Genomic DNA, 54,147 nt, shown 5'->3' with positions numbered 1-54,147 from the left:
CGCGCTCAGCCAGACCGGCGGTCACGGCGACGCGCGCGGCGCCGACTCCGACCTGTGCGGGTACCACGCCCACATGAACGAGGTGGTCGACGGGGTGGACGCGTTGCGCCGGGCGGTACGCGACCGGTTCCGCCGTGGCGCGCACGCCGTCAAGATCATGGCGTCCGGTGGTGTCGTCTCGCCGAACGACCCGATCCGCATCCCCCAGTACTCAGCGGACGAGGTTCGCGCCGTCACCGAGGAGGCGGCGCGGCAGGGCAGCTACGTCGCCGCGCACGCGTACTCGGCGGAGGCGATCCGGCACGCGGTGGAGAACGGGGTGCGCACCGTGGAGCACGGCAACCTGCTCGACGGGCCGACTGCCGAGCTGATGGCCGAGCGCGGCGCGTTCCTGGTGCCGACGCTCATCACCTACGACGCGATGGACCTGCGCGGGGCCGAGTTGGGGCTCTCCGCTGCGGGACAGGCGAAGAACCGTGAGGTTCTCGACGCGGGCCGCACGGCGGTGGAGCTAGGAGCGCCCTGAACGACTCGGCCCTACTGCGCGACGCCCAGGCGGGCACCTCGCGGCGTTGGACGGTCGGGCCGATACAACAGCGGTATCGGCCCGATCGTCCGCCTTGCGATGCACCCACCTGGACGCCGCTCGCTACGGGCGGAGTCGTTCAGGACCCTCCCAGCGCGCGCGGCCGGTGTGCGCATCGGGTTCGGCACGGACCTCATGGGCGAGCTGGCCGACGAGCAGCTCGGCGGGCTCCGCGTCCAGACCGAGGTGGAGGGCGTGCTGCGCACGCTGCAGGCGGCGACCTCGGTCAACGCGGACCTGATCGGGCGCCCCGACCTGGGCCGCGTCGCGGTCGGGTGCGTTGCCGACCTGCTGATCGTCGACGGCGATCCGTTCGCCGACCCGACGCTGCTGTGGACCCGTACCCCGGACCGCCGAGTCGTTCAGGGCGGGCGGGTCGTCGGGTAGGTCATCCTGCCGCCGTCAGCACCTCCCGCACCGACGGCCAGGACGCCAGCGCGTCGCGGACGTCGGGGTGGGTCTCCGTACGCAGGGCCTCCGCGTGCGCGGCGGCGAGCACGTCATCGAGCCGTACGCGTTCGCCGGTGTCCGCAGAGCGCACCGCGGCCTCCACCATCGCCAGGCTGAGCACGTTCTCGTGCACCTCGCCCATCGGTGGGTCGCCGGTGCGCAGCGCGTCGGTGAACACCAGCAGCGCCCCCTCGATCCCCTCGTACGGGGAACCGGGGCGCGCTACGCCAGGGCCGTCCGCGTCGAGCACCGGATCGTGGTCGCCGTCCCAGCGGGCGGAGCCCTTCTCGCCGCTGACCCGCCACACCCCGTTCCAGGACGTCTCGGCGCCGGGGCTGCACCAGCTGCCGGTGTAGGCGTACCGGATGCCGCCCTCCATCTCGAACGTGGCGACCGCCGCCGCCGCGCCCGCGTACCAGCTCCACGGCGGGTTGTACGCCTCGCAGTACGCGGAGACCGGCTCGGCGCCGAGGAGGAACCTGGCCGAGTCGAATGCGTGGATCGCCATGTCGACCAGGAGCGGGTGGGCCATCTCGTCCCGGAACCCACCGAACCGGGGCGCCCGGAAGAACTCCGTGGTGAGCGTGCCGATCGAACCGAGGTCCTCCGCCATCGCGCGGAGCGCGAAGAGCTGCGGGTTCCACCGCCGCGACTGGCTGACCATGAACAGCCGGCCCGTCGCCTCCGACGCCGCGGCGAGCGACAGCGCCTGCGCCACCGTCTCGGCCACCGGCTTCTCGCCGAGCACGTCGAGTCCGGCGAAGAGGGCGGCGGTAGTGACGGGGTGGTGCGCCTCGGGCACGGTCGCGTCAACGACCGCCCGGGCACCCGTCGCGCTCGCGAGAGCCACGGCGTCGGTGCCCACCGGCACGGGCCTGCCCAGCGCGTCGGCGGCGGCCTGCGCGGTGGGCTCGTGGATGTCGGCGATCCCCACCAGCTCGACGCCGGGTGCGGCCTCTATCGTGTCGCGCCACGCCCGGCCCATGCTCCCCGCGCCGACGAGGACGAGCCGAAGGGGATTCTCGAGGCTCACACCAGGCTCCGGTGGAAATCTCGGACGTCGGCGGGGCCGCCCCGCTGACGTGCGGTCGACGGCTCGCTCATCCCAGCGGTCCCGTGTACGTCGCGCCCTTTGTGAACTCGCCCGTCTCGTAGCGCAGCAGCTCCGGGTACCCCCGCTCCGGGCGGTCGGTGCGGGCCCACTCCACGCCGTTGGCGATCACCCGCCGGACGTCCTTGTGGTGGTAGGTCGGGTAGTCCTGGTCGCCCGGGCGGAAGTAGAAGATCTTGCCGTACCCGCGGCGGAACGTGCAGCCGCTGCGGAACACCTCCCCTCCCGAGAACGAGCTGATGAAGACCACCTCGTCGGGGGCAGGGATGTCGAAGAACTCCCCGTACATCTCGTCCTCGTCGATGACCAGCGGGTGCGGCACGCCCTTCGCGATGGGGTGCGTCGGGTCGACGGTCCAGATCAGCTCGCGGTCATGCTCGCTGCGCCAGCGCAGCGTGCAGCTCGTGCCCATGAGCTTCATGAAGATCTTCGACCAGTGCCCGGAGTGCAGCACCACGAGGCCCATGCCAGAGAGCACGTGGCGGTGCACGCGCTCCACCACCTCGTCGGCCACCTCGCCGTGCGCGGCGTGACCCCACCAGACGAGCACATCGGTGGCCGCGAGGGCCTCCTCGGTGAGGCCGTGCTCCGGCTCGTCGAGGGTGGCCGTGCGCACGACGGCCCCGTCGCCCAGGTTCTCGGTGATGCCTGCGGCGATCGTGGTGTGCATGCCGTCCGGGTAGATCTTCGCGACGTGCTCCTCGATCTGTTCGTGGCGGTTCTCGCCCCAGACGGTCACGCGGATGGAAGTCACTTCTGTCTTCTGCCTTTCTCGGGTCACTTGACGGCTCCGCTGGAGACGCCTGCTGCCACGTAGCGCTGCGCCACCAGCAGCAGGACGACGGCCGGGATCGAGGCGAGCACGGCGGTGGCCATCACCGAGCTCCAGTCGTTCACGTACGTGCCGATGTACTGGTAGAGCCCCAGCGTCACCGGGCGGACGTCCTCGGTGGTGGTGAGTGTGAGCGCGAAGAGGAAGTCGCTCCACGTGAACAGGAACGTGAAGAGCGCCGCGGTGATCAGGGCGTTGCGGCTCATCGGCAGCACGATCGAGACGAACGTCCGGATCTGCCCGGCGCCGTCCACGCGCGCGGCCTCGATCACCTCGGACGGGAGGTTCCCCAGGAACGCCCGAATGATGAGGATCGCGAACGGGATGCCGTGGCTGGAGTCGGCGAGTATCAGCCCCGGCACCGAGTTCAGCAGGCCGATGTCGTTGTAGAGGCTGTAGAGCGCGTTGGCGACGACGATGCCCGGGATCATCTGGCTGATCAGGATGCCGAAGAGCACGATCCCGGCGCCGCGCACGCGGAAGTGCGCGAGTGCGTACGCCGCGGGTGTGGCGATCAACAGGCTGAACACGACGCTCCCCGCCGACACGACGAGGCTCGTGAGGAGGTGCCCGCCCTGCTCCCGGATGGCGGTGGCGTACCCGTCGAAGGAGAGCTGCACGGGGAACCACGGTGTGCCGACGGCCGAGCCGCTGGGCTGCAGCGAGACGTTGAGCATCCAGTACAGCGGGAAGAGCATCACCGCGAGAACAAGCAGCCCGGCGACGGTGTTGCCCCACGCCCGGCGCGCGGGTGGGCGTGCGGTCACGGTGCTCATCGGCTCACCTGCCGGTTGGCCCGCAGGTAGAGGAGCGCGAACACCAGCGAGGTCAAGATCAGGACGTTGCCCAGCGCCGCACCCTCGCCGAACCGGAACTCCTGGAACGACAGGTGGTAGGACTGCGTCGCGATCGTCTGCGTCGCGTTGGCCGGGCCGCCGCCGGTGAGCCCAAGGATGATGTCGAGCACCTTGATCGTGTAGACGACGCCGAGCACCAGCACAACGTTCACCACCGGCCGCAGCAGCGGCCAGGTCACGTGCCGGAAGGCGCGCCAGCCGGTGGCCCCGTCGAGCGCGGCCGCCTCGTACAGCTCTCCCGGGATGTCCTGGAGGCCGCCGTAGAGGATCGTGGTGTTGAACGGGATCCCGATCCAGATGTTCACGGCGATCACCGCGATCAGCGCGAGCGACGTGCTGGTGAGCCACCCTGGGTTCTCCCCGACGAGCCCGAGCCCGCCGAGGAACCGGTTGAGCGCGCCGTTGTCCTGGTCGAGGATCCAGCGCCACACCGCACCGGAGACGATCAGCGGGATCAGCCACGGCAGGAGCAGCAGCGAGCGCAGCAGCCCGCTGAGCGGGAAGCGCCGCTGGAAGAACACGGCGATCGCCAGCCCGATCCCGAACTGCCCCACGATCGACCCGACCGTGAACAGCACCGTGTTGAGCAGGGCCTGGTCGAACACCGGCGAGGTCAGCACGGCTGTGTAGTTGTCGAGCCCGACCCACGGCGCCTCACCCGTGTAGAACGTGCGGGTCGTGTACTCCTGGAACCCCATCACGGCGTTCTGCACGACCGGGTAGCCGAAGAAGAGCAGCAGGTAGGCGACGGCGGGCACGAGGAACCCGAGCTGGAGCAGTCGCTCGCGCCGCCGCGGCGACCACAGCGGCTCGCCGCTAGGACTCGGAGGGGGCGGGACGGCCGCGTCCGGTGGCCTGGCAGGCGCGACCGTCGCGAACTCAGCCATTCTGCGCCTGCTGCAGTGCCTGCTGGGGGCTCGCACCGCCCGTCAGCGCGGTCTGAATCGCCGTGTAGATCCGCGTCGCCGCCTCGGGCCATTTCTCGCCGAGCATCTGCGTGCGCGACCGTGCGGTCTGCACCTGCTCGGTGAACGCCGCCATCTTCGGCACCTGCGCCACGAACTGCTCGCGCAGCGCCGTCTTCGTCGGCACCGTGCTGCGCTCGGTGGCCAGCGCGAGCTGGTTCTCGTCTGAGTTCAGGCACGCCACGATCTCCGCGGCCTTCGCCTGCCGGGCGGCGTCGCCGGTCTGCGGGATCGTCCAGGTCTCCCCGCCGAGCGGGGCCACCTGCGTGTCGCCCGACTGCGGCACGGGGATCCGCACGACGTTGTAGCGGAGCCCCTCGACCTTGTCCAGCGGCGGGAACTGCCACGGGCCGTTGACCATCATGGCCGCATTCCCGGCCGCGAACTGGTCCTTCACGTCGGCCTGCGTCCAGTTGACGACCGACCGGGACGCGGAGCCGGACTGCACGAGGTCGGTCCACAGCTGCAGGGCCTCGGCGACCTGCGGGCTCGCGATGTCGGTCTCCTCGCCGCCGTTGGTCCACATGAACGGCAGGAACTGCCAGGTGCCCTCGTAGGTGGCGTTCGCGGCGAACGCGATGCCGTAGCGCTGGCCCTGGGTGAGCGGGGCGGCCGCTGTGCGCAGCTCGTCCCACGTCGTGGGCGGCGTGATGCCGGCCTGGGCGAGGACGTCCTCGTTGTAGAACAAGCCGATCGTGTTGGTCACCGGCTGCATGCCGTAGACCTGACCCTCGTACGTCGACGCGGTCGCGACGCCGTCGGCGTAGCCGTCGACGGAGAGCCCGAAGTCGCTGATCGGGGCCAGTGCCCCGCTCGCGGCGATCTGCTGGAGGTCGGGGTTGTCGATCATCATGACGTCCGGCAGCGTCCGGGACGACGCCTGCTGCAGCACCCGGGCGATCAGCGACGCACCCGGCACCACCTCGCGCTCGATCGTCACGCCCGCCTGCTGCCCGCAGGCGTCCAGGGTGCGCGCGTAGACCGAGCGGTCCGGCTCGTTGTTGTAGTAGTCGAGCACGCGGATCGAGGTGACGTCGCCCCCACCACCAGCCGCGCCCCCGCCGCCCCCGCACGCCGCGAGCGCGAGCGCTGCTACCGCGACCAGCGCGGTTCTTCCCAGTACCGCTCCACGTTGAGCCATTCCTGGTTCCTCTCGTTGGCGCTGTCCTTCGGTGACAGTCGATGCGTATCGATCGATGCTGTGCGCCGCCCCGCGCTGTGTGCGGCGGGGTTACGGGGCGGGGAGTGTGGTCTCGCGCCGCGTGAGGCGGGGCGTGACCAGCTCGACAAGCTCGGACGGCGGTTCGGCCGTGCGGTCCAGCAGCTGGAACAGGGTCTGCATCGCCCGGCGGGAGACGTCGCGCGGCTCCAGGGAGACGTTCGTGACGGCGGGCGTGCAGGCCAGCGCCGCGGCGTCGGTGCACAGCCCGACGAGCGAGACATCCCGGCCGAGGACGAGTCCGCGGTCGAGCAGGGCCTGCGCCACGTGCGGCACAACGTGCGAGTTGGGGACGACCAGCCCTGGCCGGTCGCCGCCGAGCTCCAACGCCCGCCGCACGGCGTCCTCCGCGCCGGCGCGGCCCGATGCGACCGGAGCCACGACCTCGTGGCCGAGCCCGAGCTCGGCGGCGGCGTCGGCGGCGCCGCCCTGGAACCGCCGGACGAAGTTGATGTCTCGCTCGACGACCTCGGCCGTGTAGCCGATGAGGACTACCCGGTCATGGCCTGCGGCGGCCAGTTCGGCCACCGCCAGCCGCCCGGCCAACGCGAAGTCGACGTCCACGCACTGCAGCCCTGAGCTGTCGTCCGGTACGCCGATGAGGATCACCGGTACGTCGAGGGTGGCGGCAACCGGGATGCGGGCGTCCTCGGCGCCGATGTCCATCATCACGATGGCGTCGCACAGCCGCCGGCCCGCAAGACGCGTGAGCCCGGACGAGCCCTCGTCGGCCGTCACGAGGAGGACGTCGTGGTCCTCGGCCCGCGCGCAGCTCGCGATGGTCTCGATGAACGGGAGCAGCCCGGCCGGGTCGGCGCCCGGTGCGAACGGGACGACCAGCCCGATCACCTGCGTGCGCTGGCTCGCCAGTGCGCGGGCCCCGGCGTTGGGCTGGTAGGTGAGCTGCTCGATGGCCGCCTCGACCCGCCGGCGCGTCTCGGCGGAGATGGAGCGGCGGCCGCTCATGACGTAGGAGACGGTGCTCTGGGAGACCCCGGCGACGCGGGCGACATCCCGGCTGGTGACCATCCGGCTCCTCCGTTCCGCCTGGTGTCGATGCGTATCGACTGCGGGTGACGTTAGCCACAGGTGGTCGCGGAGTGCAAGGCCTCGGACCCGCGGCGTGCGTCGGGGGAGCAGCGCCGGTTCAGTCCCCACGTGAGATTCGGACACGGCCGAATTGGTCGGGGGAAATGCCCCACGCCGATGTAAATGCGACTAACATCGGGCTCATGATGCGGAGCGCACTGCACAACCTGGTCCGGACGGTTCACCTTGTGCTCGCAGTCGCGCTGGGGGCGTACGTCTACGTCCCGCCGACGGTGCCGACGGGTGTGCTGCGGGAGGCCCTCATGTACGTCGGGGTCCCGCTCGCCGCGATCAGCGGGCTGTACCTGTGGAAGCAGGCGCGGGTGCACCGCCTGGTCGCGCGCGGATGAACCGGCCGCCTACCTCCGTGCTGGTCGCGCTCCTCGCGGCGGCCGTCGCCACGGCGGCCACGGGGCAGGTGTGGCTGCAGGCGACGTTCGCGACCGTCCGGCACCCGGTGGCGCTCGGCGTCGCCAACACGACGGCGGACGCGGAGACCGTCCGCGGCTGGTACCGGGTGCTGCTCGGGCAGGGGACGCTCGACCGGATGGTGGCGACGGAGCTCGTCGACCTCGTCTGGGTTTCGGGGGTGGCGGCGACGGCGGTGCTGCTCACGGTGCTCGCCGCGCGGTCGCTGGAGCGGCGCAACCGGCCCGCTGCCGGGGTGCTGCGCCGGATCGCCCCGTGGACGGCGCTCGCCCCCGGGCTGGACCTCGCGGAGAACGGCCTGTCGCTCCTGATGCTGGGCGATCCGCTCGGGTTCCCGGCGCCGCTCGGCGCGGCGCACGCCGCCGTCTCGTGGGTCAAGCTCGCGGCGATGGTGGGCGTAGGGGTGGGTGTGCCGGCGTTCTGGTTATGGTCGCTCCGCGGGTACCGAGGAGGTGGGCGTGGCGGGCGGGTCGACCTACCACCACGGGTCGCTCCATCAGGTCCTGATCGACGTCTCGCTGGACCTGATCGCTGAGCACGGCCTGGAGGGCTTCAGCCTGGCCACGGCGGCGAAGGCGGCCGGGGTGAGCGTCGCCGCGCCCTACCGGCACTTCACGAACAAGGCGGCACTGCTCGGTGCGATCGCCCGCACCGGGTACGCCCAGCTCGGCGAGGCCCTGCGGGAGGCGGCCGACCGGCACCCGGACGACCCCGTCGAGGCGCTCCTCGAGCTGGGCTCCGCCTACGTCGGGTTCGTGATCGACCAGCCCGCGCTGGCGAGCGTGATGTTCTCCGTGCGCGGCCGCGCGCCGGAGAGTGACGCCGGGCTGGCGGCGCTCGGCGTGCTCGGCGACGTGCTCGCCCGCCTGGAGGCCGCGGGGCGGCTGGCCGTGCCGCTCGACACCGCGCTGCGGGCCACGTGGTCGCTCGTGCACGGGCTCGCCGTGCTGCACACCGGCGGGATGCGCACGATCAGCGAGGAGGACGCGCCCCTGCTGCGGAAGCAGGTGCTGCGCCCGCTGCTGGACGGCATGCTCCGGCGGTGAGGCGCGCCCGCCGGCCGGGCTCACACGAGCGTGAGGCCGAGGTCGGCGGCGGTCCGCCGGATCGCTCCCCAGGTATTCACGGGCAGCGGTACGCCGCCGGCCAGCCGGGCGGTGCGGGTGGCGGCCTCCGGGTCGCCGGGCAGGAGCACCGGCTGGGCGGAGTCGACAGGTCGGGCCGAGAGCACCCAGTCGAGGTAGCCGCTGGCGCTTCGCTCGAACTCGGCCTGCGTGCCGAAGTGTGCGGGGGAGAGGTAGATCGAGAGCATCCCGTTGGCGATCCTGTCCTTGGACTTGGCCGGACCGGCGCAGCCCGAGCCGGTGAAGGCGCCTGCGAGCAGCTCGCACATCAGCGCGAGCCCGGAGCCCTTGTGCTCGCCGAACGCCCGGATGGCGCCTGCGCCGTTCGACGCGGAGCGGATGTCGGTGGGCCCGTACTCGCCGAAGAGCACGTGCGGGTCCCCCGAGGTCTGCGCGTCCGGGCCGATCAACGCATCAGCCGGGAGCGGCCTGCCGCCGTATGAGGCCACCTGGACCTTGCCCTCGGCCACCAGCGACGTGGCGAAGTCCAGCACCACGGGCCGCTCCGGGAGCGGGAGTCCGATGGCGAACGGCGCCGTCGAGAACCGCCGCTCGACCGCCCCGAACGGTGCCACCAGCGGCGACCCGGCCACGTTCACGAAGTGGATCGAGATCAGCCCGGCCGCGTTCGCCGTCTCCGCGTAGGCGCCGACGCGCCCCACGTGCCCACTGTTGCGCAGCGCGATGATCGAGGTGCCGTGTTCCTGCGCGCGCTCGACGCCCAGCGCCACGGCCTGGGCCGCGATGGTCTGGCCGAACCCGCGGTTGCCCTCCAGGACGGCGAACGCGCCCCCGTCGGTGACGACGTCGGCGCGCTGCCCGGCCCGCACGAAACCCTGCCGCATCCAGTCCACGTACTTCGGCACGCGGACGACGCCGTGGCTGTCGTGGCCGGCCAGGTTCGCCCCGACGAGCTCGCGGGCGATCAGCGCGGCCTCGTCGGGGGAGCATCCGGCGGCGGCGAAGATCGCACGGATATTCGCCTCCAGGTCGTCCGCGGCGATCAGATGGGTTCCTGCGAGGTCGGTGCTTGTCACCGTCCCAGGATGACCCACTAACCGATCACTGGTTAGTGAGTGCGCCGGGCTCGCGTCCGGCCGGGGCCGCCGTGCTAGCCGAAAGGACATGCGCGCTGGTCAGGCCCTGTCCACCGGCGGTGAACTCGGTTGTTAGTGAGTGGGCACTCATTTACTCTCGGCGGCATGAGCCCCGACCGCAGGCGCGCCCCGCGCATGGCGCCCGACGAGCGCCGCGCGGCGATCGTCGCCGCGGCGGGCCCGCTGTTCAGGCGGCACGGCGCGGCGGTCACCACCCGGCAGATCGCCGAGGCCGCGGACATCGCGGAGGGCACGATCTTCCGGGTCTTCCCCGACAAGGAGTCGGTGATCCAGGCCGTCGTCGCCGAGGCGTTCGACCAGTCCCCGACACTGCGCGAGTTGGCCGCCATCAATCGGGCGCTGCCGTTCCGCGACCGCCTCACGGCGGCCGTCACAGTGCTCCAGAAGCGGGTGTCCGACGTCTTCGGCCTGCTCGGCGCCCTCGGCTGGATGCGCGGCGCGCCGCCCGAGCGCAAACCCCCCAATGGGTACCGCCACCGGCAACCTGATTACGACGACGAGGCCGAGCGCGACTTCCGGGACGCGGTCGTCGGCGTCGTCGGCCCGGACGAGTGCCGGCTCCGGGTGCCGGCAGCCGAGCTCGCCCACGTCATGAAGATGCTCGTCTTCTCCGCCACCCACCCGCTGATCTGCGCCGGCCGGCCGATGTCGGCCGAGCAGATCGTCACGCTCCTGCTCGACGGGCTGCTCGACGAGAGCGCCCCCGCCGCTCCCACCACGACCGAGGATCCGTGATGCTGCTCCGTCTCCTGCGCGAACACTTACGCCCCTACTCCAGACCTCTGATGCTTGTCGTCCTGCTGCAGTTCCTCGGGACGATGGCCTCGCTCTACCTGCCGAGCCTCAACGCCGAGATCATCGACCGGGGGATCGCCCTCGGCGACACGGGCTACATCATGAGCACGGGCGGATGGATGCTGCTCGTCACGCTCGTGCAGATCATCTGCTCGATCGCCGCCGTGTACGTCGGGGCACATACGGCGATGGGCTTCGGCCGGGACGTGCGGGGCGCGCTCTTCCACCGCGTCGGGGAGTTCTCCGCGCGCGAGGTGAACCAGTTCGGCGCGCCCTCGCTGATCACCCGCGGCACCAACGACGTGCAGCAGGTCCAGATGCTCGTGCTGCTGTCCTGCACGATGCTCGTGACCGCGCCGATCATGTGCTTCGGCGGCGTGGTCATGGCGCTGCAGGAGGACGTGCAGCTGTCGTGGCTGATGGTCGTCTGCGTGCCGGTGCTGGTCATCGGGATCGGTGCGGTGATCGTGCGGATGGTGCCCGGCTTCCGGTCGATGCAGACCCGTATCGACGAGGTGAACCGCATCCTGCGGGAGCAGATCACCGGAATCCGCGTGGTGCGCGCATTCGTCAGGGAGCCGGAGGAGACCGCCCGCTTCGACACGGCCAACGCCGAGCTCACCGACGTCGCCACCCGAGTCGGCCGGCTGATGGCGCTGATCTTCCCGATCGTCATGCTGGTGCTGAACGTCTCCAGCGTCGCGGTGCTCTGGTTCGGCGCCGCCCGGATCGACGCCGGGCAGATGCAGATCGGCGCGCTGACGGCGTTCCTGAGCTACCTGATCCAGATCCTCATGGCCGTCATGATGGCCACGTTCATGGTGATCATGATCCCGCGCGCGGCCGTCTGCGCGGAGCGCATCGCCGAGGTGCTCGACACCGAGTCCTCGGTCGCCCCGCCCGCCCGGCCGGTCGTGCCCCGGGAGGCGACCGGTGCGCTGGAACTGCGCCGCGCGGGCTTCGCCTACCCGGGCGCGGCCGAGCCGGTGCTCCACGACGTCACGGTCACCGCGGCGCCCGGCACCACCACAGCCATCGTCGGCAGCACCGGCGCGGGCAAGACGACGCTGCTGGGGCTCGTGCCCCGGCTCTTCGACGCGACGAGCGGCGCCGTGCTGGTGGACGGCGTCGACGTGCGCGAGCTCGACCCGGAGTACCTGTGGAGCCGGGTCGGGATCGTCCCGCAGAAGCCCTACCTGTTCTCGGGCACCGTCGCGAGCAACCTCCGCTACGGCAACCCCGACGCCACCGACGCGCAGCTGTGGGCGGCGCTCGAGGTGGCCCAGGCGGCCGACTTCGTGCGCGCGATGCCCGAAGGGCTCGACGCACCTGTCGCCCAGGGCGGCACCAACGTCTCCGGTGGCCAGCGCCAGCGGCTCGCAATCGCCCGCGTACTCGTGCGGGCGCCGCAGATCTACCTGTTCGACGACTCGTTCTCCGCGCTCGACCTGGCCACCGACGCCCGGCTCCGCGCGGCCCTGCGACCCGTCACGGCGACGGCGACGGTGCTGGTGGTGGCGCAGCGCGTGGCCAGCATCCGCGATGCCGACCAGATCGTGGTGCTCGACGACGGCGCGGTAGTAGGCATCGGCACGCACGACGAGCTGCTCGGCACCTGCCCGACGTACGGCGAGATCGTCGCCTCCCAGTTCAGCGCAGAGGAAGTGGCATGACCACCCCCAGCACGGCTCCACAGGAGCAGCGGTCCGACGACACGGGCCGCGCGGCCCGCGAGATGCGGGTCGCCCGCCGCGGCGGACCGCCGTGGGCGGGTGGCGCCGGGATGCCGGTGGAGAAGTCCATGGACTTCGGCCCGTCGGCGCGGCGACTGGTCGGCAGGCTCGCCCCCGAGCGGCTCGGCGTGGTCACCGTCATCACCCTCGGCATCATCAGCGTCGCGCTGTCGGTGATCGGCCCGTGGATCCTCGGCCGCGCCACCGACGTGATCTTCGCGGGCGTGATCGGTCGCCAGCTCCCGGCCGGCACCAGCACCGAGGAGGCGGCGGCCGCGGCACGGCAGGCGGGCAACGAGACCTTCGCCAACGTGATCGAGGGGTCCGACGTCGTCCCGGGGGTGGGCATCGACTTCGACCTGCTAGGCGGAGTACTGCTCGCGGTCGTGGCGATCTACGTGGCGGCGTCGCTCTTCGGCTGGCTGCAGGGCTACCTGCTCAACGGGATCGTCCAGCGCACGATCTTCAGGCTCCGCCGCGACGTCGAGGACAAGCTGAACCGGCTGCCGCTGCGCTACTTCGACAGGCAGCAGCGTGGTGAGGTGCTCAGCCGGGTCACCAACGATATCGACAACATCTCCCAGACCCTGCAGCAGACGATGAGCCAGCTCCTCATCTCGCTGCTCACGGTGGTGGGCGTGCTGTTGATGATGGTGCTGATCTCGCCGCTGCTGGCGCTGGTCGCGCTCGTCACGATCCCGGTCTCGGTGCTCGTGACGCAGCAGATCGCGAAGCGGTCGCAGAAACAGTTCGTGGCGCAGTGGCGCCACACCGGCTCGCTCAACGGCCACATCGAGGAGGCCTTCACCGGTCACGAGCTGGTGCGCGTGTTCGGGCGGCGCCGCGAGGTGGAGGCGGGCTTCCGGGAGCGAAACGAGCGGCTGTTCGACGCGAGCTTCCGCGCCCAGTTCATCTCGGGGATCATCATGCCGTCGATGATGTTCATCGGGAACCTGAACTACGTGCTGGTCGCGGTGGTCGGCGGGCTCCGGGTGGCCTCGGGGTCGATGAGCCTCGGCGACGTGCAGGCGTTCATCCAGTACTCGCGCCAGTTCACCCAGCCGCTCACGCAGGCGGCGTCGATGGCCAACCTGCTGCAGTCGGGGGTGGCCTCCGCCGAGCGGGTGTTCGAGCTGCTCGACGCCGATGAACAGGTGCCCGACCCGGCGACGCCCGCGGTGCCGGCCACGCGGCGGGGGCGCGTCACGTTCGAGCACGTCTCGTTCCGGTACGCGCCGGACGAGCCGCTGATCGACGACCTGTCGCTCACGGCCGAGCCGGGGCAGACGGTTGCGATCGTCGGGCCGACGGGGGCGGGAAAGACCACGCTGGTCAACCTGATCATGCGGTTCTACGAGCTCGACTCGGGCCGGATCACCCTCGACGACGTGGACACCGCCACGATGGACCGCGCCACCCTGCGCTCCGGGATCGGCATGGTGCTGCAGGACACCTGGCTCTTCGGCGGCACCATCCGGGAGAACATCCGCTACGGCAACCCGGCGGCTACCGACGAGCAGATCCTCGCCGCCGCCCGCGCCACCTACGTCGACCGCTTCGTCCGGAGCCTCCCAGAGGGCTACGACACGGTGATCGACGACGAGGGCACGGGCGTCAGCGCGGGGGAGAAGCAGCTGATCACGATCGCGCGGGCGTTCCTCGCCGACCCGACGCTGCTCATCCTCGACGAGGCCACCAGCTCGGTCGACACCCGCACGGAGGTGCTGGTGCAGCGGGCCATGGCGGCGCTGCGCAGCGACCGGACGAGCTTCGTGATCGCCCACCGGCTCTCCACGATCCGCGACGCCGACCTGATCCTCGTGATGGAGTCGGGCCGGATCGTCGAGCAGGGCACGCACGACGAGCTGCTCGCGGCGCGCGGGGCCTACTACAACCTCTACTCCGCGCAGTTCTCGGCTGCGGCGGCCGAGGTGGAGTGAGCGCCGACCGGTCTCAGCTCGGGTAGGCGGCCGTCCGGACGAACGCCACGCCGTCGAGCGGCACCTCACGCCCGGTGTCGTCGACGAACGCGACGTGCACCGGGCGGCCGCCGTCCACTGTGCGGCGAAGGACCGTGGGGCCCAGCTCGTAGGGGCGGTGCTCGTCTCCCCACTGCTGCAGCGCGCCGAGCACGAGCTTGAGTTCCCGCCCGGAAGGCGTGAGGTGGTAGCTGTCGCGTAGCCGCGCTCCCGGCTCGCGGTAGGGCTGCTTCTCCAGCACACCCGCCGCCACCAGGGTGGCGAGCCGGTCGCTCAGGATGTCCGGTGCGACGCCGAGCGTGGCGCGGAAGTCGGCGAACCGCGTGGTGCCGGAGATGGCCTCGCGCAGGATCAGGAACGTCCAGCGCTCACCGAGCACCTCCAGCGACCGGGCGATCGAGCACGTCTGCTGCGTCACAGCCATGGCGCCAGTCTACCCACACTGGGTTGCTAGTTCCTACTCAGCCGCCTAAGTTGGAAGAACCTACGCAGCAGTCGGTTGCGTCGAGATCGGGAGACGACATGGAGATCCGGAACGCGGTCGCACTGGTGACCGGGGCGAACCGAGGCCTCGGACGGCACCTCGCCGCAGCCCTCCTCGAGCGCGGGGCGGCGAAGGTCTACGCCGGGGCGCGCAACCCCGACGCCGTCGATCTGCCGGGGGTCACCCCGCTGAAGTTGGACATCACCGACCCGGCGTCGGTGGCCGCGGCGGCCGCCGCGGCAAGCGACCTGACCCTGCTGATCAACAATGCCGGGTCGTCGACTCGGGCGGCGCTGCTCGAGGGCGACATGGCCGACATCCGGCTGGAGATGGAGACGCACTACTACGGCACGCTCGCGATGACGAGGGCGTTCGCGCCGCTGATCGCCGCGAACGGCGGCGGGGCCGTGCTCAACGTGCTGTCGGCGCTGTCCTGGGTCGCCCTGCCCTCGTCGGGCGGATACAGCGCAGGCAAGTCCGCGGAGTGGGCGCTGACGAACGCACTGCGGCTGGAGTTGGGTCCGCGCGGGATCACCACCACGGCGCTGCACGTGGGCTACATGGACACCGACATGGCCGCACACGTCGATGAGCCGAAGAGCGACCCCGCCGTCATCGCCGCCCTGGCGCTGGACGGCGTCGCGGCCGGCGCGCCGGAGGTCGTCGCCGACGAGACCAGCCGGAACGTGCGGCGCGGGCTCTCGGGCGACCTGACCGCGCTCTACCCGCAGCTCGCGACCCCCGTGGCCTGACCGGCGGCGGGAATCCTGTGGAGGACGCGGCGGGGGCGGCGGCAGACTGCCGCGATGGTCGACCGCCAGTTCGCCGACGCCGCCCTAGCCGAGCTGTACGACATCGTCCAGCCGCCGGATGAGCGCGACGACTTCCGCTTCTATCTGCAGCTCGCGATGTCCGCGAACGCCGTGCTCGACGTCGCCTGCGGCACGGGCGCCCTCCTCCACGCCGCCCGCGCGGCGGGCCACACGGGGCGGCTCGTCGGGCTCGACCCGGCGGCCGGGATGCTCGCCCAGGCCCGCAAGCGCGGGGACGTCGAGTGGGTGCTCGGAGACCTCGGCGCCGTCCGCTGGGACGGCGAGTTCGACCTCGTCATCATGACCGGGCACGCCTTCCAGGTGTTCACCGAGGACAGCGAACTGCGCGAGGCGCTCGCCGCGATCCACGCCGCCCTCACCGACGGCGGGCGGTTCGTTTTCGAGACGCGGAACCCGGCCGTGCGGACGTGGGAGCAGTGGGTGCCGGAGAACGCCGTGGAGGTCGTGACCTCCGGCGGAGAGGTACTGCGGATGGAGCACCGGGTCGACCTGCCGGTGGAGGGCGATCTGGTGAGCTTCACGACCACCTACACGGTGCCGGGGTGGGAGCGCCCGGAGGAGAGCCGCAGCACCCTGCGGTTCCTCGACGCCGCTGCCGTGGCGGGGTTCCTCGCCGAGGCCGGCTTTGCGGTCGAGGAGTGCCTGGGGGACTGGGACGGCAGCCCGTTCACCCCGGCCGGCCCGGAGATCATCGTGTCGGCCCGCCGGTCGAAATGATCAGCCGAGGATCTCGTCGAGTTCCTCGAGTTCCTCGAGGCCCTCAGGCTCTGCACACACATACGCGTCCAGCCGCTCGCCCGTGGGCCGTGAGGTGCACATGAGGGCTGTTGGATCATGATTGGGCCGCTCTGATGTTCATCTCACGGCGGCGGCCGGTGCGTGGATGTGTGCAGAGCCTGGGGGTGCGGGGGTCGGCTGGACGTGGTCGCAGGCTCTGCACACACATACGCGTCCAGCTACTTGTCCCGGGGCCGTGACATGCACGCCAGGGCTGTTTGATCATGATTGGACCGCTCTGATGTTCACCTCACGGCGGGGGCGGGTGCGTGGATGTGTGCAGAGCCTGGAGTCGCGCGGTGGTCGGGCTGGACGACGCAGCAGGCTCTGCACACACATGCGCGTCCAGCCGCTCAGTGGTTCGCCGCGAGATCGACACCACCGCGAGGTGGTGTCCGGACTGCTCCAGATCGAGCCGGACGTGCGGGAGGTGCTCGCTCTCGTTCATCGAGCGGAGGTCCGAAGTGCTCGAGGGATAGCCGGATAGCACCGGCGGTGGGGATCACACGAGCCCATAGGGTGGCTGGGCCGTCGGCATCTCGGCGGCTCTGAGATCGAGAGCTGGAGCACCTGGATGAGTTCTCCCGACGAGCTGGCCGGTGCAGTCTGGCGCCGCAGTTCCACCAGCGCCGACGACGACCACGGCGTCGAGGTGGCCGTGCTGCCCGGCCCGCGCTGGGCGGTGCGCGACTCGCGCAGCCCCGAGGGTCCGGTGCTGATCTTCACCGAGGCCGAGTGGGTGGCGTTCTCCCTCGGCGCGAGGGCGGGCGAGTTCGACTTCGCGGGTGACGCCGAGGGCGGTTCGCCGGAGCGCTGAACCGGCTTGTCCGGCGTCACACGGCCCGCGCCCGGCTTCCGGTCACACGGCCGGCCGTCGCCGGGTCCAACTCCGGTGGATGCTCGATTCCCGAGATCCGGGTTCTCGACTCCCACATGACCTACACCGAGGCGGGCACGGGCAGCCTCACCTCGTCGCACCTGTGGCGCAACGTCGTCCTGCACGTCAGCGGTGCGGCCCGCTGCTCGCCCACGACGCCAGGAGACAGCAGGAATGACCGCTCGCGCCGCGCGCCTGACCGTGGTGGCCGGGCTGCTGGTGATGATCGTCGCCGGGATCGTCGCGAGCCGGTACACGCCCTTCTGGTTCGACCCGGACGAGGGGTGCGCCCTGCTGGGCCGCTGCGCCACGGCCGCCGCCGACGTCGTCCTCCGGCTCATGTGGTGGGCCGTCGCGGCCGGCCTCGCGATCGTCGGCCTGGGTCTCGTCGCAGCGTGGCGGACCCTTCCGGCGCCGCCAGCGCCCGTGCGCCCGCTGCCCGCACCGGTCCGCGCGATCGCCGCGGGCGTCATCGGGTTGGTGCTCTGCACGGTGCTCGGGTGGGGCGTCCTGCTGGCGGCCCTGTTCGCCGCGCATCTCGTCCCGGCCGCGCTGTGTGTCCTGTGGCTCGTGCAGGCCCGCACGGTGCTCGCGGTCGACCGCGTCGCCGCACCCGCTCACCGGTCAGCGGGCCGCCGGTGGGTGGGCGCCCTCGCCGCGAGCGCCCTCGCGGTGGCCGCCATGGCCTGCCTCGCGGACGGGCCGGTCGACGGGCGCCTGCTGCCCGTCGTCGACGCCGTGGTGCTCGCGTCGACATTGCTGCTCGACGGCGTGCTGCCCGTCCGTCGCGAGCGGGTGGGCGTGCCCCGCCTGGGCGCCGCGGTCCTCGCGGTCCTCGTGGTCGGCGCTGCCACCGGGTACCTGGTGCTCGACCGGCCGTACCAGGCCCCCGTCACAGCGCCGGTCGCGCAGCCGCCACCGGCCCCCTCGCCCGTCCCGAGCCCAGCACCCGCGCACGCGCCGGTCCCGCCGCCCCCGGTGGACGCCTCGATCGCCTGCACCCCCGACGACCTCGTCTGGGCCACCACGGGATGGGACGCGGCCATGGGCACCCGGGCCGTCACCGTCGTCGCCACTCACGACGGGCCCGGACCCTGCTACGTCGACGGGTTCGCCAGCATCACCCTCTCCCAGGGCGGCCGGGCCCTGCAGTTGACCGTCGAACCCGGCTCCGTCGCCGAGCCCGGCAGCCCTGTCACCGCGGCGCGGGTCGGGATCGCACCGGGCGGCAGCGCGTACTTCGGCCTGCTCTGGAAGGGGTACGGCGCCGCGGCCGACGAGGAGAGCCCGCAGTCGCTCAGCGTCGTGCTGCCCGGGGCGGCGAGCCCCAGCGACGTCCCGCTCAGCGGGGGACCGGCCCCGTTCGACCTGGTCGACGGGGGCACGGTCGTCGTCGGGCCGTGGCAGCCGGGGCCCGCCTGAGTCAGGCCCGCGCCGCCGTCGCCTGCGGCGCGTGCGCGCCACGCAGCGCCCGGCGGCGCACCCCGACGGCCACGGCGAGCACCACGAGCGACAGGAACGGGGTGGGGAACCCGAGTGCGGTGCCGATGGCGATGTCGGCGGCCGGGGCCAGCACCGCGGTCGCGAACACCCAGGGCGCGGCGGTGGGGAGCCGCACCGGGCGCCCCGTGCGGCGGTCGCGGGACCAGCGGGTCTTCCCGCCCGGCTTCGCCACCGACAGCCACGCCTGGAACGCGATGGCCGAGGCCATGACCCCGGTGCCCAGCAGCATCGCAGGGGACGGGACGTGTCCCGGGGCGGTGACGGTCGCGTTGAGCGCGGGCGAGAGCAGGAAGATCCCGGCGTACAGCTGGACGAGCGTGATCACGAACTTGGCGAGCACCCAGCGGTGGTGGGTCAGGCCCCAGGACGTGCCCAGCGACAGCATGAGCCCCGTCGCTGCTGATGCGTTGCCGAGCGGGGCGAGCATCACGACGTCGAGGTGGTGCGCCATCGCCATCGCCGCCGCCGCGGTGCCCGGGTGCCGGGCCGTCGCAGCGAGGACGAACAGCGTGAGGAGCACCAGTGTCAGCGTCATCCAGCCGGCCGAGGTCAGCACATGCAGCCAGACGGCCAGCTGGCGCCAGCCGCGGGAATTTCTCGCCATGCCGGGAATCCTCCGGCGCGCGCATACCGGGCGGATCGGGCAGAAGCCCCGGATCTCCTCAGGGTCGGCCCGGTGGCCGACCGCATCACTGTGAGCTGAGGGCGATCAGCGAGAGTGTGCACCGTGTGTGCGCCCCGAGACGGGGGGTGCACACTCTCGCCGATCGCCCGCCGACCCAGGGAGCAGTTCCATGCAACGCACTCGGACCGCGATCGCTGCGCTCGCATTGCTGTTCGGTGCAGTGCTGTTCGCCGCGGGCTGCAGCAGCGTCGTACCAGGGCAGGCGGCGCCCGCCGCCGCTCCCGCCGACACCGCCGCGCCCCGGGCGGCTCCCGAGTCCGGTTCCGATTCCGCGGCCGCGCCCGTGTCGCCGGAGGGCGTGGCATGGGCCGACCAGGTGTGCGGCGCGTTCCTGGACGCGAACACCGTCCTGACCGAGCAACCCAAGCCGGACATCAACAACGTGCCGGGCACCATCAGCGTCTACAGCCAGTACTTCGACCGCACCGTCCCCGCGCTGGACGCCGCGATGGGCCGGCTCCAGGGCATCGGTCCCGGCCCGCTCGACGGCGGTGCCACCGTCATCGACAGCATGGTCGGGATCATGACCCTCATGCGCGACGCGCACCGCAACGCGAAGGCGGCCGTCGACGTGATCGACCCCGCGAGCCCGACCGTCCTGACCCAGGAGCTCCCGGCCGCGCTCGCGCTCACCCAGATCGCGGACACCGCGCCCCAGGTGGACATCTCCGCAACGCCCCAGCTCGACGCCGCCGCCGCCGTCGCGCCGAACTGCCAGGCTTTCGGCCCCTGAGCGGAGCATCTGGTCGATGTGCGCAGCACCGCGGCGGTGGCCGGTGGTGTCCGCGGACGGCTACTTGGCTCCGCTCACACCCGCCGGTTCCGCCGGTGGACCAGCTGTCGCATCAGATCGCGGACGACGCGCCCGACGATGAGACCGATGACCGCCGTCTCCAGGACCGGGTGCGGGTCGGGGGCGGGCCGGATGACCCCGGCTGCGGCGTTCCCGGAATATGTGCCCTTCGCGGTGGCGACCGCAGGCGGCGGTGGCACCGGCGGTGGCACGGGCGCGGGTTCCGACTCGAGCAACCGCTCGTGCTGATGCAACCAGTACAGCCACACGAACGCGGGCAGCACTAGCAGCACGGCCAGGCCGAGGGCCACGAACAGCGCCACCTGCGCCGGCTCCGGAGCGCTGGACTCCGCGAGGGTCACCGCCCCCGGCAGCACCCAGGGGTACTGGGCCACCCCCCACCCCGCGACCACGCCGACCACAGCGAGCGCCGCAGCCCCCCGCAGCAGGTGCGGCCGGTTGCCGTGCAGGAGCACCAGGGCGGCGATCCCGCCCATCACCGAGACCACGACCGCAGGCAACGCGGGACCGAGCAACCGGGGCCACAGGTACGGCGCGGTCTCCCGCAGCAGCACCAGGTCGATCGCTGCCAGGATGCCGGCAACAACGCCCGCGGCCACCGATCTGCGGCGGAAGTAGCGCGCCATGTCGGGCCGGCCGCGCCGGTCGGCGTCGGCCACGAGGTAGACGCCGCTGATGTAGGCGCACGTCGCCACGAACAGCAGGCCGGTGACGATGGCCGTCGGGCTGGTCCAGGCGCTGAGGATGTTGCCCGTCGGGTTCGCGGGCACCGCTCCGGTCACCACCGCGCCGACCACGGTGCCGAGGAAGAACGGCGTCACCAGGGAGGACGCGGCGAATATCGCGCCGTACAGCCGCTTCGTCGACAGCCGCTCGGCCTCGTGCCGGAACGCGAATCCGACCCCGCGCAGCACGATGCCGAGCAGCGACACGGCGAGCGGCACGAAGAGTGCGATCATCACCGCGCTGAACGCGCTCGGGAAGCCGGTCCAGAAGACCACGAGGCCGAAGATGATCCAGACGTGGTTGCCCTCCCACACAGGGGTGACCGACAAGTCGATCTCTTCCCGCGGCGCGGCCCCGCGCTTGTCGCCGCCTGCCAGGAGGTCCCAGATTCCGCCGCCGAGGTCGGCGCCGGCGAACAGGGCGTATCCGGCGATCGTCACGAGCAACAGGACCGCGACGGCGATCGTCGTACCGGACGGGTTCATACCGGCCGCTCCTCCATCCGACTCGGGGGAGGGCCGTAGGGCGTCTGCACCGTGTCCTCGCCCCTTGCGGCCGTGCCCTGGGCGCGCCAGCGCCGGCTCATGAGCCACGGGACCCCGATGCAGGTGATGGTGAGGATGCCGTAGATCACGATCATGACCGCCAGGGTGATCGGCACGCCGCTGGCGGGGGTCACGGCGTCGGCGGTGAGCAGCAGCCCGTAGACGACCCATGGCTGGCGGCCCACCTCGGTGACGATCCAGCCCATCTCCATGGCCGCGATCGCCGCGAAACCGGAGAGGGCGGCCGGAATCAGAAACCACTTGGTGCTCAGGACCTCACGGCGGAACTTCCACACCCACGCCTGCCACGCGCTGAGCACCATGAGCCCGGTGCCGATGGCGACCATGCCGGTGAACGACAGGTGGACCAGGTTCGGCAGCGGCACCCGGAGTTCCGGCGGCACGCTGTTCCACCCGATCACCTCGGTGTTCGGTGAGAACCCGACCAGGATGGAGTCGAGATACGGAACGCCGATCCCGAAGTAGACCTCGCCGTTCCAGTAGATCCCGCCGAGCCACTCGGTGACGCCCCTGCCTGTGTTGTCGACGAGCTCCATCGCCGCGAACTTGATCGGCTGCTGGTTCGCGACCGCACGCGCGAGGATGTCGCCCATGATCACTTGAAGGGGCGATGCGACGGCACCGACCGAGAACGGGATGAGGAAACCCAGCCGGTGGTAGCGGTCGCGCTGCCCGCGCAGCAGCCCGACCGCGTAGACGCCGGCGACGACGAACCCGACGACCATGTATGCGGCAAGGATCATGTGCGGCACCTCGTAGGGTGTGGCTCGGTTGAAGACCACCGCCCACGGATCCACCGTTGCAATCCGCCCGTTCTGCAGCGTGAACCCGCTTGGCTGGTTCATCCACGAGTTCGCCGCGACGACCGCGAATGCACCGAGAAGCCCGGCCACGACCATCGGCGTCCCGGACCACCAGTGCACCCACGGCGACAGCCGGCGCCAGCCGTACAGGTAGATGGCCATGAAGATCGCCTCGACGAAGAACCAGATTCCCTCGATGGCGAACGGGATGCCGAACGCCGACCCGTAATTGCCCATCAGCCCCGGCCACAGCAGCCCGAGCTCGTAGGACAGCACCGTGCCCGAGACCGCGCCGACGGCGAAGATCACCGCTCCTACCCTCGACCACCGCTGCGCGAGCACCAGCGCCACCTCGTCGCCGCGCCGGATGCCGATCCAGTGCGCGATGAGCATGACTGTCGGAAAGGCCATGCCGAAGCAGGCGAAGATGATGTGGAAGCCCAGCGACGCTCCCATCTGGACCCGCGCCGGGATGTCGCCCTCGGCCAGTACGTGTAGCGAAGCGCTCACGTGACACCTGCCCCGACGCCGACACCCGCGCCCCGCACGACATGCACCATGGGGAGCGGAGGTGGTGCAATCATGTTGTCCGCAATGCTGGTCGTGCTTATCGGGCTGGGGATCGGCGCGTTGGGGCTGCTGGTCCCGGACATGTATCTGGTCGGTCTCGTCGTGCTCTTCATCGGTGGCATCGGCGTCCTCGTGCGGCTGGGCGACTGGTACCGCTGTAGTGGAAGGTCACTGCTCTAGGAGCGCCCTGAACAACTCGGCCCTACTGCGCTACTGGCGGAGTTGCTCATTAGGCGCGCGGACGTGGCTCACCGGTGCGAGCTGCTCGTGCCGGATGTGGCCCTCCATCGGCACGTCGTCAGCAGGACCCGGCAGAGCGAGGATGCCTGTTTCGCCCGTCCTGTGTCGGCACAGTCAGCGCAACCTCTGGGCTACCGCTGGCGGGAATCCATTCATGGGTGCTGGCTGGAAATCCGCTGGTGGGACCGCGTGGACAATCGGGATTTCTACGACAGGCCGCGACGGCGGACGGCGCAGGCGGGTACCGCTACCACGAGCGGTGGCGCGAGGTCCGCGACGCCACGAAGTGCCACCGGATCTGAGGCGCCGGTGTTGCGCCGGTCGGGAACGCCGAGATCAGCTGCAGCGCCGGGCCACCAGGATGTCGCGGACGATGGCCTGGTCGACGCGGTGGGAGAAGCCCTGGTACGGGCCCGAGTCCAGCGGTTCGAGCCCGGCGTCGGCGAGCACCGCGGCCGCGTCGGCGCGGCGCGCGACGTTCGTGTTCCACGAGATCCCGAGCGCCCCGCCGGGCCGCAGCAGCCGGGACCATCCCGGCACCGCCGCCGCGAGCAGATCCAGCGGACTGCGGTGCAGGCCGCGCTCGCCGGTCCGGCTGCCGTGCTGCACCCCGTACGGCGCGTCGGCGACGACCAGGTCGAACGTGCTCGGCCGATAGAACTCGGGCGCCTTGGTGGTGTCGGCGTTGACATAGACGAGCTCCAGGCTGTCGCCCGCCTTGTAGCTCTCCTTCGTCACGCCGACGTCGACGTGCAGCCGCCGGGCGACGACCTGCTTCTCCCGGCGTACCCGCGTGACCTCCGCGGAGTGCTTGAGGTGCTTGCGCTTGAGCCAGGTCTGGATGAACGAGGAGTAGGCCTCGAAGTCCTTCTGGTCCAGGTCCATCCCCGCGGCGTCGAAGCCGTACATCAGGGCCTGGTTCAGTGTGGTGCCGCGGCCGCAGAGCGGATCGAGCACCCGGAACTTCCGATCGAGCATTTCATCGGCGAACGCGGATGTCAGTAGCGTGACGTTGAGCAGCAGTTTCGTGAACTGCTCGTTGGTCTTCCCCTGGTATTTCTGAATGGTGATCAGATCGTCGTCGAACCGGTCCAGTGAACGCAGCTCGACCGGTTCCATCAGCCGATCGTCGACGCGCCGGAACAAGGCGTAGATCGAGGACAGGTTGGCCAGCAGGGAAGCGTCCCGGTCGCTGATCTCGGCGGCGCTGAACGTCACGTACGGCACGCCGCCGATCGTCGTCTCGCCGATGTCGGAGAGCCGTCGGCCCAGGACAGAGGCGTTGAAGACCTCGATCTCGGCGACCGTGAGCCGTACCGCCGCGTCGGCGTAGACCCGATTCGTGGACGGCAGGAGGAGAAGCGCGTAGCGGGCCATCGTCTCTTTCGTCGGTCCGGAGCCGGTTTTGCGAGGTGAGCCTACCAGTGGTGCTGGTCGCGCGATCTCGATCGGCACGGATGGAGCGCCTTCGGAATACCCGCCGGCAATACGCTATTTCCCGTTCGGGGATGTGTGTCGAGGAGGTCGAGAGCGCCGAGCGCGTCCGACGACCGCGGAGCGCCGGCGCGGTGTAGCGTCAGTGGCGTCGGGCGCATTCCGTGCGCGGGCACTCAAGCCCACGTCGTTCCCGGAGAGAGTCCACGTGGACGAGTGATCGTCCTGGGACGGAGCACCGGCATGGCGTCGGTCCGCATCACTCCTGCCAGTCGCACCGACGCGCCCGCCGGCGTCGACGACCAGCCGCTCCGATTGACGCTGAAGCCGGCCGCACCCCCGACGGGTGCGGTGGACGGTGGATGGTGGCCCCGGTCCCGCGACCTGGCTGCGGAGGTGCCGGCGCTGCTCGCTGCACTCACCGCACGCCTCGGGAACGTCGAAGGTGTGAACTACAACCTCGACGACTGGGGCCGGCCACCACGCAAGATCAACCTCGGTGGCGCGCAGGTCCGGCTCTCCGGCTACCACTCGCAGCACCGCGACACCATCGACGTCCTCAGCCAGGGAAACCGTGTCACCCTCCTCGTCGTAGCGCCCGACGCGACCGAACCGGTAGCGAGCGCGGCACTGCGGGCTGCGGGAGACCGAGCCAACGGCGACGGCGTGGAGGCACTGCTCCTCCACCGCACGGACTCCGCCGACGCCGGCGCAGCGAGCGCCACCTGAGTGTTCTCGTCCGAGTGCAGGACGAGAGCCAACAACGGTCGACGTCGACAGTCGGCGACCGCTCACCACCGCGAAGGGCCGATCATGTCCGCTGACACCACCACCTACGTCACGCTCTACGACCAGCGCGTCCGACTCGTCGCCGACGCCTTGACGCAGAACTCCAAGCTCGGCGAGAAAGCTGCACGCGAACTCGCCGTTCACGTTCTGTACGCCATCGACCACATCTCGGAGAAGGTGCGGTAGCGCAGCGCCCGGTACCGCGTCGAGGCCGGCCGGTGGGTGTGGGATGCGGCTCCGGGCGAATCGCCCGCGGAACGATGCGTGTCGGCTAGAATCGGCGGTGGTCGCGGTTATCGCGACATGGCTCCGCCCGAGACCCCGGTGCGCCATGAGGCGTAACGAGGGGATCCCGAATGGCACCGGCCACTCCACCGGCAGCACTCGACGAGCACCAGCGACCGGTCAGTGAGTTCGCCGAGCTGTCCCGGACGGTCCGACAGGCGGGGCTGCTGGAACGGCGGGTCGGCTACTACGCGGTCAAGGTCGGCGCCACGCTCGCCGTTCTCGCCGCCACCTGGGCGGTGTTCGCCTACCTGGGCGACACCTGGTGGCAGCTCGTCACCGCGGCACTCCTGGCCGTGGCCTGGACACACGTGTCGTTCATCGGGCACGACGCCGGGCACAAGCAGATCCTCCGCGGGCGGCGGGCCAACGACGCGGTCGGGCTGGTGCACGCCGGTCTGGTCGGGCTCAGCTACGGGTGGTGGGTCGGCAAGCACAGCCGCCATCACGCCAATCCCAACCACGAGCACGACGACCCTGATCTCGACATTCCCATTCTCGCTTTCACGGCGGGGCAGGGCCGTAACAAGCAGGGCTTTTCGCGCTGGACGGCAAAGCACCAGGCCTTCCTGTTCTTCCCGCTCCTGCTGCTCGAGGGCATGAGCCTGCACTGGTCGAGCGTCCACGCCGTGTGGCGCGGGCAGATGAAGCTGCGTGGGCTGGAGAAGACGCTGCTGGTCGGGCACGCCGTCGCGTACCTCGCCGCGGTGTTCGCGGTGCTCTCACCGGGGAAGGCGCTCGTGTTCATCGCGGTGCACCAGGGCCTGTGGGGCCTTTACATGGGCTGCGCTTTCGCCCCCAACCACAAGGGCATGCCCTCGCCGAGCGACGACGAGGCGTGGGACTTCCTGCGCAAGCAGGTGCTCACCTCGCGCAACGTGCGCGGGGGTCCGTGGGTGGACTTCCTGCTGGGCGGGCTCAACTACCAGATCGAGCACCATCTCTTCCCCAGCATGCCCAGGCCCAACCTGCGACGTGCGCAGCCCGTGGTGCAAGCGTTCTGCGCCGCGCGCGGCGTCGCCTACCACCAGAGCGGGTTGCTGCGTTCCTACGCGGACGTGCTCCGTCACCTGCACGCGGTCGGTGCCCCGTCGCGCGTCTCGTCGAGATGACGCCGTGAGCGTGATCCACGGGCGGGCGACCGCCCAGAGAGGCCGGCGATCGCGATGGCCAGCGCTGCCAGGGGCCGGTTCGCGCAGGTCCGACTGTGGGTCGCCGAGCGATCGGCCGATCTCGGAGCGCCGGTCTCGGTGGAGCTGATCTGCGCAACGGCCGTCGCCCGGCTCCGCATGAGCGGCGCCGCCCTGACGATGCACAGGGACGGATGGCCCGAGGCGAGACTCGTCACGGACACCCTCGGCGCACGGCTGGCCGAGCTGGAGGTCACGGTGGGCGAGGGGCCGTGTCTGGATGCCCGTCGGGAGAGCAGACCGGTTGTCGTGTCCGATCTCGCGGCAGTGGCCGGCCAGCGTCGCTGGCCGTTGTTCGCTCCGCTGGCGGTCGAGGCCGGGGCGGGGTCCCTGTTCGCCCTGCCGATGTGCGTCGGTGCAATCCGGGTGGGGGTGCTCGTCCTGCACCGGGTGTCGGCAGGGCGCCTCGGGCCCGTTGCGCTGTCGGAGGCGTTGGCGTTCGCCGAGCTGGCCATGGGCCTGCTGCTCGACGAACAGGCCGGATTGCCCGTCGCGAACGTCGGCATCGCCGATCCGGACGGCGTGCCGCTGCTCACTCCGCAGGTGCACCAGGCGACCGGGATGATCGCGGCGCAGATCGACGGGGAGATGGCGGACGCGTTCGCGCGCTTGCGCGCACAGGCGTTCGCCGATCAGCGTCCGCTGCACGAGGTCGCCGCCGACGTGGTGGCCCGCAAGCTGCGATTTCGGCAGGACGGTGAGGGCGTATGACCGCCAGACGCGGACCTCGGCGCGATACTGGGGGAGTCTCAGGGGAGGTGGCTTCCATGGCCGACGAGCGCCTCGTCGAAACGTTCGTCGAGCTGGCCGACACTTTGATCGACGAGTTCGACGTGATCGACTTCCTGCACCTGCTGGTCGACAGGAGCATCGAGCTCCTCGACGTCGACGCGGCCGGACTCCTGCTGGCCGACCAGCACGGGCGGCTGCAGTTGATCGCCAGCTCGAACGAGCAGGTCCGGCTGCTGGAGCTGTTCCAGCTGCAGAACGACGAGGGGCCGTGCCTGGACGCCTTCCGGTCCGGCACCAGGGTGAGCGCCGCAGACCTCAGCGCCGCCGACGAGCGGTGGCCGCGCTTCGCCGAGGCAGCCACCGGCGCGGGGTTCGGTGCGGTGGACGCCCTTCCGATGCGGCTGCGCAAGGAGCTGATCGGGGCGCTCAACCTGTTCCGGGTCGAGCGGGGTGACCTGGACGGCCCGGCGCTGCGCACCGCGCAGGCGCTGGTCGACGTCGCCACGATCGGACTGCTGCAGGAGCGGTTGCTGCGCCACCAGGAGTTCCTGACCGAACAGCTGCAGACCGCGCTGCACAGCAGGGTGGTCATCGAACAGGCCAAAGGCCTCGTCGCCGAACGCCTCGGGGTGGACATGGAGGAAGCCTTCGCCGCCCTCCGGGCCCACGCCCGCAGGCACGGACTCAAGCTGAGCGACGTCGCGAGCAGCGTCATCGACGGGCGGACCGGCACCCCGCTCCTCGGAGTCCCGGGCCGTCCCCGACGGCCGGAGCAGTAGCCGCACCGACGCTCGTCCTGCCCTGCACGACCCCGGGAGCCCAGGGTCCCCGGGTCCGCCACCCCACGACTCAGGAGCCGAACATGTCCACGATCGACGCCCCACCGGCAGCCGCCGAATCCTCCGCCCCGGTACGGGCGGACCTCGCCTGTGCTGCATGCCCTCACGACCGGGACGCCCACGACCCGATCGGAACCAGGTTCTGCTCCGTGACGATCGCCCGCGGGCTGGACCGCGGCTGCGTCTGCGTCGGTGACGCACTCGCATCCGTGAAGCGGGATCGCTGAATTCCGTCCCTCCTACCCGATCCTGACCGACCGGCGTTCGCTCCGCCCGTGCCCACCGGCGTCCGGTGGCGCACGCCGCGGCTCTCAGCACCATTCCGCCCATGTCAGGAGTCACCCATGCCCGCACCCGTTCGCGTCCTCGCAGCGGCGGACGTCGCCGTACCGGCGCCCCGCCAAACCAGGGTGGTGCCGCGACGGGCGAGCATCGGCGTCCTCAGCACCTACCCGCCCACGCAGTGCGGGCTGGCGACGTTCAGCGCCGCCCTCACGAAGCAGCTGAACCTGTCGCCAGGCACCGCCGGTGTCGTGCGGATAGTCGACCAGCCAGAGTCCCGTGCAGGTGCCGAGATCGCGGCGCACCTCGTCAACGGCTCGGCGAGCAGCGTGGCCGCGGCCGTGCGGCGCCTGAACGGCTTCGGGGCCGTGGTGGTCCAGCACGAGTACGGCATCTACGGCGGCCACGACGGCTGCGACGTGATCGACATCGTTGCGGGGCTGACGGTGCCCACGATCATCGTCCTGCACACCGTGCTGCAGGAGCCGACCGCGAGGCAGCGGCGCATCCTCCGCTGGCTCGTCGAATCGGCGGACGTCGTCGTCACGATGACCGAGACCGCGCGCCAACGACTGGTCGAGAGCTACCGGGCCGACCCCGACGCTGTCGTCGTGATCCCCCACGGAGCCACCGACCACCCTCCGACCGACCGTGCGGCGGCGCGCGCGGAGCGGCTCTCGAGCGGGCGGCCGCTCGTCCTCACGTGGGGTCTGCTCGGGCCCGGGAAAGGTATCGAGTGGGCGATCGACGCCATGCCGGGCCTGCAGGACCTCCAGCCGCGTTACCTGGTCCTCGGCAAGACGCACCCCAAGGTGCTGGAGCGCGACGGTGAGGAGTACCGCACCAGCCTGGTGCGACGGGCGGACTCGCGTGGCGTGGCGGACATCGTCGAGCTCGACGATCGGTACCTCGGGGTCGGCGAGCTCGCGGACCTCGTGCAGCGAGCAGATGTCGTGCTCCTGCCGTACGACTCGCGCGAGCAGGTGACGTCCGGCGTGCTCATCGAGGCGGTGGCGGCCGGCCGCCCGGTCGTCTCCACCGCGTTCCCGCACGCCGTCGAGCTGCTGGGGGACGGGACGGGTCTCGTGGTGCCGCAGCGGGACCCCGTCGCGCTGGAGGCGGCGCTGCGCCGGGTGCTCGCCGAACCGGGACTCACCGAGTCGCTCGCGGAGAACGCTGCACGGAAGGCTCCGGACCTGCTGTGGGGCGCTGTCGCCGCCCGGTACCAGGAGATCGCCGAGTCGCTCGTCGCCGCATCGTTGCCGGCTGTCTCATGAGCGCGTCCGTCGAGCACGGCCCGTTCCGGGCCGCACCCTTCACCCACCTACGCCGGCTTACCGACGCAGGCGGACTCTACGAGCACGCCAGCGGCACCACGCCGCGCCGCGAGCACGGCTACTGCGTCGACGACGTCGCGCGTGCGCTCGTCGTCGTCTGCCGCGACGACGGGCACGCGCAGGACGACCTCCGCGAGCACTATCTCTCGTTCGTCCTGGCCGCGCAGGCCGATGACGGCCGGTTCCGCAACCGCCGGGACAGCGATCTGCGTTGGCGAGGCGCGCCCTCGGTCGAGGACTGCTGGGGGCGGGCTCTCTGGGGGCTCGGTGCGGCCGCCCACGACCCGCGTGCGCTGGCGGCCTTCGACCGCGGTGCGTCGTGGCGGTCGCCGTGGCCGCGCGCCATGGCCTTCGCCGCGCTCGGTGCCGCGGACGTGCTCCGCGTGCAACCGGCGAACCGCGGCGCGCTGGATCTGCTCCGCGCTGCCACCGAGGTGATCGGGAGACCCGCGCCCGGGGCGGACTGGCCGTGGCCGGAACCGCGTCTGACCTACGCCAACGCGGTCCTCCCCGAGGCGCTGCTCGCGGCGGGCGCCGCCCTGGACGCGCCCGCACTCGTCGCGGACGGGCTGCGGCTGCTCGGCTGGCTGCTCGACGCGCAGACGCGCGACGGTCACCTCTCGGTCGTGCCGGTGGGGGGCCGGGGGCCGCTCGACAGCAGGCCCGGTTTCGACCAGCAGCCGATCGAGGCAGCGGCGCTCGCCGACGCGTGCGCACGGGCGCACACCATCACCGGGCAGGACCGGTGGCTCGACGGCATCAACCGGGCCGCGGCGTGGTTCCTGGGCGCAAACGACGTAGGCGTGTCCTTGTACGACCCCGGGAGCGGCGGCGGCTGCGACGGGTTGGAGCGCGACGGCCGCAACGAGAACCAGGGTGCGGAGTCCACTCTGGCCTTGGTGTCGACGCTGCAGCAGGTCCGCGCGCACCACCCCGCGAGCAGGCACGGGACACCCGAGTCGGAACTTCACGGCGTCGGGTGACGCCCACGGCACAGACGTCCGCAGAAACGCAGCCGCGGATGGTCACGCGCCTCGATGCCGCTCTGACCGCCGATCCGGCCCGCGTGCTGGCCCGCTTGTTCGTCCCCGGCCATGAGCTTGTGGTGAAAACCGAATCCCGTGCTACCGGTGTGCTGGCACGGATCCTCGCGCTCTCCGAGCCCGACGTTCGCCGCACGCTCGACGTCGTGCTCGCCCGCTACACCGGGCGCCATCGGGACCTGGACGGCGTGCTCGCCGAGCACTACGCCCAGGTCGCCCATCGTGTTCCCGACGGCGGTGCGTTGACGCCGGCGCGGCGCACCCTCATCGGTGCGTGGTTCACGCATGAGTACGCGATCGAGGGGGCTGCACTGTTCAACCCCTCGGTCGTGCCGCACCCCGACCAGTCCGGCCTCCCTTCCGGCCACCTCCGGTTCGTCCTGAGCCTGCGTGCCGTCGGCGAAGGCCATGTGTCTTCCGTGGAGTTCCGCACCGGGGTGCTCGGCAGCGGGCACGAGCTGTCCCTGGCCGACCCGGGCAGGCACGTCGAGTCGGGACGCCCCGGCCCGGCCGTCCACGACCGGGCGCTGTTCGCCGCGCTGCTCGCCGAGGGCGGCTCCGACGCGGAGAGCGCGTCGTTCCTCATGGGAAGACTGCCCGCCCGGTTCGACGAGGCTGAGCTGGAACAGGCCATAGCGGCGCTGGTCGGCCAGCGCGTGACCCGGCAGGGCGGCGCACACACCGAGGAGCTGGCCCGGCGCATAGCCCGGTGCAGCTACGAGGTCGAGTTCTCGCCGCGGTCCGCGCTTGCCGAGCGCGTGCTCTGGCCCCACGGTCCGTCCGACGCGCAGGGCATGGAGGACGCCCGCTTCGTCCGCGTCGCCTCCGACGACGGCAGCGCGACCTACCGGGCCACCTACACCGCGTTCGACGGCAACCGCATCGCGATCCAGATGATCGAGACCACCGACTTCGGCCGGTTCCGGATGTCCCAGCTCGCCGGACCGGCCGCGAAGAACAAGGGGATGGCCTTCTTCCCCCGCAAGATCGGTGGGCGCTACGTCGCCCTCTCCCGATGGGACCGGGAGAACAACGCGATCGCTACATCCACCGACGGACGCTGGTGGGGGGACCCGCGGACAGTGCACGTCCCAACCCGGCCCTGGGAGCTCACGCAGACCGGCAACTGCGGCTCACCCGTTGAGACCGACAAGGGATGGCTCGTTCTGACCCACGGTGTCGGGCCCATGCGGGAGTACTCCATCGGCGCCCTCCTGCTCGACCTGGAGGACCCGAGCCGGGTGATCGGCGCGCTGCGGGAGCCACTCATGAGCCCGGAGGACGACGAACGCGACGGGTACGTCCCCAACGTCGTGTACTCCTGCGGGGCCCTCCTGCACGGCGACCGGCTCCTGCTGCCCTACGGGGCCAGCGACGCCTCCGTGCGGTTCGCCGTCGTCGACGTGCCGCTCCTCCTCGAGCGGTTGGCCGCGGACGGGCCGCCGGCGACGATGCGCGAGAAGAGCTCGGCGTAGTCCGCCACCATGCGCTCCGCGGTGAAGCGCGCATCCACGTCGTCACGGCAGTCCTGACGCGACAACGAGCCGATCCTTCCGACCGCGTCGACAGCGCCGGCGATGTCGTCGACCAGGAATCCGGTGCGGCCGTGACGGACGATCTCGGGCATCGACCCGAGCGGACGGGCGATCACCGGGGTGCCGGTCGCCAGCGCCTCGACGACCGACAGCCCGAATGGTTCCGCGAAACCGATCAGGTGCAGCAGCGCGACCGCTCGGCCCAGCAGCGCGTCGCGCTCCGCAGGCCCGACCGGTCCGGCGTAGGTGACGCCGGATCGCCCGAGATGCGGCTGGACGAGGTCCCGGAAGTAGGCCTTGTCCTGCACGATCCCCGCGATGACGAGCGGCAGCCCTGCCCGCCGAGCGACCTCGATGGCCAGGTGCGTCCCCTTGTCCGGGTGGATGCGGCCGAGAAAGAGCAGGTGCTCGCCGGGGTCCGGACGGTAGGTGAACCCGCTCAGCTCGATGCCGTGGTGGATCGTCGCCTCGTAGCCGAGGTCGGGATGGCGGTCGGCGTCGCTGATCGCAACGTAGTGGCCGACGTCGTCGTACTCGCGGTAGACGGGGAGGATCGCCGCTGACGAGAACCCGTGGATCGTGGTCACGACCGGCGTCGACACCAGGCGGCTGTAGGTCAGCGGCAGGAAGTCGAACTGGTTGGAGATGACGTCGAACTCGCCGGCCCGCTCGAAGGCGGCGGCGATGTGCAGGCCCTCGTAGACCTTCGCGTCGACGCCGGGATCCTCCTCGTAGCCGTGCAGTGCTTCGGCGTGCAGCCGCGCCGAGGTGATCGAGTCGGCGGTGGCGAACAGGGTGACGTCGTGGCCGAGGGCCACGAGCCCTTCGGCCAGCGTGGATGCCACCTGCTCCCACGGCCCGTAGCCGCGGGGCGGCGTGCGGTGGGCGATCGAGGCGATGATCCCGATCCGGAGGCAGGTGCGCTCCGGGATCGGAGGCGTCGACGTGCGGGTGAGGTCGATCGGATCTCCTCCGAGCTCGGTGCTCGAGCGGACGACCCCGGCGGGGCCTCGTACTCCCATGATGCGCGATTCGCCCGTCGGCTTCCCGGCCGGCGCTCGGGGGGTGGCGGGGAGTAGGCGGTGCCGGATCGCGTAGGCCGCCGGGAGCCCAGACCGAGTGCAGCCCGAGCTGGGATCCCGCCACGTGCACGATTGCCCGGGCGAAACTGGAGCATACGGACGATGGGTCCAGTTCCCCTCTCACGGGGTCTGGATCAAGGGGCTGGCCGCGGGGAGTTTGGTCCCCGGAGGTCCGCTCCGCCTCCTCACGGGGGGGCCGACGGGATCAGCCGGCGCCGGGCCCGTTGTGGTGGCCTGGGCCCATCGGGTCCGCACTTGTGCTGTCCTGCGTCGACGGCGCGGACGCCGATGCGTCGGTGGCCTGCGTGGCGGGTTGTTGCCCCTTGGTGGCGGCGGCGAGCATCTGCTTGGCGAAGATGCGCTGCTGGGCGATCAGGTGCTCGGCGAAGTCGAACACCGCGTCGAGGACTTCCTGAGCGTTGGCTCCGGCGGGCGGCGCCGCGTGGGTTCGGCTCGTCATTCCTTTCATCAGCTCGTTGCTCTTCTCAGCCCATTGCTGCCACAGATGCTTGAAGTTCTCTTGGGTACGGCGGGTCAATTCGCTGAGCTGCTCCTGCGAACTGGTCATCGCAATTCTCCTCCTGAGTAGGAACCGATCGGCGTGATCGTGGAAGCTCCCGCTCTATCGGGACGCATAGGAGCCACGTCCTGGCGCCCGGTCCGCCGTCCCTTGCCCCCGGTGCGCGGATCCCGGGTGGCCCGCCGGACGGCGGTACTGCTCATCGCCGCCGAGCCTGGGTGGGAGGTGGCGAGGGTCGGCGGCGCTGCACCGCGGGTCCGGCGGGGCCTGAACGCCCGGGCTTCGGGTCCGGTGCATCGCTGCGCGGTGCGGGCCGGGGACCGTGGCGCTCTGCGCGGCTTTCCCGGCGCTCGCTGGGTTCGTTGTCCTCGCCTGCGGCGTCCTGCGCGGGCCCCTCCTCCTCGTCGGCGCCGGCTGCTTCCGGCTCGGGGAGTGCCGTGCGGGGTCGGCGGAGGCGCCGAAGCGCCTCGAGCAGTTGCAGGGCCAGGCGCTACAGGAACTGCAACAGCTTGACGGCGCTGGCGACGACGAGGCTGAACGCGGCACCCATCCGTGCGCGTATCGCCGTCCCGGTCTTCTTGGCGTCCTTCCGGTCCGACCGCCGCGGGGCGGGCCTGCCGGTCAGCGCTTCCCGCAGGCCGGCACCGCTCTCCGCAACGCCGTCGAGCCGGTCGGCGACACGGTCGACCCGCGAGACGGCCATGTCGACCACGGCCCCGAGCACCACACTGCCGGCCTCGCTCATCATCTTGCGCGCGGCCCCACCCGCAACGCGATGACCTAACTCCCGGCCGGCCTGCTGGGCACCGCCGGTGGTGCGTTCCGCTGCGCGTGTCACGGTGTTGGCCATCGGGTCACGTCCCTTCTCGGTCCGCCCGGGAATGGCGGCCGCTCCCGCGGGCGTCGGGCGCGTGCATCAAGGGAGGCGAGGCGGCTGTCGTGCAGATGTAGAACATGACGGCCGCCCGGCTGCGTTTGACGTCGCCCTCCACGAAAGCGCACCGGTGGTCGTGGGTTGCTGATCGAGCCCAACCGACAGGCACCGTTCGCGGCGCGGGTTTCGTGGTCATCGGTGCACCCACCCTGTTCGCGCGGCGGTCACCGGTTTCGCTCGCCCGCAGGGGCGGTGGCGGAGAAGGGTAAGCGGGTGCGCGGTAGCGGCATCATCGAAGTGCCTCCCCCGGTCTGGAGGCCCTCCGAGGTGGGCCCATGGTCCTCGCCACGCCCCCCAATGGCAAGACTCGGGACTTGAGGCGGAACACCGATGAGGAAGGCGACAAGCCCGCCGAACGCGCCGGCGAAACCGAGCGCCAGCCCAGCGAGCATTGCGCGGCGATGGTTCACTCGGGAACGGCGAGGTCCTCGATGACCACGTCGATCCGCAGTCCGGGCGCGAGCGGCGCGACTGCGCGCCGGATCTGGCTGGCGACCTGGTCCATGACCGCGGGGTAGCGGGCGACGACGTGGATGGCCACCTCATCGACCGTGATGCGGATGCCAGTGATCCGCCGCCCGGGCAGATAGGTGACAGCCTCGCCGTCCCGGCCGCCGTGCAAGCCGGCGACCAGGGGACAGGCCAGCACCGCGGCCACGATCGGGTCCACCCACCGGTCGATCTCGCGCCCGATCGGTGCGGCGGCCGGGGTGACCAGGTAGGCAGGATCGACGGTCACGGGGGCGCGAGCTATTCGACGCGGCCCGGTTGCCGGGGTTGCACCTCGCCGGTGTCCTCGCCGGGCAGCTGCAGGTCGACCACGCTGACGTTGACCTCGACGACCTCGAGGCCGGTCATCTGCTCGATGGAGGCGATCACGTTGCGCCGGATCGCGCGGGCCAGCTCGACGATCGCCACCCCGTACTCCACGACGATGGTCAGGTCGACCGCGGCCTGGCGTTCGCCGACCTCGACCGCCACTCCCTGGCTGCTGCTGGCCCGCGCGCCGGGGATGCGCTCGCGGACCGCGCCCATCGCGCGCGCCGCGCCGCCGCCGAAGCCGGCGACCCCGTCGATCTCCCGGGTGGCCATCCCGGCGATCTTCGACACCACGGTCTCGGCGATCGTGGTCCTGCCCTGGCTGGTTTCAAGATCGCTGCCGCGACCGGCAGCCGTGGCCGGCGACCGGGTCGGCGCGGTCGCCTCGTTGCGCACGGTCTGCGGTCTGTTCGAGTCGGCAGCGCCGCTCGCGGCTGGGATTCCGCTCGGAGTGGTCATCAGCTCTCGACCTCCTTGAGACACCGGACGCGGGTCCCGGCGGTGCTGGGGCGGACCTTCCCGGAGCGGCGTCGATGTCGTCGTGCGGCAACTACATGTGGAATACCCGGCGCCAGCGGACCGCACGTGATTGAATGAACTCAAGCTGTGATTTCCATCACAGTATAGTACGAGTCGGCCCCGGAAGGCTGGGAGTCGCGAGGTCAGTAGAAGACGGGTCGATCACGACGGAAACCGCGACCGGGTCGAGCCGGGTGCTGGAGGACAACGTCGGCAGCAGCGACCTCGACGAGCACTCCATCCCGGCGCTGTTGCATGCCGCTGCGGCCGACCCGGATGCGTTCCGGCTGCTGTTCCAATACGCCGCCCGCGAACCCCGAGTTCCGCGACCTCACCGACGCACCAGCGCTGCTGACGCTCGACGAACACAACCCGGGTGTCCCACCGCTGGGACCTCGGAGTGGACATCAGACGCTCTCGGCATCGGCGACCGGGTACATCTTGCCCGGCCGTGCCATGCGGGCCGGTTGCTCCGCACCCTCGGCGAACCATGCCATCGGGTGCCGCGTACCAAGCTGCCCGATCATGAACCGAGTCACCGAGGTTCCAACACCCGCCAGTCCCGGGACCGGTCCTGTGCGTACTGCCGTGCCTCGCGTTCGTCGATGAAGACGACCTCGACGGCGCCGACGTCATCCGGTCGGGTCGCATGAACCGCGTACACGTAGCTCACAGGGACTACCTTACGGGAACCGTAAGCCTGTGTCTCCCGAGACTGCGTGAGTGGAAGCGGACGATGTCGCAGAGCTGGCGCGTCTGCTGTCCCGTGAGATCGACACCCTGTCTGACGATGAGCTACTGAGCTTGATCACGACGTGGGGAGCACTCCGGAGGACAGCGCCAGAGGGCATCGGGCGTGCGGTTGCTGCGCTGTACCAGCGGAAGCGGCTGAGCTGGCCGGAGATCGGCCGTCTGACAGGCATCCCGCCGATGACGGCCCACGACTGGGCGCGTCCCTACCTGTCTCGCGAGGATGATCCCGCGTAGCTCGGCTGGACTGAACAAGGCCGGAGCGACTGGTGTCCAATGCCCGCGCCCACAGCCGACGCAGCCCGGTGCGCCCGTCCGCGCGATGGACCAGGATCGAGGCCGCGCGAGCGGGGTGAAACGCGAGAACGGGTTCGGTCACCTGCATGTTCTTCGGCAGTCCCTCGACATCGAGAAAGGCAGCTGTTCGGCACGCTGCCGGGTGATCACGGCGCCGCCCCGGCGGCAGAAGGCCCCCTCCGATCTCAGGAGCAGCCTTCTGCTACCGCATCTCCCCGAACTGGCCGCCGAGCCCCTCCTGCAGGGCGTTCGCGGCGGCCGGATCCGGCTCGTCGGGGACGATCTCGTTGATCAGACGCTGAACGTTCATGAACATGTGCGATGTCCTTGTCGTAGGCGGGGAGGCAGCGTTGTTTCATCGGGGGCCGTTTGACAGCTCAACCCGGTGCCTCGACGTTGGAGAGCCCGCTCAGCGACGTCTCACTCGTGCCGGGTTGCAACATGCCGGTCGGCGCCGTTGTCGGCGGGCTGGACGTTCGGCGGCGCCGTTGTCGTCACCCGCAGGTGGCGGTGGCAGGGTGGGCGCGGTGACGGAGGATGCCGTAGCTGTTCGGCCCGGCGTCGGCGCGCTGTTGCAGGATCTGGATCGAGCGCCGCCGATCGAGTTGGTCGATGTCTGCGCAGGTTGGCTGGCCCGGCATGTGTCGGCGCAGGGCTGCGTGGTGCTGCTGTCGGACTACGCGGAGGCGAGTCTGGAGCCGGTGGCGGTGGGCCCTGCAACTGCAACCGCGCGGCTCCGGCCGCAGGACTTGGTCGACAGCGCCGCGGGTGTGGCTTACCGAGAACAGCGCCGGGTGACCGCGGTTGTGGATCGTTCCGGTGATGCTCCTGCCGTCGGGGCCGCGGACGCCGGCGTACCCGGGCCCGCGGTGGTGGTCTACCTCCCGGTGTCGGTCCGCGCCGAGCGCCTCGGGGTCCTCGCCGTCACCCTGCCCGGCGGGCATGTCGGCGGGGGAACGATGGACGTGCTCGACGATGTCGCCCGCGTGCTGGGGCACGTGCTGACCGGCGCTCGCCGCTACACCGACCGGTTCGAGATGCTGCGCCGCCGGCGGGAACTGGGGCTGGCTGCAGAAATTCAGTGGGAACTGCTACCCAGCCTGGCCTTCGAGCTGCCCGCGTTCTCCATCGCGGGCACCCTGGAGCCGGCGTATGACATCGGAGGGGACAACTTCGACTACGCCGTCAGCGCGCACCGCCTGACCGTGGCGGTCAGCGACGCGGCCGGCCACGGGCTGCGCGCGGCACTGCTGGCCAGCCTCTCGTGCACGGCGATGCGCAACGCCCGCCGCGCGCACTGCTCGATCGTCCAGCAGGCCGAGACCGCGAACCGGCACCTGGTGGAGCAGTTCCCGGGCCCGGACTTCGTCACCGGCCTCATCCTCGACCTTGATGTCGACAGTGGCGCCGGGACGATCCTCAACGCCGGGCACCCGCCGCCGCTGCTGGTGCGGGACGGCGCCGTGAGCGAGCTCCTCATCCCGCCCGAGCTGCCGCTGGGCCTGCTGACCTCCACGCAGTACCCGGTTCACCCGATCGCGCTCCAACCGGGGGACCGGTTGCTGCTGCTCACCGACGGGATCACGGAGGCCCACCGGCGAGGTGAGCGGGAGTTCGGCTATCGCCGGCTGGCTGCGCTGCTCGCGGACCATCGGGAGCTCGCGCCTCCCGAGCTCGTGCGGCACATTACCCGGGCGGTGATCGAGTCGTGCGATGGTGAGCTGAACGACGACGCCACGGTCGTGTGCCTCGATTGGCACCCGCAGCAATCGCCAGCTTTGTGATCAGGCCTCGTGGTCGGTCAGGTCGGGTTGGCTGGGCTGCGTGCCTATCGTCGTGCTCCCGACGCGCGACGATGGTCGCGGCGGGCAGGGCGGCGAGCATGCCCCCCGGACGATCCTGCGTCAGGCGAGAGGGACGTCCGCGGAGGACTGCAGGCTTGCGGAGGACTGCAGGCGACGGCGCAGTGATTGCAGGTCCGACCGCGCCGCTGTGGTGTTGGTGAGGAAGCGTGTCAGCAGCTGGGCGAACCGGGTCGGCTGCTCGGCGTGCGGGAAGTGCCCGGCCCCCTCGAAGATCTGCAGGCTGCTGCCGGGCAGCAGGTCGTGAGCAGCCATTGTGTGCTCGATCGGGATGATCGAGTCCCGGCTGCCGCCCACCAGCAGCGCCGGGACCTCGGCGAGCAGATAGAACCGCTCGGTCATCTCCGGGAACTGGTAGGCGAACTGCATCGCCACCCCGCCGCCGAAGGAGTGTCCGGCGATGGTGGCCCGGTCCAGGCCCAGCGTGACCAGGAGGTCACGCAGTCCGGCCGCGTAGGCGCCCAGCGAGTAGTCGCCGCTGGGGGGTTTCGCGGACTGGCCGTGACCGAGCAGGTCCGGGGCGATGACGTGGGCGTGGCGGCCCAGCAGCGGCAGCACCGACGACCAGGTCTGCGAGCTGCTGGCCAGGCCGTGCAGCAACACGACGACCGGCCCGTCAGTGTCGGCGCCGGCCTCCAGGAACGTCACCCGCTGACCGTGCAGCAGCAGCTCCCGCCGTGTCACGGGCGCGGCGGAGGCCCGCAGCCGTGGGACGCCCGGTCGTCGGCTAAGGCGGAGCGAGTCGGGCGTCGAGATCGTCGACATGGATGGCTCCCGTACGGGAATCGGGCAGCGGCAAGGTCACCCACGGGGACTCTCGAATCTGCTGCGGAAGGGGTTCGTCCCGACGCGATCTGGGCAGTCAGCCCACGGTCGGCAGGGCGCGGGCGGCGATGTCGATGCGCACCGGCGTGGCGGCGTCGAGCGTCAGCAGTTCGCCGTCGAGCTGCAGGGGGATCGGCTTGAGGGTGGTGAAGGCGTAGTGCTCGGCGGTCGGCTGCGGGCCGAGGCCGCGAGTCGCCGCTCGGACGGCGACGCCGAGGATCCGCCACTTCGCGGTGTGCGGCAGCGTGATCACCTCGAACCGGCCGTCGTCGGGGCGCCCGGTCTCGCTGAGGGTGGCGTACTTGGCCATCTCGGCGATGTTCGCGAACAGGAGGCTGTCGAAGCTGCGTCGGCCGCCGCCCTCGAGCTGGATGGTGAAGGGCCGGAACCTGGCGAAGGTCCGGACCACGGACACGATCTCCTTGAACGAGCCCTTGCCGCCCTTCTCCAGGTCGATCGCCACCACCGGCGTCAGGCCCATGCCGATGTAGGAGTGGGCGTACCGCGTACGCGCCTCGGCGCCGTCGCCGATGGTGAGGCGGAGTAGGTCGATCCGGCGGACCTCGCCGGCTGCGACGGCGTCGACCAGAGGCCGCTCGGTGGTGGTTCTGCGGTGGTCGTTCGCGTTACCCGCTGCCTTCACCGCACAGACCGCGTGGTCGTTGCCAGCCTGCATGACGCCGTCGACGACTTCGTTGTAGCCGCCGTCTCCGCTCACCGACACGATCAGCGGACGGCCGGTCTGCGCAGCATCCCTGGCTAGATCCCGGGCATGACCTGCATGTTCCGTCGGGCGCATGACCACCGGGACCTCCGGCAACCGCCTCGCCAGGTCCGCGTGCAGCTCCTCGGCCAGGCGCGGCGCGTCGCCGGTGCTGTGCGGGTTGAAGATGAGAACGATCCGATCGAACGAAGTCACCGTCTCACCGCGCCCGTCGACACCTGCACGCGCAGCGCCGCCGATCCCGTCTGTACCGCGATCGACGGTTCCCTCGTCGGCAGCCGAAACCGACCCCCTGGAGGTCATCGGCTCATCGTGGTGGAGGGGGTGGCCGCGTGGACATCGAGTTTGGCCAGCCGGGAGGGCGTGGGCCACCGCACGTTGTCTGCCCAACCCAGCTTCTCGAAGAGCCAGATGACCCGAGCGGACATGTCGACCTGCCCAGGCTGCACGCCGTGGCGGGCGCAGGTCGGGTCGGCGTGGTGGAGGTTGTGCCAGGACTCGCCCATCGACAGGACTGCCAGCGGCCACACGTTGGTGGCCTTGCCCTGCGCGACGAACGGACGCTCGCCGATCATGTGGCAGATCGAGTTGATCGACCAGGTGACGTGGTGCAGCACGGCCACACGCACGAGCCCGGCCCAGAAGAACGCCGTGAGCGCACCCCACCAGGACATGGTGATCAGACCGCCGAGCAGGGCAGGGCTGAGCAGGCTGAGCACGGTCCACAGTGGAAACAGCCGGCTGATCCGGGCGATGTCACCGTCGGCGAGCAGATCGGGTGTGAAGCGGGCGGCGTTGGTGCGGTCCCGGCCGAACAGCCAGCCGAGGTGGGAGTGGAAGAAGCCCTTGGCCAGAGCGCCCGGGGTGGTGCCGAACAGCCATGGCGAGTGCGGGTCGCCCTCCTTGTCGGCGAAGGCGTGGTGGCGACGGTGGTCGGCGACCCACGTGATCACATCGCCCTGCAGCGCCGTGCTGCCGGCGATGGCGAGCCCGTTGCGCAGGCCGCGGTTCGCCTTGAACGCACGGTGGGTGAAGTAGCGGTGGAACCCGACGGTCACCCCGAGGCCGGACAGCAGGTAGAAGCCGACAGCGAGGCCGACGTCGAGCCAGCTCAGACCCCAGCCCCAGGCCAGCGGCACGGCCGCGACCAGGGCCAGCATCGGGACCAGGGTGAAGAAGTAGACCAGTGCGCTCTCGCCGGGGGGTCGCCGCCCGTCGAGTACGGGCTTGGCGCCGCCCCGCCGATCGGGCGCGGGTCTCGTGACGCCGCGGGTCGCCCCGGGGGCCGTCAAAGTTGTCATGTTCAGAGTTCTCCTCGTTCGTGTCAGGCGTGGATGCCGGTCCGGGCGCAAGTCGGGCCCAGCCGGTGCAGTGGTGGTGGTGCGCGGCCCGGATCGTGGGTCGATCCCGTGTCCGGGTGCTGCGCGAACGACGACCGGTCAGCGGGGCTGGCCTCACTGCAGGTCCCTGACGGAGTACCCCGGGCGCGAGCTGCGGACTCGCCCTCTGGGGGTGATGTCACCGACAGTCCTCATGACGTCTCTGCCCAGACGTCCCGGTGGTCTGGGCCGGGGCTCGCGGTCAGCCCTCAACCCGGACGACAGCCAGGTAGGACGTGCGGCGCAGGCGCGGCGGGCTGCCCGCCGCCGTGTGTGAAGGGCGAACCCAAGTGGCCGATGCCCGGTCCAGCGTGTGTCGACACCCGGCCACGCCAGCGGGCGCCCTCCCGTGTCGAGGGAGAGCGCCCGCCTGAGGAACGTGAGTCGCTCAGTTCCTGTTCGTGTCCCGGGCGCCGCTGCTCGCGGCGCCGGTCAAGTTGGTCCAAATCTTCTGCTGCAGCTTGATCATGTTCTCGAACATCGAGGCGAAGATCAGGACCGGGGTGAGTGCCAAGGCCAGGCCGGATTCGAGGCCGGACGCGGCCTTCGACGTCGCCGGCCGCGCGCGATCCGTCACCTGCTGGGGCTGACGGCCGGGCTCGGGAGCCCAGCTCTGCTGTCCCTGGGGGCCCGGCGGCCCCTGCGGCCCGGGCGGGCCGGCCGGCCCGGCCGGTCCCTGCTCGCCGCGGGGGCCCTGCTCGCCGGGCTCGCCTTTCTCGCCTTGCTCGCCGCGCGGTCCCTGCTCGCCGCGGGGCCCGGCCTCACCGGGCTTGCCCGGCTGACCTGGCGGGCGCTCTTCGGCCTGCGGTCCCTGCTGGCCGCGCGGGCCGTTGTTGTCGAGCGCCGGGCGGTCGGAGGTGGCGGTGGTGGTCGTGGTGGTGCTTCGAGGTCCCGAGGACGGCTGGTTGGCTGCCTGTGTCATTGCGCTCCATCAACGTGAGATCAGATTCTTCGTCGTGAGATGAGTGCTCGAGAGTGCGCGCCGAGGCCATCTCGCGTGGGATGTCGCTTGCTGTGCAGTGGTGGTGCTCGTCGCCGGGCTACGGCACCGGGGAGAACGTGGGACGGCCGAACCGCCGATCACCGTGGCGAGTTGGGCAGGGACACCGCTCGAGCGTCGTAGTGGTCGTCGCGGATGCCGGCCTTGGCCAACCGCGGCCGATCATGTCGACCAACACCCCGGCGACGGCGACGAGGAAGACGAGGAACTCGGTCGTCCTGCAGCGGCCTTCGTCTCGGTCGAGCGCCGCGGCATCTCGGTGGGGCGTCGCGGAGACACAGCGGCTGTGGACCCGGCGTGTGGGGTGGCATGGTCAGGCGTATTAGCAGACAAAAGGCTCCGCATCAGAGTCGTGATCAGCGATGGGACTGGACCGATCACCTCGGTCCCCCGGTCCGACCTCAGCGGTGACCTGCCCGCGGCATTGGCCGAACGGGACGGCGGTTTGTGGCGGCTATGTCCACCTGTCCTACGCTGTTCGTGCCGGACCCTGCCCGACTACCTCGCCGCAGGGAGCGGTAATCCCAGACCCGCAGAATGGGGCCGACCGCGCGCATCACTGTGGGCTGTCCATAGCAAACCGGCCGCCTATGCGGCCCAATGCCGCGCCGCGCCCATGGTCAGCTACTCGCGGCAGCCCTTGTCGGCGGGCCGCACCGCGTTGGCCCTGACGTGTGTCTGGGACCACAGCGCCAACGGTGGCACCTCGCGGAGCGCGAGGGTAGGTGCAGGCCCCCTCGCGCCTTCATGGCGCATCGTCTGGAGGGCGAGATCACCGACCACCTCGGCTACGACCGCCACAACGCGGCCGGGCGGGAATGAGGCTCTCCCCTGGTTGTCCTCGCGGTTGGCGTCGTTGTGCCCGTCCCTCGACGACGAGGGCGCCGAGGGACGGCCCGGTGCAGCGCTCTGTACCTGCACGTGGCGGGTCAGCCACCGACCGTCGTCCAGTGATGTGCTCTCCCCGTGATCGCTGCACCGAGGTCGTCTGGCACGCAAGTTCCGTTATGGAATGCGTTGGACGACACGGCGCCGTCGGTCCCCAGTTGCAGCTGACCGTTCGACGGCCGCCCGCCGCAGATAGAGGGCGCAATGGCGCCGCGCGTTCGAGCGCCCACCACTGCGCCCACGAGCATGCACGCCATGTTGTTTGACCGTCTGGGCTGGAGGAAATCTGGAGCAGTGCATTTGCGCCCGGTGGCTCTCGGGATACCTGAGGTGCGTTGGGCTGAACCAGACCAAGCAGCGGGATCTCGGTTTCCGTAGGTGCGAGCGGGTCCGCGCCGGCGTATACGCGCACCCGGAACGAACCGCTCGGGAGTGCCTCGATCTCGCCCCGGACCTTCTTGCCGCGCTTCGCCGCGGAGGAGCCACGGTAACCGTGAAATGGCTCCATGTGTTGCGGACCGAGCAATGCTCTGACCTGGTGCCCCCGGCAGGATTCGAACCTGCGACCCAGAGATTAGAAGGCTCTTGCTCTGTCCAGCTGAGCTACGGAGGCCGACGCGGTTCAGGTGAGCCGCACCCGGGCCGCAGCCTAGCGGGAGGTCCCGACCTTGTGTGCGCCGCCCGTGCCCGTTGCCGATCATCGCGTTTGGCCCGATGGGCTCCGACCCATCCGGGCGCCTGGTCACGGCGATGCACTAGCTCCCTGACTGATCGGTCAGCTAGTCTACCGATCGGTCAGGGGGGAGCCATGTCCGAGCAAATGTCGGCGCGCCCACTCACATTCGTCGAGGAGGCCCGCAGGCGCCAGATCATCGACTGCACCATCGAGCTGGTGTCCGAACGCGGTCCCGGGCGCACGTCGCTCGCGGGCATCGCGGAGCGGGCGGGGATCTCCAAGGCCGCGGTGCTCTATCACTTCGCGTCGAAGGATGCCGTGATGGTCGCGACGATGCAGCACGTGCTCGCGTCGCACGCCGCGGCCGTGGGCGCCCAGGTCGACGCGGCGGACGGGCCCGAAGCGATGCTCGTGGCCTACCTGCGCGGGACGGTCGGCTACCTGCGCGAACACCCCGCACAGCTGCGAGTGCTGGTCGAGGGGCTGGTGCGCGACCGCGACGGCGACCGCGAGCTCGCACCCGGCTCACCCGCGCACGCGAGCCGTTGGCAAGGGGTCGCGAGAATCCTCGAGCTGGGCCAGGAGGTGGGGGTGTTCCGGCCGTTCGACGCGCGGGCGCTCGCGCTCGTCATCGGCGGCGCGCTGGACGGCGTGGTGGCCGAGTGGGTCGGTGACCGGAGCCTCGACCTCGACGCGGCGGCGGCCGAGTTGGAGATGGCGGTGCTGCTCGCGGTCCGGGCCGGGGGAGCGCAGCCATGATCGGCCACTTCCCGGACACCGCCGCCGCGGCGCGGTTCCGGGCCGCGTACGCGGAGGGGATGGCCCGGCTGCCCGAGCCGGCGGGCACCACCGTTGTGCCCACCGACTTCGGCCGCGTTCACGTCCACCACTTCGGCAGCGACCCCCGCACGCCCCTCGTGCTCCTGCCCGGCCGTTCCGGCAGCACCGCGATGTGGGCGCCGAACCTCCCGGCCTGGGCGGCGCAGCGCACGGTCCACGCGATCGAGGTGCTCGGCGAGGCGGGGCTGAGCGTGCAGGAGCGCGAGATCCGCGACGCCGACGACCAGGCGGCGTGGCTCGCCGCCACGCTGGCGGGCCTCGGGCTCGAGCGGGCGCACCTCGTCGGGGTGTCGTTCGGCGGCTGGCTCGCGGTGAACCTCGCGTTGCACGCGTCGCCCGCTGTGGCGTCGCTGAGCCTCATCGACCCGGCATACGTGTTCGGGCGCTTCCCGATGAAGATCATCATCGCCTCGCTGGCGACGCTGCCCGCGGCGCCGGCGTTCGTCCGCAACCGCATGCTCAGCTGGATATCGGGCGGGGTCCCGGTCGGCGACGAACCGATCGCGCGGGTGATCGCGGCGGCGATGCGGGAGTTCCGGCTCGGCGTCCCTCCGCCCACCTACCCCAGCGACGACGCGCTGCGCGGCCTGCACGTCCCGACGCTCGCATTGATCGCGGGCCGCAGCGAGATCCACCACCCACGCAAGGCGTACGAGCGGGCGCGATCGCTGTTGCCCGACGTCCAGGCGGAGCTGTGGCCGGGCGCGACCCACGCGATCACCGGGGAGTTCGCTGCCGAGGTCAACAATCGGGTATTGGTGTTCGTGAGTGCGGTCGAGGAAAGGAACGCGCCATGACGGCGTCCATCACCGAGGACCTCGTCCTCCTGCTGCTCGACGCCGGCTCTGGGCGTTCGGTCGTCGACAGCATGTCGCTCGACCGCGCCATCGGCGGCGCACTCCTGCTCGACCTCTCGACGCGCGAGCGCCTGGCGGCCGACGGCGAGGGCGCGAAGGCGCGGCTCACCGTCGCCGACGCCACCCCGACCGACGACCCGCTTCTCGACGAGGCGCTGGCCCGCCTGTCCGGCAAGCCGGTGCGGGCGCAGAAGGCGGTGGAACGGCTCGCGAAGGGCAGTCGGATGCCGGTCCTGGAACGGCTGACGGAGCGTGGGCTGATCCGGCGGAAGACGTCCTCGCTGTTCGGCCTCTTCCCGGTCACGACCTGGCCGCCGGCCGATCCGGCGCCTCGCGCGGAGCTGCTGCGACGGGTTGCCGCTGTCCTGCGGGACGGGGAGAAGCCGGACCAGCACGTGGCGCTGCTGATCTCGCTGCTGCACGCGGTGAAGGCCGAACACAAGATCGTCGATGGCAATCGGCGCGAGCTGCGCGCCCGCGCGAAGCAGGTGGCGGCAGGCGAATGGGCAGGCCCCGCCGTGCTGAAGGCGGTGCAAGCGGTCCAGGCCAGCGTCATGGTGGCGGTGACCGCTGCGACGACCGCAGCAGCGGCGTCGAGCGGCGGCTGAGTCAGACCGTACGGCTCCAGATCCGCGCGTAACGCTGCCCGGGACCGGGCTCGGGGGCCAGGAAACCCGGCAGTTCCGGCAGGTCGACGGCCAGCGGGGCGAGCCGGTCGTGCAGCACGGCCGCGTCGGCAGGGCGGTCGGCCGGGTCCTTGGCGAGGAGGTCCTGCACGAGCCGCGCCAGCGCCGCCGGCACACCGGGCACGGGCGCCGGGGGCTCGCGGACCTGCCGTTCGAAGATCGCGTAGGCCGTAGGCCCGCTGAACAACTGCATCCCCGTGAGCAGCTCGTGCAGCACGCAGCCCAGGGCGTAAAGGTCGCTGCGCGCGTCCACGACGCCGTGCTGCACCTGCTCGGGAGCCATGTAGGACGGCGTGCCGAAGATCTGCCCGACGCGCGTGAAGCGGGCGGCGCCGCCGAGCACAGCGAGCCCGAAGTCGAGCACGACGACGCTCCCGTCGGGCCGCAGCATGAGGTTGGACGGCTTGAGGTCGCGGTGCACGATCGTCAGCTCGTGCGCCGCCGCCAGCACGGCGGCCGCCTGCGCGGCGATCGCGGCCGCCCACGCGTGCGGGAGCGGGCCGTGCTCCGCCACGACGTCGTCTACCGTCACACCGTCGACGAACTGCATCACCTGGAACAGCCGCTGCTCGTGCGTCCCCAGATCGTAAAGAATTGGAGCGCCCGGGTGCTCGAGCCGCGCGAGGATCCGCGCCTCCCGCTCGAACCGCTCACGCTGCTCCGGCGAGCCCCCGGGGACGTGAAGGAACTTGACCGCCACCCGCCTACCGAGATGCGTGTCATGGCCGTGGTGCACCGCGCCCATCCCGCCGCGGCCCAGCGGCAGGTCGTCGATCTCGTAGCGGTCGGCGATCAGCACCGGCTCTCCTGCGTCACTCGGGGCGCAGCCAGCCTTCCACGAGCCCCTCGCCGCCCAGCCGGAGCAGTGCCTCCGCGTGATCGGCCGCCGCACGTGCCGCGTCGGCGGCGTCGAGCAACCCACGGAACGCCGCCCCGTGCGCGCGTTGCTCGGCGATCGGGAGCAGCGGCACCCGGACGCGCTGCCCGTAGCGGCTCGACCCCCCGCCCGCGGGCGCAGGCGTCGAACGCAGGATCCCGGCCAGGTACTCGGGGTCGATCTGGCCCGGGTCCATCCGGTAGACGGTGAGCCCGGGGCCCAGCACGGCTGCCCGGTCGGCCACGCGGGCGCGGCCCATCGCCGCACCGACGACGTCACGAGGCCGGATCCGCACCATTCCCGGACCGGGGGCGGTGCGCCCGCTCGGCACGGTGCCGTTGGCGAGGTCCACCACCGTGAGCACCGGCAGCTCGCCCATCCCGGCCGTCAGGGCATCTCGCGGCGCGTGGCGCACGGTGAGCAGCCCGGTCCGCGCCAGCTCTCCGATCGTGGGGCCCGACCGGACCGCGTGGTCGCCGCTGACGCGCAGCGCCGGCAGCCCGTCGGGGCCGCGGCGGCGCAGCTCGGTGAAGGCGCGCCCCGCGTCGGCGGCCGCCCGCCGGGGCAGGTGCCGCTCGGGGCTGACGTCGACGTCGTCGTCGAGCATGTCGACGACCGGCACGGCCTGCGCCCGGCCCGCGACCGCCCGGCCTTCGGCGAACGACTCCCACAGCTCGGCCGCGCCGTCCGCGTCGGTGCGGGCGAGCAACACGACGGACGGCGGTGGATCACCGGGGGCGGGCCTGCGCAGCACCCAGAGGTCGGCGGGGCGGCTCTCGGCCTCGTCCTCGACCGTGAGCACCGCCCGCAGGGCGCCGGCCCGCAGCAGGTTGGCACGGATCCGGCGGCCGGGACGGCGGCCCGCCACCGCGGCCGGCAGTCGCAGCACGGCCCGCCCACCGGGTCTGACGTGGGCGAGCGCGTGCTGCACCCAGGCGAGCTCCGGCTCGGTCCGCGGCGGCAGGCCGTGGGCGAAGCGGGGGTCGCCCGCCAGCTCCTCGTGCGGCCACGCACGGTCGGTGACAGGCGGGGCGCACAGGACGGCGTCGAACTCGCGGCGGGGGAACGCGTCGGCCCGTAGGGCGTCACCCACGGCGACCGGGGAGCCCTCACCGCCGCCGCCCGCGAGCAGCACCCTGGCGGCCGCGATCGCCGCGGCGACCGGATCGACCTCCTGCCCGTACGCGTTCCTCGCGCCCGCCCCGAGCAGGAGCGTGCCGGTGCCGCATGCCGGGTCGAAAACGCTGCCACCCGCGGGAAGGGCGATGCGCGCCATTGCCGCGGCGAGCTGGTCCGACGGGTCTCCCGGCCGTCGGCGGTGGCGGGCGCACAGGTCCTCGAACGCCGCGGCGGGACTGTGGGAGTCGGCGAGCTCGCCGAGCAGCCGTTCGAGCTCGGGCTCGGTGGGCTCCGCGGCGACGGGGAGCAGCGCGACCGCCTCCGGGTCCTTCCGGGCGAGCAGCAGCGCACCCGCGGCTGCGAGCCGGGCCGGGACGAGCAGGTCCTCGCCGCCCGATTGCACGCGTTGCCACGCGCGGTCGGCGAGCGACAGCTGATACTGCTTGCCGTTGCGCCGCAGCCACTCCTCGACCTCGGTCAGCGCGAACCGTGGGTTGGACGCCGTGCCTGCGACCGGCGCCGGGAAGTCGTCATGGCGGCGGCGCCAGTTGCTCACGGCTGCCCGGCCCACACGACCGAGCCGGGCGATGTCGCCCGTGCTCACGGTCGGGTCAGGCGAGGCCATGGACTTGACGGTAGTTCACGGCCGTGCTGCTTGTGAAGTCTGTTCACAACATGAGAGGGTGGGCCCATGTCACCGACGCTGCGTTCCGCGGCAGGCTCCGACGTCGGACGCCGCAGGCCCATCAACCAGGACTCGGCCGTCACGAGTCCGCGCCTGCTGGCCGTGGCCGACGGGATGGGCGGGCACGCCCACGGGGAGGTCGCGAGCAGCGTCGCCGCCTCGGCCCTGCTCGAACTGGACGCCCGGCTGCGCGGCGTCGACCTCGCGGACGTCGATCTTCTCGCCGTCCTCCATGAGGCCATCGACGCCGCCGGCGCCCGGCTCACCGAGCTCGCGCACCAAGAACCTGGCCTGCGCGGCGCCGGCACCACCGTCGTCGCCTTCCTCGTCGACGGCTCGCGGATCGGGGTGCTGCACATCGGTGACTCGCGCGCGTACCGGCTGCGTGACGGCGAGCTGGAACAGCTCACGCGCGACCACACCCTGGTGCAGTCGCTCGTCGACGAGGGACGGATCTCCGAGGAAGAGGCCGCCGTGCACCCCCGGCGGTCCTGGCTGGTGAAGACGCTGCAGGACAGCAGCACCCCGGAACCGGACCTCTTCCCGCTCGACGGGCGCACCGGCGACCGGTTCCTGATCTGCTCCGACGGCGTCACGGCCGTGCTCGGTGACCAGGACCTTCACGAGATACTCGCCGGCGTCGCCGAGCCGGGGGAGGCGGTGGCCCGGCTCATCGAGCTCGCCAACGAGGGCGGCGGACCGGACAACATCACGTGCGTCGTCGCTGATCTCGTGGATGGCATCGATCCGCCCGCGGACCAACCCGTGGTGGTCGGAGCGGCGGCGGCAACCCCGGGCTGAACCTGCGATCAGCGCCGGGCCACCACGCGGCGCAGCGGCACGGGCAGCGTCCGGCCGGGCCCTGCCCGGCGTGCCAGCCCGGACGCGGCACGCTCCCGGGCGGCGGCAGGCAGGGCGGGCGGCCACAGGCCCGCACGCGGGAGGTCGGCGGCCAGCGCGTGCGCGGCGGCCGCATCCGGCACGGGCAGCGTGAACGGCACCCGGTCGTCGGTCAGCACGGCGAAGTCGGCTGCGGCGAGCAGCCACCCCGTGTTGTCGAGCGCCGAACGGTTCACCCAGCCGCGGCGGTGCACGGCGGAGAGCAGTGGCGCCGTCCGCAGTTCGGCCAGGGAGCCCGTCGCCGCCGACGGCACCACCACCACGAGCGTGCCAGTGGGCCGCAGCACCCGGCGCACCTCGGCGAAAACCGCGTTGACGTCGGGCAGCACGGGGAGCGCGAGCAGGAGCACCACACCGTCGACGGCGTTGTCGGCCACGGGGAGCGCGTCCGGCGCCGCGCGCAGCACCGGTCGACCGGTTCCCGCTCGCGCGTCCTGGTCGACGCCGATCCATCTGCCTGGCCGGAACTGCCCCGCGAGCGGGCCGGCTCCGCAGCGGACGTCGAGCACGCGGGAGGCGTCGGCGAGCGGGGCGGCCACCCACGGCAGGGGACCCGCGCCCGACCGGTCCGTGGCGGTGCGCAGCAGCCGTTCGGCGACGGCGGCGTCGTCGGGGCGGGCGTCGTGCGGACGGCCGTTGTGGGCGGTGTGCACGGCGTGAGTCTCCCAGCGCTGTGACCGGCCGGCCGCCGGACCGTTGCGCAACCCCTAGCCTTGTCGCATGGCGCACGTGACCGTCGAGCCATCCACTCCGCCACACCCGGCCAGGCCGCCCGCGAGCGTGGCGGGGGTCGCCGGGCTCGGCACTGCCGTCGCGGTGCTGGTCGCCGGCGGCATCGCCGCTCTGTCGGGCTCCCGCCCCGCCGCCGCGCTCGGGCTTCCCGATCCCGGCACGCTGACGACGGTCGGGCTGCCTGCGATGCGCGCGGCGTCCGAGATCTTCATGGTGCTCACGATCGGCGCGATACTGCTCGCGGCGTTCCTCGTGCCGGCGCAGCGCTCCGGCTACCTGGACGTCGCCGGCTTCCGCGCGGTGCGGGTGGCGTCGTGGACGGCGGCGGGCTGGACGGTCGCGGCACTGCTGATGGTGCCGCTGACGATGGCCGACGCGCTGGGCCGACCGGTGCAGGACGTGCTGAACCCCGGCCTGATGCTCGATCTGATGCCCCGGCTGTCCGGGCCGCCGGCCTGGCTCGTGACCGGGCTGGTGGCATTCCTCGTGCTGGCCGGGTGCCGTGCGGTGCTCACCTGGGGGTGGACGGTCGCGCTGTTCGCGCTGGCCGTTTTCGGCGCGCTGCCTGTGACCTTCACCGGCCACTCGGCCAGCGGCGGGGCGCACGACATCGCCACCGACAGCCTGGTTCTGCACGTCCTGGCCGCGACGCTGTGGGTCGGTGGGCTCGTTGCCGTCCTCGCTACCGCGGCGGCGGCGCGCGGTCCGGACCGCGCTACGGCGCTGGCCACGGCAGTGCCGCGGTTCTCGAGCCTGGCACTCGTGTGCTGGCTGGGGCTGGCCGTCACCGGGATCGTGAACGCGCTGGTGCGAATACCACTCGGCGCGCTGGTGGGCTCGGAGTACGGCGCGCTCGTGCTCGCCAAGGCGGGTGCGCTCGTTGCGCTCGGCGTCCTGGGTGCGCTGCACAGGCGGTCAAGCGTCGATGCGGCAGCCCGCGGGGAGCCGGGAGCACTGCTGCGCCTCGGCGGCGTCGAGGTGCTGCTGATGCTCGCGACGATCGGGCTGGCCGTGGCGCTCGGCCGCTCTGCGCCACCGGACACAGGGGCGGGTCTGCCGTCCCGGGTCGAGACGGTGATCGGCTACGACCTCGCCGGGCCGCCGACGTTCCTGCGGCTCGCGCTCGACTGGCGCTTCGACCTGATCTTCGGTTCGGCGGCGATCGGCCTGGCGGTGCTCTACCTGCTCGGCGTCCGGCGGTTGCGCAGGCGCGGCGACACCTGGGCGACCGGGCGGACGGCCGCGTGGCTCGCCGGCTGCGCGGTGCTGCTGGTCGCGACGAGCTCGGGCATCGGCCGGTACGCGCCCGCCATGTTCAGCGTCCACATGGGGCAGCACATGCTCCTGGGGATGCTGGCCCCGATCCTGCTGGTGCTGGGGGCGCCCGTGTCGCTCGGCCTGCGGGCACTGCCCGCCGCGGGCAAGGCGGGGCCACCCGGCGCGAGGGAGTGGCTGCTCGCGGCGGTGCACTCCCCGTTCGCCCGGCTGCTGACGCATCCCCTGGTGGCGCTCGCGCTCTTCGTGGGGAGCTACTACGCCCTCTACTTCTCCGGGCTCTTCCCGGCGGCGCTGCCCGAGCACTGGGCGCACAAGCTGATGAACCTGCACTTCCTGCTGGTCGGGGCGGCCTTCTTCTGGCTGGTGGTCGGGGTGGACCCCGCACCGCGCCGGCTCCCTCCGGCGGCGCGGATGGGCCTGGTCTTCGCGTCGGTGCCGTTCCACGCGTTCTTCGGGGTGGCGGTGATGAGCTGGAACACCCCGCTCGGGGGTGCGTACTACCGCAGCCTTGCGCTGCCCTGGGTGCCTGACGTGCTGAACGACCAGGGGCTCGGCGGCGGCCTCGCCTGGGCGGCGGGGGAGGTGCCGCTGCTGATCGTGGTGGTCGCGCTGCTGGTCCAGTGGTCGCGCCAGGACGAGCGGTCGGCCCGGCGCGATGATCGTCGGGCCGATGCGGACGGTGACGCCGACCTCGGGGCCTACAACGCGATGCTGCGCCGCCTGGCGACGGGAGAGGCGCCGTTCGTCGCGCAGAGCGACCAAAATCTGAATGAGCCAGGTCACATCGAAGACGTTGATTCGGGGCGCCCGCAGCCTTCAGCGGGTGCGCCAGCGCCCCGTTCGACGCAGGTTTCCGCAGCTCAGGCAACGTCTGACAGCCCCGTTAACGCGCCGGCAACCGCCCCGGAACCTCGACCGTTCGTCGTGCCGGGCGACCGCGACGACGACGGTGAGTGACGTCGATCGGCGCGTTTCCGCAGGTCAGCGCGGGTACGGGGGGGCCGATTTGGCGTCCTGTCAACCCCTCGTGTAACTTTCTCTTTGTCAGCGAGACACCGGACAGAACGAAGGCCCCAGCGGCCCCGGTCAACAGGGCTCACTGACCGCCCCCCACAGGGGCACCCCCCGGATCCACTCGGATCCGGGAGGTGTACTGTGGGAACCACTGCCCCCAGAAGAACGCTTAACGGCGGACGATGGTGTGCGGGTGTCTTTTGAGAACTCAACAGTGTGTCGAGCTTTATCATGAATTGGTTTTATGCCAGTT

Annotated in this window: 57 protein-coding genes and 1 tRNA gene (1 of these 58 only partly in view); 30 read left to right on the top strand and 28 right to left on the bottom strand. The window is 71.5% G+C overall.

The window, feature by feature from the left end:
• Both ABD143_RS28080 and ABD143_RS28075 read left to right on the top strand, forming a co-directional pair.
• Positions 1–526, top strand: the 3' portion of a protein-coding gene (locus tag ABD143_RS28080) for a metal-dependent hydrolase family protein (protein WP_343984447.1). 389 nt of this gene lie to the left of the window's left edge; only the last 526 of its 915 coding nucleotides appear in the window; its start codon lies off the left edge, out of view; it ends in the stop codon at positions 524–526.
• Positions 527–625: 99 nt separating this feature from the next.
• Entirely contained in the window at positions 626–973 is a 348-nt protein-coding gene (locus tag ABD143_RS28075) for an amidohydrolase family protein (protein ID WP_343984446.1), read from the top strand.
• Between the two features lies 1 nt (position 974).
• Here ABD143_RS28075 and ABD143_RS28070 read toward each other — a convergent pair whose 3' ends face one another.
• The 6 genes from ABD143_RS28070 to ABD143_RS28045 all read right to left on the bottom strand — a co-directional run bounded on the left by ABD143_RS28070 (position 975) and on the right by ABD143_RS28045 (position 7,178).
• Positions 975–2,069, bottom strand: coding sequence for a Gfo/Idh/MocA family protein (locus ABD143_RS28070; protein WP_343984445.1), 1,095 nt, complete (start codon positions 2,067–2,069; stop codon positions 975–977).
• Between the two features lie 67 nt (positions 2,070–2,136).
• Entirely contained in the window at positions 2,137–2,901 is a 765-nt protein-coding gene (locus tag ABD143_RS28065) for a ThuA domain-containing protein (RefSeq protein ID WP_343984444.1), read from the bottom strand.
• A gap of 23 nt (positions 2,902–2,924) precedes the next feature.
• On the bottom strand, positions 2,925–3,755 hold the full coding sequence (locus tag ABD143_RS28060) for a carbohydrate ABC transporter permease (protein WP_343984443.1): 831 nt from the start codon (positions 3,753–3,755) through the stop codon (positions 2,925–2,927).
• Positions 3,752–4,723, bottom strand: coding sequence for a carbohydrate ABC transporter permease (locus ABD143_RS28055; RefSeq protein WP_343984442.1), 972 nt, complete (start codon positions 4,721–4,723; stop codon positions 3,752–3,754). The genes ABD143_RS28060 and ABD143_RS28055 overlap by 4 nt, the downstream gene beginning before the upstream one ends.
• The gene (locus ABD143_RS28050; RefSeq protein ID WP_343984441.1) at positions 4,716–5,942 is read right to left on the bottom strand and encodes a sugar ABC transporter substrate-binding protein; all 1,227 of its coding nucleotides are present in this window, start codon (positions 5,940–5,942) and stop codon (positions 4,716–4,718) included. The genes ABD143_RS28055 and ABD143_RS28050 overlap by 8 nt, the downstream gene beginning before the upstream one ends.
• A 90-nt stretch (positions 5,943–6,032) precedes the next feature.
• Positions 6,033–7,178: a LacI family DNA-binding transcriptional regulator gene (locus ABD143_RS28045; protein WP_343984440.1), complete on the bottom strand. Its 1,146-nt coding sequence runs from the start codon at positions 7,176–7,178 to the stop codon at positions 6,033–6,035.
• Between the two features lie 74 nt (positions 7,179–7,252).
• On the opposite strand from ABD143_RS28045, the gene ABD143_RS28040 reads away from it, so the two are divergent.
• Genes ABD143_RS28040 through ABD143_RS28030 form a run of 3 tightly spaced genes read left to right on the top strand, consistent with a single transcriptional unit; the run spans position 7,253 to position 8,584 of the window.
• On the top strand, positions 7,253–7,459 hold the full coding sequence (locus tag ABD143_RS28040; protein ID WP_343984439.1) for a hypothetical protein: 207 nt from the start codon (positions 7,253–7,255) through the stop codon (positions 7,457–7,459).
• Positions 7,456–8,073 (top strand): hypothetical protein, encoded by a 618-nt coding sequence (locus ABD143_RS28035; protein WP_343984438.1) that lies wholly within the window; start codon positions 7,456–7,458, stop codon positions 8,071–8,073. The genes ABD143_RS28040 and ABD143_RS28035 overlap by 4 nt, the downstream gene beginning before the upstream one ends.
• Positions 7,997–8,584 carry a TetR/AcrR family transcriptional regulator gene (locus ABD143_RS28030; protein ID WP_343984437.1) on the top strand — a complete coding sequence of 196 codons (588 nt, stop codon included), beginning with the start codon at positions 7,997–7,999 and terminating at the stop codon, positions 8,582–8,584. The genes ABD143_RS28035 and ABD143_RS28030 overlap by 77 nt, the downstream gene beginning before the upstream one ends.
• A gap of 20 nt (positions 8,585–8,604) precedes the next feature.
• Here the strand turns inward: ABD143_RS28030 and ABD143_RS28025 are convergent, their stop codons facing one another.
• A complete protein-coding gene (locus ABD143_RS28025) occupies positions 8,605–9,699 on the bottom strand; it encodes a malate/lactate/ureidoglycolate dehydrogenase (RefSeq protein WP_343984436.1) in 1,095 nt (364 codons plus the stop codon).
• Between the two features lie 165 nt (positions 9,700–9,864).
• Between ABD143_RS28025 and ABD143_RS28020 the strand changes: the two genes are divergently transcribed.
• The 3 genes from ABD143_RS28020 to ABD143_RS28010 are packed head-to-tail and all read left to right on the top strand — an operon-like array spanning position 9,865 to position 14,248.
• The gene (locus ABD143_RS28020) at positions 9,865–10,515 is read left to right on the top strand and encodes a TetR/AcrR family transcriptional regulator (protein WP_343984435.1); all 651 of its coding nucleotides are present in this window, start codon (positions 9,865–9,867) and stop codon (positions 10,513–10,515) included.
• A complete protein-coding gene (locus ABD143_RS28015) occupies positions 10,515–12,248 on the top strand; it encodes an ABC transporter ATP-binding protein (protein WP_343984434.1) in 1,734 nt (577 codons plus the stop codon). The genes ABD143_RS28020 and ABD143_RS28015 overlap by 1 nt, the downstream gene beginning before the upstream one ends.
• On the top strand, positions 12,245–14,248 hold the full coding sequence (locus ABD143_RS28010; RefSeq protein WP_379660122.1) for an ABC transporter ATP-binding protein: 2,004 nt from the start codon (positions 12,245–12,247) through the stop codon (positions 14,246–14,248). Before ABD143_RS28015 ends, ABD143_RS28010 begins: the two co-directional genes overlap by 4 nt.
• 13 nt (positions 14,249–14,261) lie before the next feature.
• Here ABD143_RS28010 and ABD143_RS28005 read toward each other — a convergent pair whose 3' ends face one another.
• Positions 14,262–14,711, bottom strand: a complete 450-nt coding sequence (locus ABD143_RS28005) for a winged helix-turn-helix transcriptional regulator (RefSeq protein WP_343984433.1) — start codon at positions 14,709–14,711, stop codon at positions 14,262–14,264.
• A gap of 98 nt (positions 14,712–14,809) precedes the next feature.
• Here ABD143_RS28005 and ABD143_RS28000 point away from each other — a divergent pair, with 98 nt between their 5' ends.
• The 4 genes from ABD143_RS28000 to ABD143_RS27985 all read left to right on the top strand — a co-directional run bounded on the left by ABD143_RS28000 (position 14,810) and on the right by ABD143_RS27985 (position 18,680).
• Entirely contained in the window at positions 14,810–15,523 is a 714-nt protein-coding gene (locus ABD143_RS28000; protein WP_343984432.1) for an SDR family oxidoreductase, read from the top strand.
• Positions 15,524–15,577: 54 nt separating this feature from the next.
• On the top strand, positions 15,578–16,321 hold the full coding sequence (locus tag ABD143_RS27995; RefSeq protein WP_343984431.1) for a class I SAM-dependent DNA methyltransferase: 744 nt from the start codon (positions 15,578–15,580) through the stop codon (positions 16,319–16,321).
• Positions 16,322–16,955: 634 nt separating this feature from the next.
• On the top strand, positions 16,956–17,198 hold the full coding sequence (locus ABD143_RS27990; protein ID WP_343984430.1) for a DUF397 domain-containing protein: 243 nt from the start codon (positions 16,956–16,958) through the stop codon (positions 17,196–17,198).
• A gap of 234 nt (positions 17,199–17,432) precedes the next feature.
• Positions 17,433–18,680, top strand: a complete 1,248-nt coding sequence (locus ABD143_RS27985; RefSeq protein ID WP_343984429.1) for a DUF4232 domain-containing protein — start codon at positions 17,433–17,435, stop codon at positions 18,678–18,680.
• Position 18,681: 1 nt separating this feature from the next.
• On the opposite strand, the gene ABD143_RS27980 is transcribed toward ABD143_RS27985, so the two are convergent.
• Positions 18,682–19,365 carry a hypothetical protein gene (locus tag ABD143_RS27980; RefSeq protein ID WP_343984428.1) on the bottom strand — a complete coding sequence of 228 codons (684 nt, stop codon included), beginning with the start codon at positions 19,363–19,365 and terminating at the stop codon, positions 18,682–18,684.
• Positions 19,366–19,555: 190 nt separating this feature from the next.
• Here ABD143_RS27980 and ABD143_RS27975 point away from each other — a divergent pair, with 190 nt between their 5' ends.
• Positions 19,556–20,179, top strand: coding sequence for a hypothetical protein (locus ABD143_RS27975; protein WP_343984427.1), 624 nt, complete (start codon positions 19,556–19,558; stop codon positions 20,177–20,179).
• A 74-nt stretch (positions 20,180–20,253) separates the two neighbouring features.
• Here the strand turns inward: ABD143_RS27975 and ABD143_RS27970 are convergent, their stop codons facing one another.
• Complete coding sequence (locus ABD143_RS27970; RefSeq protein WP_343984426.1) at positions 20,254–21,471, bottom strand: cytochrome d ubiquinol oxidase subunit II; 1,218 nt, start codon at positions 21,469–21,471, stop codon at positions 20,254–20,256.
• A complete protein-coding gene (locus tag ABD143_RS27965) occupies positions 21,468–22,865 on the bottom strand; it encodes a cytochrome ubiquinol oxidase subunit I (protein WP_343984425.1) in 1,398 nt (465 codons plus the stop codon). Before ABD143_RS27965 ends, ABD143_RS27970 begins: the two co-directional genes overlap by 4 nt.
• 72 nt (positions 22,866–22,937) lie before the next feature.
• On the opposite strand from ABD143_RS27965, the gene ABD143_RS27960 reads away from it, so the two are divergent.
• Positions 22,938–23,105 (top strand): hypothetical protein, encoded by a 168-nt coding sequence (locus ABD143_RS27960; protein WP_343984424.1) that lies wholly within the window; start codon positions 22,938–22,940, stop codon positions 23,103–23,105.
• A gap of 396 nt (positions 23,106–23,501) precedes the next feature.
• Here the strand turns inward: ABD143_RS27960 and ABD143_RS27955 are convergent, their stop codons facing one another.
• A complete protein-coding gene (locus ABD143_RS27955) occupies positions 23,502–24,542 on the bottom strand; it encodes a TRM11 family SAM-dependent methyltransferase (protein WP_343984423.1) in 1,041 nt (346 codons plus the stop codon).
• 300 nt (positions 24,543–24,842) lie between these two features.
• Between ABD143_RS27955 and ABD143_RS27950 the strand changes: the two genes are divergently transcribed.
• The 9 genes from ABD143_RS27950 to ABD143_RS27910 all read left to right on the top strand — a co-directional run bounded on the left by ABD143_RS27950 (position 24,843) and on the right by ABD143_RS27910 (position 32,571).
• The gene (locus ABD143_RS27950; RefSeq protein ID WP_343984422.1) at positions 24,843–25,328 is read left to right on the top strand and encodes a DUF5994 family protein; all 486 of its coding nucleotides are present in this window, start codon (positions 24,843–24,845) and stop codon (positions 25,326–25,328) included.
• Between the two features lie 84 nt (positions 25,329–25,412).
• The gene (locus tag ABD143_RS27945) at positions 25,413–25,574 is read left to right on the top strand and encodes a DUF6307 family protein (RefSeq protein WP_343984421.1); all 162 of its coding nucleotides are present in this window, start codon (positions 25,413–25,415) and stop codon (positions 25,572–25,574) included.
• A 170-nt stretch (positions 25,575–25,744) separates the two neighbouring features.
• The gene (locus ABD143_RS27940) at positions 25,745–26,785 is read left to right on the top strand and encodes a fatty acid desaturase family protein (RefSeq protein ID WP_343984420.1); all 1,041 of its coding nucleotides are present in this window, start codon (positions 25,745–25,747) and stop codon (positions 26,783–26,785) included.
• Positions 26,786–26,839: 54 nt separating this feature from the next.
• On the top strand, positions 26,840–27,574 hold the full coding sequence (locus ABD143_RS27935; protein ID WP_343984419.1) for a GAF and ANTAR domain-containing protein: 735 nt from the start codon (positions 26,840–26,842) through the stop codon (positions 27,572–27,574).
• A 56-nt stretch (positions 27,575–27,630) separates the two neighbouring features.
• On the top strand, positions 27,631–28,374 hold the full coding sequence (locus tag ABD143_RS27930; RefSeq protein WP_343984418.1) for a GAF and ANTAR domain-containing protein: 744 nt from the start codon (positions 27,631–27,633) through the stop codon (positions 28,372–28,374).
• 83 nt (positions 28,375–28,457) lie between these two features.
• Positions 28,458–28,661, top strand: a complete 204-nt coding sequence (locus tag ABD143_RS27925; protein WP_343984417.1) for an RGCVC family protein — start codon at positions 28,458–28,460, stop codon at positions 28,659–28,661.
• Positions 28,662–28,778: 117 nt separating this feature from the next.
• Positions 28,779–29,993, top strand: a complete 1,215-nt coding sequence (locus tag ABD143_RS27920) for a glycosyltransferase (protein WP_343984416.1) — start codon at positions 28,779–28,781, stop codon at positions 29,991–29,993.
• Positions 29,990–31,036, top strand: coding sequence for a hypothetical protein (locus tag ABD143_RS27915; RefSeq protein ID WP_343984415.1), 1,047 nt, complete (start codon positions 29,990–29,992; stop codon positions 31,034–31,036). Before ABD143_RS27920 ends, ABD143_RS27915 begins: the two co-directional genes overlap by 4 nt.
• A gap of 38 nt (positions 31,037–31,074) precedes the next feature.
• Positions 31,075–32,571, top strand: coding sequence for a glycoside hydrolase family 130 protein (locus tag ABD143_RS27910; protein ID WP_343984414.1), 1,497 nt, complete (start codon positions 31,075–31,077; stop codon positions 32,569–32,571).
• Here the strand turns inward: ABD143_RS27910 and ABD143_RS27905 are convergent.
• From ABD143_RS27905 to ABD143_RS27875, 7 genes are all read right to left on the bottom strand, one after another.
• A complete protein-coding gene (locus ABD143_RS27905; protein WP_343984413.1) occupies positions 32,457–33,653 on the bottom strand; it encodes a glycosyltransferase family 4 protein in 1,197 nt (398 codons plus the stop codon). The two genes, ABD143_RS27910 and ABD143_RS27905, sit on opposite strands and share 115 nt — an antisense overlap.
• 265 nt (positions 33,654–33,918) lie before the next feature.
• Complete coding sequence (locus ABD143_RS27900; protein WP_343984412.1) at positions 33,919–34,281, bottom strand: hypothetical protein; 363 nt, start codon at positions 34,279–34,281, stop codon at positions 33,919–33,921.
• Positions 34,282–34,723: 442 nt separating this feature from the next.
• Positions 34,724–35,083 (bottom strand): hypothetical protein, encoded by a 360-nt coding sequence (locus tag ABD143_RS27895; RefSeq protein WP_343984411.1) that lies wholly within the window; start codon positions 35,081–35,083, stop codon positions 34,724–34,726.
• 490 nt (positions 35,084–35,573) lie between these two features.
• Positions 35,574–35,906 (bottom strand): hypothetical protein, encoded by a 333-nt coding sequence (locus ABD143_RS27890; protein ID WP_343984410.1) that lies wholly within the window; start codon positions 35,904–35,906, stop codon positions 35,574–35,576.
• An 11-nt stretch (positions 35,907–35,917) separates the two neighbouring features.
• Positions 35,918–36,445 (bottom strand): Asp23/Gls24 family envelope stress response protein, encoded by a 528-nt coding sequence (locus ABD143_RS27885; protein WP_343984409.1) that lies wholly within the window; start codon positions 36,443–36,445, stop codon positions 35,918–35,920.
• 467 nt (positions 36,446–36,912) lie between these two features.
• A complete protein-coding gene (locus ABD143_RS27880; protein ID WP_343984408.1) occupies positions 36,913–37,044 on the bottom strand; it encodes a hypothetical protein in 132 nt (43 codons plus the stop codon).
• The gene (locus ABD143_RS27875; RefSeq protein WP_343984407.1) at positions 37,041–37,178 is read right to left on the bottom strand and encodes a hypothetical protein; all 138 of its coding nucleotides are present in this window, start codon (positions 37,176–37,178) and stop codon (positions 37,041–37,043) included. Before ABD143_RS27875 ends, ABD143_RS27880 begins: the two co-directional genes overlap by 4 nt.
• Before the next feature lie 50 nt (positions 37,179–37,228).
• Here ABD143_RS27875 and ABD143_RS27870 point away from each other — a divergent pair, with 50 nt between their 5' ends.
• Complete coding sequence (locus ABD143_RS27870) at positions 37,229–37,492, top strand: hypothetical protein (protein WP_343984406.1); 264 nt, start codon at positions 37,229–37,231, stop codon at positions 37,490–37,492.
• 262 nt (positions 37,493–37,754) lie between these two features.
• Here the strand turns inward: ABD143_RS27870 and ABD143_RS27865 are convergent, their stop codons facing one another.
• Positions 37,755–37,862: a manganese catalase family protein gene (locus tag ABD143_RS27865; RefSeq protein ID WP_343984405.1), complete on the bottom strand. Its 108-nt coding sequence runs from the start codon at positions 37,860–37,862 to the stop codon at positions 37,755–37,757.
• A gap of 217 nt (positions 37,863–38,079) precedes the next feature.
• Between ABD143_RS27865 and ABD143_RS27860 the strand changes: the two genes are divergently transcribed.
• Entirely contained in the window at positions 38,080–39,336 is a 1,257-nt protein-coding gene (locus tag ABD143_RS27860; RefSeq protein WP_343984404.1) for a PP2C family protein-serine/threonine phosphatase, read from the top strand.
• A gap of 120 nt (positions 39,337–39,456) precedes the next feature.
• Here ABD143_RS27860 and ABD143_RS27855 read toward each other — a convergent pair whose 3' ends face one another.
• From ABD143_RS27855 to ABD143_RS27835, 5 genes are all read right to left on the bottom strand, one after another.
• On the bottom strand, positions 39,457–40,179 hold the full coding sequence (locus ABD143_RS27855) for an alpha/beta fold hydrolase (RefSeq protein WP_343984403.1): 723 nt from the start codon (positions 40,177–40,179) through the stop codon (positions 39,457–39,459).
• A 97-nt stretch (positions 40,180–40,276) separates the two neighbouring features.
• Positions 40,277–41,158 carry a diacylglycerol/lipid kinase family protein gene (locus ABD143_RS27850; RefSeq protein ID WP_343984402.1) on the bottom strand — a complete coding sequence of 294 codons (882 nt, stop codon included), beginning with the start codon at positions 41,156–41,158 and terminating at the stop codon, positions 40,277–40,279.
• Between the two features lie 104 nt (positions 41,159–41,262).
• Complete coding sequence (locus ABD143_RS27845; RefSeq protein ID WP_379660121.1) at positions 41,263–42,264, bottom strand: acyl-CoA desaturase; 1,002 nt, start codon at positions 42,262–42,264, stop codon at positions 41,263–41,265.
• A gap of 466 nt (positions 42,265–42,730) precedes the next feature.
• On the bottom strand, positions 42,731–43,264 hold the full coding sequence (locus ABD143_RS27840; protein ID WP_343984401.1) for a collagen-like domain-containing protein: 534 nt from the start codon (positions 43,262–43,264) through the stop codon (positions 42,731–42,733).
• 1,502 nt (positions 43,265–44,766) lie between these two features.
• Positions 44,767–44,843, bottom strand: a tRNA-Arg gene (locus ABD143_RS27835).
• A 195-nt stretch (positions 44,844–45,038) separates the two neighbouring features.
• Here ABD143_RS27835 and ABD143_RS27830 point away from each other — a divergent pair.
• The 3 genes from ABD143_RS27830 to ABD143_RS27820 are packed head-to-tail and all read left to right on the top strand — an operon-like array spanning position 45,039 to position 47,211.
• Positions 45,039–45,665, top strand: coding sequence for a TetR/AcrR family transcriptional regulator (locus ABD143_RS27830; protein ID WP_343984400.1), 627 nt, complete (start codon positions 45,039–45,041; stop codon positions 45,663–45,665).
• Positions 45,662–46,543, top strand: a complete 882-nt coding sequence (locus tag ABD143_RS27825) for an alpha/beta fold hydrolase (protein WP_343984399.1) — start codon at positions 45,662–45,664, stop codon at positions 46,541–46,543. Before ABD143_RS27830 ends, ABD143_RS27825 begins: the two co-directional genes overlap by 4 nt.
• Positions 46,540–47,211 carry a GOLPH3/VPS74 family protein gene (locus tag ABD143_RS27820; RefSeq protein ID WP_343984398.1) on the top strand — a complete coding sequence of 224 codons (672 nt, stop codon included), beginning with the start codon at positions 46,540–46,542 and terminating at the stop codon, positions 47,209–47,211. The genes ABD143_RS27825 and ABD143_RS27820 overlap by 4 nt, the downstream gene beginning before the upstream one ends.
• A gap of 1 nt (position 47,212) precedes the next feature.
• On the opposite strand, the gene ABD143_RS27815 is transcribed toward ABD143_RS27820, so the two are convergent.
• Together ABD143_RS27815 and ABD143_RS27810 are read right to left on the bottom strand one after the other, a co-directional pair.
• On the bottom strand, positions 47,213–48,088 hold the full coding sequence (locus ABD143_RS27815) for a serine/threonine-protein kinase (RefSeq protein ID WP_343984397.1): 876 nt from the start codon (positions 48,086–48,088) through the stop codon (positions 47,213–47,215).
• Between the two features lie 13 nt (positions 48,089–48,101).
• Complete coding sequence (locus ABD143_RS27810; protein WP_343984396.1) at positions 48,102–49,910, bottom strand: HsdM family class I SAM-dependent methyltransferase; 1,809 nt, start codon at positions 49,908–49,910, stop codon at positions 48,102–48,104.
• A gap of 66 nt (positions 49,911–49,976) precedes the next feature.
• Between ABD143_RS27810 and ABD143_RS27805 the strand changes: the two genes are divergently transcribed.
• Complete coding sequence (locus ABD143_RS27805; protein ID WP_343984395.1) at positions 49,977–50,771, top strand: PP2C family protein-serine/threonine phosphatase; 795 nt, start codon at positions 49,977–49,979, stop codon at positions 50,769–50,771.
• An 8-nt stretch (positions 50,772–50,779) separates the two neighbouring features.
• On the opposite strand, the gene ABD143_RS27800 is transcribed toward ABD143_RS27805, so the two are convergent.
• A complete protein-coding gene (locus tag ABD143_RS27800) occupies positions 50,780–51,523 on the bottom strand; it encodes a class I SAM-dependent methyltransferase (RefSeq protein WP_343984394.1) in 744 nt (247 codons plus the stop codon).
• A 67-nt stretch (positions 51,524–51,590) separates the two neighbouring features.
• Here ABD143_RS27800 and ABD143_RS27795 point away from each other — a divergent pair, with 67 nt between their 5' ends.
• A complete protein-coding gene (locus tag ABD143_RS27795; protein ID WP_343984393.1) occupies positions 51,591–53,837 on the top strand; it encodes a bifunctional copper resistance protein CopD/cytochrome c oxidase assembly protein in 2,247 nt (748 codons plus the stop codon).
• Positions 53,838–54,147: the final 310 nt, after the last annotated feature.

It is taken from the genome of Pseudonocardia aurantiaca (genome assembly GCF_039526725.1).
Taxonomy (GTDB): Bacteria; Actinomycetota; Actinomycetes; order Mycobacteriales; family Pseudonocardiaceae; genus Pseudonocardia; species Pseudonocardia aurantiaca.
Note: the sequence above shows the minus strand (reverse complement) of the source record. Positions and strands in the feature narration are given on the sequence as shown.

What these genes read in the sequence shown, in the direction of transcription:
- ABD143_RS28075 (WP_343984446.1), top strand. Translation starts at nt 626, where the DNA reads ATGCACCCACCTGGACGCCGCTCGCTACGGGCGGAGTCGTTCAGGACC.
- ABD143_RS28060 (WP_343984443.1), bottom strand. Translation starts at nt 3,755, where the DNA reads ATGAGCACCGTGACCGCACGCCCACCCGCGCGCCGGGCGTGGGGCAAC.
- ABD143_RS28055 (WP_343984442.1), bottom strand. Translation starts at nt 4,723, where the DNA reads ATGGCTGAGTTCGCGACGGTCGCGCCTGCCAGGCCACCGGACGCGGCC.
- ABD143_RS28050 (WP_343984441.1), bottom strand. Translation starts at nt 5,942, where the DNA reads ATGGCTCAACGTGGAGCGGTACTGGGAAGAACCGCGCTGGTCGCGGTA.
- ABD143_RS28040 (WP_343984439.1), top strand. Translation starts at nt 7,253, where the DNA reads ATGATGCGGAGCGCACTGCACAACCTGGTCCGGACGGTTCACCTTGTG.
- ABD143_RS28035 (WP_343984438.1), top strand. Translation starts at nt 7,456, where the DNA reads ATGAACCGGCCGCCTACCTCCGTGCTGGTCGCGCTCCTCGCGGCGGCC.
- ABD143_RS28020 (WP_343984435.1), top strand. Translation starts at nt 9,865, where the DNA reads ATGAGCCCCGACCGCAGGCGCGCCCCGCGCATGGCGCCCGACGAGCGC.
- ABD143_RS28015 (WP_343984434.1), top strand. Translation starts at nt 10,515, where the DNA reads ATGCTGCTCCGTCTCCTGCGCGAACACTTACGCCCCTACTCCAGACCT.
- ABD143_RS28010 (WP_379660122.1), top strand. Translation starts at nt 12,245, where the DNA reads ATGACCACCCCCAGCACGGCTCCACAGGAGCAGCGGTCCGACGACACG.
- ABD143_RS28005 (WP_343984433.1), bottom strand. Translation starts at nt 14,711, where the DNA reads ATGGCTGTGACGCAGCAGACGTGCTCGATCGCCCGGTCGCTGGAGGTG.
- ABD143_RS28000 (WP_343984432.1), top strand. Translation starts at nt 14,810, where the DNA reads ATGGAGATCCGGAACGCGGTCGCACTGGTGACCGGGGCGAACCGAGGC.
- ABD143_RS27995 (WP_343984431.1), top strand. Translation starts at nt 15,578, where the DNA reads ATGGTCGACCGCCAGTTCGCCGACGCCGCCCTAGCCGAGCTGTACGAC.
- ABD143_RS27990 (WP_343984430.1), top strand. Translation starts at nt 16,956, where the DNA reads ATGAGTTCTCCCGACGAGCTGGCCGGTGCAGTCTGGCGCCGCAGTTCC.
- ABD143_RS27985 (WP_343984429.1), top strand. Translation starts at nt 17,433, where the DNA reads ATGACCGCTCGCGCCGCGCGCCTGACCGTGGTGGCCGGGCTGCTGGTG.
- ABD143_RS27980 (WP_343984428.1), bottom strand. Translation starts at nt 19,365, where the DNA reads ATGGCGAGAAATTCCCGCGGCTGGCGCCAGCTGGCCGTCTGGCTGCAT.
- ABD143_RS27975 (WP_343984427.1), top strand. Translation starts at nt 19,556, where the DNA reads ATGCAACGCACTCGGACCGCGATCGCTGCGCTCGCATTGCTGTTCGGT.
- ABD143_RS27970 (WP_343984426.1), bottom strand. Translation starts at nt 21,471, where the DNA reads ATGAACCCGTCCGGTACGACGATCGCCGTCGCGGTCCTGTTGCTCGTG.
- ABD143_RS27960 (WP_343984424.1), top strand. Translation starts at nt 22,938, where the DNA reads ATGTTGTCCGCAATGCTGGTCGTGCTTATCGGGCTGGGGATCGGCGCG.
- ABD143_RS27955 (WP_343984423.1), bottom strand. Translation starts at nt 24,542, where the DNA reads ATGGCCCGCTACGCGCTTCTCCTCCTGCCGTCCACGAATCGGGTCTAC.
- ABD143_RS27950 (WP_343984422.1), top strand. Translation starts at nt 24,843, where the DNA reads ATGGCGTCGGTCCGCATCACTCCTGCCAGTCGCACCGACGCGCCCGCC.
- ABD143_RS27945 (WP_343984421.1), top strand. Translation starts at nt 25,413, where the DNA reads ATGTCCGCTGACACCACCACCTACGTCACGCTCTACGACCAGCGCGTC.
- ABD143_RS27940 (WP_343984420.1), top strand. Translation starts at nt 25,745, where the DNA reads ATGGCACCGGCCACTCCACCGGCAGCACTCGACGAGCACCAGCGACCG.
- ABD143_RS27935 (WP_343984419.1), top strand. Translation starts at nt 26,840, where the DNA reads ATGGCCAGCGCTGCCAGGGGCCGGTTCGCGCAGGTCCGACTGTGGGTC.
- ABD143_RS27930 (WP_343984418.1), top strand. Translation starts at nt 27,631, where the DNA reads ATGGCCGACGAGCGCCTCGTCGAAACGTTCGTCGAGCTGGCCGACACT.
- ABD143_RS27925 (WP_343984417.1), top strand. Translation starts at nt 28,458, where the DNA reads ATGTCCACGATCGACGCCCCACCGGCAGCCGCCGAATCCTCCGCCCCG.
- ABD143_RS27920 (WP_343984416.1), top strand. Translation starts at nt 28,779, where the DNA reads ATGCCCGCACCCGTTCGCGTCCTCGCAGCGGCGGACGTCGCCGTACCG.
- ABD143_RS27915 (WP_343984415.1), top strand. Translation starts at nt 29,990, where the DNA reads ATGAGCGCGTCCGTCGAGCACGGCCCGTTCCGGGCCGCACCCTTCACC.
- ABD143_RS27910 (WP_343984414.1), top strand. Translation starts at nt 31,075, where the DNA reads ATGGTCACGCGCCTCGATGCCGCTCTGACCGCCGATCCGGCCCGCGTG.
- ABD143_RS27905 (WP_343984413.1), bottom strand. Translation starts at nt 33,653, where the DNA reads ATGGGAGTACGAGGCCCCGCCGGGGTCGTCCGCTCGAGCACCGAGCTC.
- ABD143_RS27900 (WP_343984412.1), bottom strand. Translation starts at nt 34,281, where the DNA reads ATGACCAGTTCGCAGGAGCAGCTCAGCGAATTGACCCGCCGTACCCAA.
- ABD143_RS27895 (WP_343984411.1), bottom strand. Translation starts at nt 35,083, where the DNA reads ATGGCCAACACCGTGACACGCGCAGCGGAACGCACCACCGGCGGTGCC.
- ABD143_RS27885 (WP_343984409.1), bottom strand. Translation starts at nt 36,445, where the DNA reads ATGACCACTCCGAGCGGAATCCCAGCCGCGAGCGGCGCTGCCGACTCG.
- ABD143_RS27865 (WP_343984405.1), bottom strand. Translation starts at nt 37,862, where the DNA reads ATGAACGTTCAGCGTCTGATCAACGAGATCGTCCCCGACGAGCCGGAT.
- ABD143_RS27855 (WP_343984403.1), bottom strand. Translation starts at nt 40,179, where the DNA reads ATGTCGACGATCTCGACGCCCGACTCGCTCCGCCTTAGCCGACGACCG.
- ABD143_RS27845 (WP_379660121.1), bottom strand. Translation starts at nt 42,264, where the DNA reads ATGACAACTTTGACGGCCCCCGGGGCGACCCGCGGCGTCACGAGACCC.
- ABD143_RS27840 (WP_343984401.1), bottom strand. Translation starts at nt 43,264, where the DNA reads ATGACACAGGCAGCCAACCAGCCGTCCTCGGGACCTCGAAGCACCACC.
- ABD143_RS27830 (WP_343984400.1), top strand. Translation starts at nt 45,039, where the DNA reads ATGTCCGAGCAAATGTCGGCGCGCCCACTCACATTCGTCGAGGAGGCC.
- ABD143_RS27825 (WP_343984399.1), top strand. Translation starts at nt 45,662, where the DNA reads ATGATCGGCCACTTCCCGGACACCGCCGCCGCGGCGCGGTTCCGGGCC.
- ABD143_RS27820 (WP_343984398.1), top strand. Translation starts at nt 46,540, where the DNA reads ATGACGGCGTCCATCACCGAGGACCTCGTCCTCCTGCTGCTCGACGCC.
- ABD143_RS27810 (WP_343984396.1), bottom strand. Translation starts at nt 49,910, where the DNA reads ATGGCCTCGCCTGACCCGACCGTGAGCACGGGCGACATCGCCCGGCTC.
- ABD143_RS27805 (WP_343984395.1), top strand. Translation starts at nt 49,977, where the DNA reads ATGTCACCGACGCTGCGTTCCGCGGCAGGCTCCGACGTCGGACGCCGC.
- ABD143_RS27795 (WP_343984393.1), top strand. Translation starts at nt 51,591, where the DNA reads ATGGCGCACGTGACCGTCGAGCCATCCACTCCGCCACACCCGGCCAGG.